Genomic DNA, 57,363 nt, shown 5'->3' with positions numbered 1-57,363 from the left:
GCCGTTGCCAGCGCCGTGAAGCAGCACGAACACCGGGGCAAACGCGGTGCCCCCGGCCGCAAGCAGCACGACACCGAGGGGATGGCCGAGCGCGGCCAGGCGCGCCGAGAGGAGCGGATGCACATGGCGCAGGAAGCCGAACTCGAGCAACCGCGCGGCAACCTGGGCCGGACCGACGATCGCGCCCAGGGCCACGGCCATCGCCAGCGAGGCGCCTGCCTCCTGCAGCAGCCGGGGCAGGTGGGCGGCCATCGCAGTGCTGATGAACCAGGTCACGGCGAACACGAAGGCCAGCAGGATCGCAGCCAGCGTCGCGCCCGGTACGGGCACCGGCTCGGCACCTGCCTCGGGCTGTGCCGGCGCATCGCGGTCGGCACGGCGGGCGGCATCGGTGGCGCGGGTGGCGCGGGGCAGCGACAGGTTGAGCGGCAGGCCCACGACGAGGTGCAACAGCGCCCATCCGACGCAGGCGCCGCGCCAGCCTAGGTGCGTCTCCATCACGGCCGACAGTGGCCAGCCGACGGTGCTGGCGAAACCGGCGATCAGCGTGATGCCGGTGATCGTCGCCCGCGCATCGCTGCCCCGCAGGCGGACCAGGGTCGAGAATGCGGCCTCGTAAAGGCCGGAGCCCATCGCCAGCCCGATCACCGCCCAGCCGAGGAACAGCCAGACCGCGTCCTGGGCCAGCGCCAGCATCACGAGGCCGCCGGCGAACGCCAGGCTGGCAGCCGCCAGCACCGGCCGCCCGCCCGCGCTGTCGATCATCCGGCCGGCGAGCGGACCGATGAGCGCTGATACCAGCAGCGCGAACGAGAATGCAGCAAACACGATGATCGGACTGATGCCAAGGTCGGCCGCCATCGGCCCGGCCAGCATCGCGGGCAGATAGTAGGAGGAGGCCCAGGCGAGCGTCTGCGCGGTGCCCAGGATCGCGACCAGTCGCGCATCGCCTGACTTGTCTTTCATGCCGGTAGCGTCGGTGGCCCGACGCGGCGGGTCAAGCATCGTGCAGGAGCTTTCACCAAAAGTTCATCCGGCTGTCATGTCCGGGCACGGCACCCCCGATACGCTCTGCGGCGTCGTCCACCAGACTGGAAGCCGCAGCGCCCATGAACGCAGACTCCTCACCCGTGCTCGCAATCATCGAGCGTCTCTACACAGCGCACGGTGCGCTCGTCTACGGCGAGCAGGTAAACCAGATCCAGCACGCATTGCAGTGCGCCTCGCTCGCGCAACAGTCCGGGTCGACGGATGCCATGGTAGCAGCGGCAATGCTGCACGACATCGGACACATGCTGCACGGAGACGCCGCCACGGCCCTGGATACCGGCGAAGACGATCGCCACGAAAGCCTGGGCGCCGACTGGCTGGCCCGCTGGTTCGGCGACGACGTCGTGCAACCCATCGCGTTGCACGTGCAGGCCAAGCGCTACCTGTGCGCGCGCGAGCCGGGGTATCTGGAAGGCCTCTCGAGGGTATCCACCCGGACGCTGCAACTCCAGGGTGGGCCCATGGACGCCGGGCAAGCTGCGGCGTTCGAGCGCATCCCGCATGCGCAGGATGCCATCGCCCTGCGCCGCTGGGACGACCTGGGCAAGAAGGCCGCCCACGAAACCGCACCGCTGGCGCACTTCATGACGGTGATCCAGCGTTGCCTGCTGCCGGCATGACGGGGTCGCGCGCCGAGACGGTTGGCAGCCCCCCGTCGGTCGAAGCGATGCGGATCGCGGGCGAACGCGTGCACTCGGCGCGGGTGATCGAGGTGCGCTATCCCTGGTCGGGAGAGGTGATCGCCACCGTGCCGCGTGCCACCGTGGACCAGGTCCGCGATGCCTTCGCCGTGGCACATCGCTACGTACCGACGCTCAGCAGGCACGAACGCAACATGATCCTGTCGCGGACAGCCGCGCTGGTCTCCTCACGGCGCGACGCAATCGCGCGCACGATCACGCTCGAGTCGGGGCTGTGCATCAGCGATTCGCTCTACGAAGTAGGCAGGGCCAGCGACGTGCTGCTGTTCGCGGCGCAGCATGCCCTGCTCGACGACGGACAGTCTTTCTCGTGCGACGTGACCGCGCACGGGCGTTCGCGCCGGGTACACACGATGCGCGAGCCGCTGCTCGGCGTCATTTCAGCGATCACGCCGTTCAACCATCCGCTCAACCAGGTGATCCACAAGGTCGCGCCGGCGGTGGCCACCAACAACCGGATGGTGCTCAAGCCCAGCGAGAAGACGCCGCTGTCCGCCCTCCTGCTGGCCGACCTCCTCTACGAGGCGGGCCTGCCGCCGCCGATGCTCAGCGTGGTCACGGGTGATCCGGCCGAGATCGGCGACGAAATGATCGACAACCCATGCGCCGAACTCATCACTTTCACGGGCGGGGTCGCCGTGGGGCGCAGGATCGCCGCCCGCGCAGGCTATCGGCGCCAGGTGCTGGAACTCGGGGGCAATGACCCGCTGGTGGTCATGGACGACGCAGACATCGACCGTGCCGCGGCCCTGGCGGCGAGCGGGTCGTATCGCAACTCGGGGCAGCGCTGCACGGCGGTCAAGCGTATCTTCGTCCACGAACGCATCGCCGAGCCGTTCACCGAGGCGATGATCGACATCACCCGGGCATGGCGCCATGGCGATCCGCTCGACCCCACGGTCGACATGGGTACCGTGATCGACGAGCGCGCGGCGATGCTGTTCGAGCGCCGCGTCGCCGACGCAGTGACCCGCGGTGCCCGCCTGCTGCACGGAAACCAGCGCGACGGCGCGTCCTACTCGGCGACCCTTCTCGACCGGGTCAGCGGCGACATGGAACTGGTGCGCGAAGAGACCTTCGGTCCGGTGTCACCGATCATGACCTTCACGAGCGTCGACGACGCGATCGCCAAGGTCAATTCGACGGCGTTCGGCCTGTCCTCCGGCGTCTGCACCAACCGGCTCGACGACATCATGCGGTTCGTGCGCGAGCTGCAGGTCGGGTCGGTGAACGTGTGGGAGGTTCCCGGATACCGACTGGAGGTGACGCCCTTCGGCGGCATCAAGGACTCGGGCACCGGCGTCAAGGAAGGCGTGCAGGAATGCTGCCGCAGCTTCACCACGGTCAAGACCTACTCCCTGCCATGGTGACCGCGACCGCCGGCGGCAGCGGCCGCGTGGCACTGGTCACCGGTGCGTCGCGCGGCATCGGCGTCGCGTGTGCCGCCGCGCTGCTCGATGACGGCTGGCAGGTGGTGTTCGCGGCGCGCGATGCCGCGCGCACGACGGCTGCGGTGGAGGGCTGCACGACCAGCGAAGCGCAACGGGCGCGCGCCCTGGCGGCTGCGGTGGATGTCGGCGACTCCGCCTCGGTCGACGCCCTGTTCTCGATGATCCGGTCGCGCTACGGCCGACTCGATCTGCTGTTCAACAATGCCGGCGTGTTCCCGCCGCACCGCCCGGTGGACGAGGTGTCCGAGGAAGAATGGCGCGACGCGGTGAGGACCAATGTCGATGGCATGTTCTACGTCCTGCAGCGGGCGTTCCGGCTGATGAAGTCGCAGCGGCCGCAGGGCGGTCGGATCATCAACAACGGCTCACTGGCTGCGTACGCGCCCAGGCCCGAGTCGGTGGCCTATACCGCGACCAAGCATGCGGTGCTGGGCATCACGCGCGCCGCCGCCCTGGATGGCCGCGCGCATGGCATCGCGGTAGGCCAGATCGACATCGGCAACGCAGCCACGGCGATGACCGCGCATGTCGAAGGCGGAGCGTTGCAGGCCGACGGGACGATGCGCCCGGAGACACGGCTCGACCTGACGCATATCGCGGCGACCGTGCGCGAGATCGCCAGCATGCCGAACGATGTCAACGTGCTTTCGGTGACGATCCTGCCTACCACCATGCCGTTCATCGGACGCGGCTGACGCTGGCCGGGCAGGCGGCCCATCCCGCGCGTCGCTGCACCTGGCTCACCTCTCGCGCGCCGGGATGCGGGCAAGGCCTGGCGGTCAGGCCTGCGGTGTCGAGCACCCGAGGCGCTCGCAGGCCGCCTGCAGGGTCCTGTCGCGCGTCCACAGCGTCGCATGCTCGCTGAGCACGACCGACACCAGCAGGGCGACGTCGACATAGCCGAGCCCGGTGCAGGACATGCGGTGCCGCTCGATGAACAGCACGACTTCGGCAGGCTCCGCGACCACCGCCATCGGCATGTCTGCCAGCAGCGAAAGCACTGAAGCCCGGTCCTCGAGCTGGCCAAGCGCCAGCTCTCCCAGAACGAGCGGGTGCATCAGGATCTCGCCGCGTTCCAGCCGTTCCGCAAGCAGGGCATCGCCGCGCCTGAAATGATTCACCCAGACGGACGTGTCCGCGAGGATCAATTCGGCGCTGCAATCCGGCGCCGGCGCGGGGCTTCCAGCCCCGGCTGGCTGCCACCCAGCCTTGCAAGGCGGCGGCCGCTCTCGCGCTCGATCAGCGCCTTGAACGCCTCCCGTACCAGGGCCGTGCGATCGATCGGACCCATCAGATGGGACGCTCGCTCCAGCAGGTCGTCGTCTATGTTGATCGTCGTACGCATGCATGCTCTCCTTTGCGGCGGGGTCTTCAGGCATCAAACGTATCATCAAATGGTGCTCCTTTCAATGCGCCCGTGGGATGCTCGCGCAGCTCGTGGGGGATGTTGGCGCCGTCCTGACGTCGCAGCGCAGCGCGAAAGCGGGTAAAAGGCGGGGATTCCCTGCCTGCCCCTGCCCGTTCCGGCACACGATCAACGGACATCTCTCCTGAACCCCGACACCGCCCTTCACCACCTCGGCGCCGCCGAACTCGCCCAACGCATCCGCCGCGGCGAGCTGTCCTCGCGTACGCTGGTCGCGCACTGCCTGGACCGCATCGCGCGTTTCAACCCGGCGTTGAATGCGGTCGTGCTGCTGCGTGGCGCCGAGGCGCTTGCGCAGGCGGATGCAGCCGACGCCGCGTTGCGCGCAGGTGCGACGACCGGGCCGCTGCATGGCGTGCCGGTGACGATCAAGGAATGCTTCGACTGGACCGGCACGCCGTCCACGTTCGGGCGCCCGTCACGGCTGGGGCACCGCGCTGCGTCCGATGCCGCCGTGGTGGAGCGACTGGTCACGGCGGGTGCGATCGTGCTCGGCAAGACCAACGTGCCGCTCGACCTCGCCGACTGGCAGACGTTCAACGCCGCCTATGGCGCCACCGTCAATCCATGGGATGCCACGCGCGCACCCGGCGGTTCGTCCGGCGGCTCGGCCACCGCGCTCGCGGCCGGCTTCAGCGCGCTGGAGGTGGGCAGCGACAACAGCGGCTCGATCCGGATACCGGCGCATTTCTGCGGCGTGTACGGACACAAGCCGACCTGGGGCGTAGTGCCGGTGCGCGGCCATGCACTGGAGACCGGCCTGCCCCCGGACGACGTGAACGTGGTCGGTCCGCTCGCGCGCACGGCCGAGGATCTCGATCTCGCGCTGCGGCTGCTTGCCGGTGCGGAAGGCATCGCCTCGCGCGCCTGGCGCCTCGAGCTGCCCCCGGCCGACCTGCCGCCCCCGGCCCGGTGCCGGATCGCCGTGATCACCGGCGATGCCGAATTCCCGGTCGACGCCGATACACGGCGCACCGCGCTGGAAGTCGCCGCACACCTGAAAACGCTCGGCGCTTCGGTCACGATCGACCCCGCGCTGCCGATCCCCTCGCGCGACTACTACGAACTGTTCCTCGCGCTCGCGCGCGGCTCGACGTCGTTCCGCCGCGACCGTACGTCGATCGCCGCGCTCGCACCCGCCGCGGCCGCGCTCGACCCGGCCGATCGTGGCTACGAGGCGCTGATGCTGCGTGGCCTGACCCAGTCGCATCGGGAATGGCTGGAACGCAACGCCGAACGCCAGCGGCTGCGCGACGCATGGGAGACCTTCTTCGGCCAGCACCATGCGCTGATCGCGCCGGTCTCGCCGACACCGGCCTTCCCGCATATCCGCGACCTGCCCAAGCCGCTGCATCGGCTCGACGTCGATGGCGTGCAGCGGCCGATGTCGGACACCTACTTCTGGATCGGCCTCGCGTCGGCGGCCAACCTGCCGGCGACGACGATACCGGCTGGCCGTGCCAGGGCCGGAAACCTGCCGATAGGCCTGCAGGTGATCGGGCCGGAACATGCCGACCTGCGCTGCATCGCGCTCGCGCGCCTGCTCGAAGCAGGGCATCGCGGTTTCACGCCACCGCCCGGGTTCGACTGAACCCGGGCGGTACGATCACTCGGGCTTGATGCCCGCGAACTCGACGATCCTGCGCAACTGCTCTGCGTCGGTACGCATCGTGGCCATCATCTCGGCGCCGCTCGCGAAAGCCACTTCGAGCCCGCCGCCGGCCACCTTCTGCGCGACTTCGGGCAAGGCCATCACCTTGCGCAGGTCGGCCTCGATCTTCGCCACGATGTCGGGCGGGGTTGCCGCCGGCGCCATGAACCCGTAGTACACGCTGCTCGCGTAGTCCTTCAACTCGGGCACGCCCGATTCGCGGAAGGTCGGCACGTCGGGCGCAGAGGCAGAGCGGTTGCGCGCGGTGATCGCCAGTACCCTCAGCCGGCCCCCCGCCTGGTGCGGCAGGAGCGTGTTGAGCGAAGACATCACCGTGTCGACCTGTCCACCCACTGCGTCGGCCACCGCCGCCGCGCAGCCGCGATACGGAATGTGCAGCGCGTTGAGCTTCGCCTGGAACTTGTACAGTTCGAACGCGAAGTGGTGCGAAGTGGCGATGCCGCAAGTAGCGTAGGACAGCTTGCCCGGATTCGCGCGCATGTTCGCGGTGAACGCACGCAGGTCGGTCTCTTTCGCCCGCGGATTCACGGCCAGTGCCATCGGCGACACCGTGACCAGCGCGATCGGTGCGAGGTCCTTGAACAGGTCGAACGGCAGCTTCGGATAGAGCGCGACGTTGATCGGCTGCGCGGACGAGGCGAGCAATAGCGTGTAGCCGTCCGCCGGCGCACGCACCACGGCTTCGACACCGACATTGCCACCGGCGCTGACGCGATTCTCGACCAGCACCTGCTGCTTCCACAGGTCGGTCAGCCGTTCGGCGACCACGCGCGCGGTGAAGTCGGCCGCACCGCCGGCTGAGAAGGTGACGATGACGCGCACCGGCTTGACCGGGAACGCCGCCTGCGCGGCGGCCGCGCCGGCTGCGGCGATGAGGGCGCCAGCGAGCAGGCCGCGGGCGAGGCGCACGGCGCGGTGGGTTGCGTGATCGGTGGCGATCATGGCTGGTTCCTCGTGACGACGTTGCCGTTCGCCTCGACGAACAGGCGGGCACTTTCGAAGGGGACGCCGTTGAGGCGATCGAGCATCCAGTCGGCGCTCATCGACGGCGGGTTGGGGCCAAGTACCGTCGAGGGCACGTTGCCGACCGAGTGCCGGGACTCCTGGTACACCATCAGCTGCGTCGGGCCGCGCATCGCATCGACCGTGCGGTATGCCCATTCGACCGGGCACAGCTCGTCGCGCTCGCCAGCCACGCACAGGAAGGGCATGCGGATGCGCTTCGCATGCGGTTCGAGCGTCATCGACTTGCGCATGCGGTCGAAGCGCGCCTCGTCGGTGAAGCCCGACATGTACATGAACCGATGCTTGAAGGTCGGCGAGGCCTTCTGGAAGATGGTCTCGCCGGCGGGCTCCAGGCAGATCGAGGTGATCGCGGCGGCGCAGTAGCGCGGCTCCCAGGCGGCGGCAAGCGTCGCGAAGAACGATCCGAAACTGTTGCCGATGATGCCGATGCGCGCGGCATCGACCTCGCTGCGCGCCTTCAGCCATTCGTAGGCCGCCTTGCTGGTCGCCTTCCACGCGTCCATGCTGAACGGCACACCGCCGAGCACCGCCTCGTACTGACCGGGCCCTTCCAGCACCAGCACCGCGATGCCGCGCGACAGCCAGCGGTCGCCGGCCAGCGCAACGTTGGCTTCCTTGAAGCCGTCCATGCCGGGGATGGACACGATCGCAGGTACCTGGCCGCCACGGTAACCGTACGGCAGGTGGAACCAACCCGGCAGCCGCCCCCCGCCCGGCAGCGGCACCCAGGCTGCCTCGACCCGATGGTCGGCGTTCTTTGCATACGCGTCGAAACACGCCCGCTTGCGCACGTTGTTCGCGAGGTTGTGCGCATCGTTGGAGAGCAGCGTCCATTGAGATGCGGCCCAGAACACCGAGGCGATGAAGTAGTTGTCGCGCGCGGTCGCCGCATGGCCGGCGGCTTCGGCATTCTTCGCCACCGCCTCGCGCCGGCGGGCGACGCCCTCGAAGGCCGGGTTGATGTCGCTGTACTTCTGCACCCGCGCACGCACCGCTGCCAGGTCGCCCGAGGCCAGCGGGCCGCAGGCGGTGCCATAGCTGTTCAGCCGCGGCTGGTCCCATTCGACGCCGACAGAGCGAATCGTCGCATCGACCAGCCAGCGCTGGTCTTCCATCCGCTGCACCTGCGGCTCGTGCAGCTTGACCCGCGCCGATGCCTCACCGCGCTTGCCCGTATTCTTCTTCGTCACTGCCATCGCATTCCCCTCGCGCATTCCCCTCGCAGGCACCGCTGCGAGGCTGACCGAGCCTCCATCCCTTGTCAATGGCGAGCCCCGGCTGCAACCGCCGCCACTGGCATACTCGGCAACACTCAGGAGGCAACCGCAGTTGAACGACCCGGCACCCTTCAGTGGCTCCACCGTCACGCAGGCACGGCTGATCGGCCAGGGCATCGATCGTGTCGAGGATGCAAGGCTGCTGCGTGGCGCGGGCGCCTTCGCCGACGACCTGCACCTGCCCGGCATGCTGCACGCCGTGGTGCTGCGCAGCGCGGTCGCGCACGGACGGCTGCTGCGCGTCGACGTGACGGCTGCGCGCGCGATGCCGGGCGTGCACGATGCATTCGCCGCCGCGGACGTGATCGACGGCATCGCCGGGCCGGGCCGCGGCACGATGCCGCGCATCCCGATGCTGCTCGACCCGCTGCCCGAGGCGGAGCCCTTCCTGCAGCCGGTGATCGCCGAGCGAAGGGTGCGCTACGTGGGCGAGCCGCTGGCCGTGGTGGTGGCCGACACGCAGGCGCTGGCCGAGGATGCACTCGACGCGATCGTGGTCGAGATCGAAACGCTGCCGGCAGTGGTCGATGGCGGGCTGGACACCGATGACCGGGTGCTGCTGGCCGAGACGGCTGGCAGCAACAGGGTCGTACGCCTCGACGCCGTGCGCGGAGATGCGCCGGGAGCAGACGCACTGTTCCAGTCAGCACCGTACGTGCGTCGAGAGCGCTTCAGCGTGCATCGCCATTTCGCGGCACCGATCGAGACGCGCGGCCTGCTCGCCCGACGCGATGCCGGCAGCGGCAGGCTGGTGGTCTCGGGCGCAGCGAAGATGCCGTTCGCCAACCGGCGCATCCTGGCCGGGCTGCTCGGGCTACCGGAAGACGGCATCGACCTGATCGAGGGCGATACCGGCGGCGCCTTCGGCCAGCGCGGCGAGTTCTATCCCGAAGACTTCCTGGTGCCGTTCGCAGCGCTGCGCTGCGGCCGGCCGGTCAAGTGGATCGAGGACCGGCGCGAGAACCTGATCGCCGCGAACCATGCACGCGAGGCGGACTGCGAACTCGAAGTGGCCTGCACGCTCGACGGCAGGCTGCTCGCGCTGCGCGGCCGCGCCGCCACCGATGTCGGCGCCTACCTGCGCACCACCGGCCTCGCACAGTCGCGCAACCTCGCGCAGGTGGCGACCGGGCCCTACCGGGTGCCCGTGGTCGCACTGTCGGTCGACGTGCGCGTGACGAACAAGACACCGTCCGGTCCCTACCGCGGCCCGGGGCGCTTCGAGACCGACTTCTTCCGCGAGCGGCTGTTCGATATCGTGGCCGGCGAACTCGGCCTGGACCGTGTCGCGTTCCGCCGGCGCAACCTGCTGCGCAGCGACGAGATGCCCTGGGCGCTGCCCACGCTGCTGCCCTGGAGGGCGGATACCGCCACCGACAGCGGCGACTATGCACAGACACTCGACCGTTGCCTGCAGGTGTTCGACTGGACGCGCAAGTCGGAACTGAACGGCCGCGAGATCGACGGCCGCCGGCACGGCATCGGCGTGGGCTGCTATATCGAGGGCGGCGCCGCGGGGCCGCGCGAAGGGGCACGCCTCGTGCTCGAGGCCGATGGACGGGTCGCGGTCTTCACCGGCGCCTCGCTGGTCGGGCAGGGGCTCGAGACCGTGTTCGCCCAGATCGCCGCCGACGCACTCGATCGGCCGCTGACCGCGATCCGCGGCGTATTCCATGGCTCGACCACCGGCGTGCGCGAAGGCTTCGGCAGCTACAGCTCGCGCAGCACTGCGATGGGCGGCTCGGCGATCGTGATGGCCGCACGGCAGCTCAAGGACATGATCGCATCGGCCGCCGCGGCACTGCTGGGCTGCGCGGCAACCGAACTCACGATCAGCGGCGGTGACCGCATCGTCGCGGCCGATGGCCGCTCGCTTGCGCTGGCAGCGGTTGCAAGCCACCACGCACCGCTGGGCGGGCTGGTCGCACACGGCACTTTCTCCAGCACGAACCGCACCTACAGCTACGGCGCCCATGCCGCACATGTCGCGGTCGATCCGCGCACCGGCAGCGTCGAGGTGCTCGACTATGTCGCGGTCGAGGATGTCGGGCGGATCATCAACCCGCGCACGCTGGAGGGCCAGGCCATCGGCGCGATCGTGCAGGGACTCGGCGGTGTGTTTCTCGAGCGGCTGGTGTACGACGCCGAAGGGCAGCTGCAGACCGGGTCGCTCGCCGACTACCTGCTGCCGACCGCAGCCTGCTTCCCGACGATCCGCATCGTCGCACTGGAGAACCATCCGTCGCCGCACAACCCGCTCGGCGCGAAGGGTGCCGGCGAAGGCGGCATCATCCCCGTCGGCGGCGTGATCGCCAACGCCGTGTCGGCCGCGCTCGCCCCGCTCGGCGTCTCGGTGACCGACCTGCCGCTGCCGCCTTCGCGCCTCTGGGCACTGGTGGACGCCTGCCGCACGCGGTCGCGCTGATCGCCCGCAGCTTCCTGCGCAGGGCCACCGCGCGAGCGGCGCGACGACTCAGGGCGCCAGTTCGAACTCGCCATTGATCTCGATCACCGCGCGCCGGTGCAGCTCCGCGATGCCGACCGACTTCATCGACCGACGCGACCGGAGGGACGCGCTAATCCAGCTTCGCCCCCGACTGCTTCACCACCTTGCCCCATTTCTGGCTCTCGCTGCGCACGAACGCGGCGAGCTGTTCCGGCCCCGCGCCAGAGGGCGTGATGCCATCGGCTTCGAACTGCGCACCGAGCTCGCCCTTGAGCAGGGAGACGATCTCGGTGTGCAGCCGCCGCACGATCTCCGGCGGCGTGCCGCGCGGCGCAAGCAGCGCATACCAGACGCTCGACTCGTAGCCCTTCACGCCGGCCTCTGCGATGGTCGGCACCTCCGGCAGTGCCTTCGAGCGCTGCACGGTGGTGGCACCCAGCGGACGCACGCGACCCGCCTTGAAGTGCCCGACGCCGGCGCCATAGCTCACGAACATCGCCTGCAACTGCTCGCCCAGCATGTCGGTCATCGCGGCACCGGCGCTCTTGTACGGTGCGTGCACGATGTCGATGCCAGTCATCGTCTTGAGCAGTTCCATCGACAGGTGCAGGCCACTGCCGTTGCCCGTCGAGCCGTAGGTCATCGCACCGGGCTTCGCGCGGGCGAGCCTCAGGAACTCCTCGACCGTGTTCGCCGGCGTGCCCTTGCTGACCGAGAGGAAGTACGGCGCGGAGCCCAGAAGCGTGACCGGTGTGAAGTCCTTCACCGGGTCGTACGGGATCTTCGTGTAGAGGAAAGGATTGATCGCAAGCTGGGCGGTCAGCGCCAGCCCCAGCGTGTAGCCGTCGGCCGGTGCTCGCGCGACCATCTCCATCGCGATGTTGCCGTTGGCCCCGCCGCGGTTGTCGACCAGGAACTGCTGGCCGAGCCGCTGCGACAGGTGATGCCCGAGCGGACGCGCAACGACATCGCTGCCGCCGCCCGGACCATAGGGCAGGATCAACCGCACCGGCTTGGCCGGCCATGATTGCGAGAACGCGCCGCCGGCCGCGGTTGCAAGGAAGACTGCCGCGAGCACGCGTGCCACGCGAAACCGCACGATCGGCGAGTCTTCACGCATCGGGACTGACCTCTTCATCGGTGCTGATCTCCTGATATTCAGCCAGCAGCGATGCTGGCAAACGCGGCTCCCCGCAACCGGCTCGCCCGCGCAAGCCGGGACCGCACCGTATCGAGCCAGCGCCGCGTGGCCGCAACCGCGTCCGCCTGCTCGTCCTGCATGGACTGCACCTCGGTCGGCTGCGGGCCACCGCGCCCGAGCCGCCCGAACACCATGTACTCGGGGCTGATCGCTTCCCGGAACTTCGCCTCGTCGAGCGGCAGCGGCGTGCCGGTCTGCTCCAGGTAGATCCGCTGCGCGTCCGCGAAAGCGATCTCGTGCAGCTGCAGGCCCCGGCTGCGGCCGTGGTCGGTGAGCAGCGATGCGTAGTGATGGCCGGTGCGGAACGGCACTTCGAGCCGGGCCAGCGTGTCGGCGATCTCGGTGGTCGTCGAGTAGTCCTCGCGCACCTCGGCCAGCGCACGCTCGGGATCCACCACGAGGCCCTCGACCACCCTGGCGATCAGGTCGATCACCGCGACGGGCCGCACGCTCGGCACCGGATCGTACATGCGGTAGTCGAACATCCCGGTGCGCACGTTGTGCGAGAGCATCGCCACCGACTGCAGCTCGACCAGCAGCAGGCTGGCCTGCGCGCGCAGCTGCTCGATCGCAGCCGGGTTGCGCTTCTGCGGCATGATGCTGCTCACGCCAGTGAGCGCGCCGGTGCGCAGCTGCAGCCAGGGGCGCGGACTCGCATACGGTGCATGGACGTCCTGCGCGAACTGGCCGGCCTGCACGGCGAGGATCTGCAGCGCGCAGGCCACTTCCATCGCACAGTCGACGCTGGCGAGCTGGTTGGCGTCATAGGCGTTGACGACCAGCGCGTCGAAGCCCAGGAGTTCCGCGAGCCGATCGCGATCGATCGGAAAGCTGGAGGTCGCCAGTGCGGCCGTGCCCAGCGGGCTGACATTGACCCGGGCCCATGCCTCGCACAGCCGCTCGGTGTTGCGGGCAAGCATGGCACTCACCGCGAGCAGGTAGTGGGCATACGTGGTGGGTTGCGCCTGAACGCCGTGCGTGAAGGTCGGGATGATCGTACGCGCGTGGCCTTTCGCGACGGTGAGCACCGCTTCGCGCGCCGCGCACAATGCGTCGATCTCGCGCAGCAGGCCGTCGCGCAGGTTCATCCGCGCCAGCGTCGACGCGAGGTCCTGCCGGCTGCGTCCGGTGTGCAATCGCGAGGCCTCCGCGCCGCCGATCTCGACCAGCCGGGGTTCGTAGTCGAGGTAGTCGGCGGTCGTCCTCGGCGCTGCCTTGGCATCGCGTGCGCGCAGCTCGGCGATGGCGCGTGCGATGCGCCCGCCGGCGTCGGCAGGCAGCACGCCCGCCTCGACCAGTGCGACCAGCGAGGCAGCGTTGATCTCGTCGAGGAACTCGACAGAGCGGCCGCCACCGCGGAACGATTGATTCAGGTCGCCGCTCATCGGGACGGCTTCTCGCGTGATCTGGCCATGCATCCTCCTCTGCGTGCCCGCCGCATTATGCCCCTTCCCTCCCGCCCGCACTCGCACTACCCTCGGCCGTTCAGAGCGACTCGGCGCCTCGGCAGGCCGACGCGCCCGGGCACCACCCGGATACACCTGGAGGAGGAGCGGTTCGATGGCGATCCACGACTGGATTCGATACGGCTGCAGCGCGGCCCTGCTCCCGCTGCCCCTGATGATGGCTGGTACGGTTGATGCCGCCGACCCGTACCCGGTCAAGCCCATTCGCTGGATCGTCCCGACCTCGGCCGGCTCCGGCGCAGATACCGTCGGGCGCATCGTCACCAACGGCCTGGCACAGGTGACGGGGCAGACCGTGGTGGTCGAGAACCGCGCAGGCGCCGCCGGCAACATCGCCGCCGAGTTCGTGGCCAAGGCGCCGAAGGACGGCTACACCGTGCTGCAGGCCAACTTCAGCCACGGCGTGAACATGAGCCTCTACAAGAAGCTCGGCTACGACCTGCTGCGCGATTTCGCTGCGGTCACCAACCTCGGCTCGTCGCCGGCGTTGCTCGTGGTGCATCCGTCGCTGCCGGTGAAGAACGCGAAGCAGCTGGTCGCGCTGGCCAGGGCGCGGCCGGGGGCCATCAACTATGCGTCCGCTGGCGCCGGGTCGCCGACCTTCATCGGCGGCGAACTGTTCCGCTACGTCACCGGCACCAACCTGCTGCATGTGCCCTACCGCGGCGGCGGCGAGGCGATCAACGCGATGGTGAGCGGCGAGACGTCGGTGTACTTTGCGCCGCTCGCCTCGTCGCTGCCGCATGTGAAGACCGGCCGCCTGCGCGCGATCGCAGCGATGAGCGACCGGCGTATCCCGGTGATGCCCGAGGTACCGACGATCGCCGAGGCGGGCTTCCCCGGCGCAGAATCCGGCTTCTGGCACGGGTCGATGGTGCCCTCGGGCACGCCGGTCGAGGTGATCAACGCGCTGCATGCAGCGACCACGGCCGCGCTCAGGCGCGAGGACATCGCGCGGCGGCTGACCGATGTCGGCTATTCGGTGATCGGCGATCCACCCGGTCCCTTCCTGGAGTTCGTGAAGTCGGAGGTGCAGAAATGGCGCAAGGTCGTGCAGGCCACCGGGCTCACCGCAGAGTGAGCGGCCGACGCAGGGCAGTCGAACGATGAGCGGCCCACGCAGCCTGCTGTTCGTACCGGGCAACAGGCCCGACATGCTGGCCAAGGCACCGAAAAGCGGTGCCGACGCCCTGATCATCGACCTGGAGGACTCGGTGCCGGTCGCCGAGAAGGACCGTGCACGCGGCATCGCGCAGGACTTCATCGCGAGCCAGGGCGCATCGAACGTGCTCTACGTGAGGGTGAACGCGATCGGCACTGGCCTGCTGGAGGCAGACCTCGACGCGATCGTACGCCCTGGTCTTTCGGTGGTGCGGCTGGCGATGACCGACAGTGCGCACACGGTGCGCGAAGTCGACCGGATGATCACCGCGCTCGAGAAGAAGCACGGCATCCCCGAAGGAACGGTACGCATCACGCCGAGCCTGGAGACCGCGCGCGGCTGCTGGTTCGCGTTCGACATCTGTTCGGCCTCGCCGCGGGTGAATGCCGTGAGCTGCGGCACCGCGCAGGACGGCGACCTGCAGGCGGATCTCGGCTACACCTGGTCGCCCGAGGGCCACGAGGTGCTTTACGTGCGCTCACATGTACTGCTCGCCGCAAAGGCGGCAGGCGTGAAGCATGTGCTCGACGGCACCTACGCGAAGATCCGCGACCCCGAGGGTCTGCGTACCTGCTGCGAGGCGGTGCGGCGCCTAGGCTACCGCGGAAAGTCGTGCATCCATCCGAACCAGGTCGCGCTGGTGAACGAGGTGTTTACCCCGACCGAGAAGGAACTCGACTACTACCGGCGGGTGATCGTCGCGTTCGACGAAGCGGTCGCACGCGGCTCCGCCGCCACCACGATCGACGGCGGCACGATGATCGACTATGCAATGGCCGAGACGGCACGACGGGTGCTGGCGTGGGGCGACAGCGCGAAACGCGGGGGACAGGACGTTGGCTGAGAACGATTTCCGCAAGGACACATCGTCGGCTCTGCCGCTCTCCGGCATCACGGTCTTCGACTGCGGACAGGTCGTGGCTGGCCCGACGATCGCGATGATCCTCGGCGACTTCGGCGCCGAGGTGATCAAGGTCGAGAACCCGCGCGGCGGAGACCAGGGCCGCTACTTCGGACGCAACAAGGGCGGCGTGCCGCTGGTCTGGAAGCAGCTGTCGCGCAACAAGAAGACGATCACCCTGTCGCTGAGCAAGCCGGAGGGCCAGGAGCTGTTCTGCCGGCTGGTCGAGGCGCTGAAGGCCGACGTGGTGATCGAGAGCTTTCGCGCCGGCACCTTCGAGCAATGGAACCTCGGCGAGGAACGCCTGCGCGCACTGAGCCCCGGGCTGGTGATGGTGCGCGTGTCTGGTTTCGGCCAGACCGGGCCGTACAGCGACCGCCCCGGCTTCGGCACGCTGGCCGAGGCGATGAGCGGCTTCGCCCAGATCACCGGCCAGCCCGACGGCCCGCCCACCCTGCCACCCTTCCCGCTCGCGGACACCGTCGCCGCGCTGTACTCGACGATCGGCGTGCTGCTGGCGCTGTACCAGCGCGACGCGAAAGGCACCGGACGCGGCCAGTCGATCGACACCAGCCTGGTCGAGACGCTGTACACGGTACTGACCGGGCACGCGGTGTCATGGGACCAGCTCGGGCTGCCGGGCAAGCGCTACGGCAACCGTACGACCGGATCGGCACCGCGCAACACCTACCGCACGAAGGACGACCGGTGGGTGGCGATCGCAGGATCGACACAGGCGATCACCGAGCGGCTGTTCGCGGTGATGGGGCAGTCGGCGCTGCTGAAGGACGAGCGGTTCGCGACGAACCAGGCACGACTCACGAACGTGGACGCAGTCGATACGGTGGTGTCGGCGTGGGTCGGCGAGCGTACGCAGGCCGAGTGCATGAAGGCACTGCTGGCGGCAGAAGTGGCCGCCGCACCGATCGCGGACTTCAAGGACCTGGCGGAAGATCCGCACATGATCGCGCGCGGGGCACTGACCGAGATCGATGACCCGGAGCTGGGCAAGCTGCGGATGCCGACGGTGCAGCCGCGGTTGTCGGAGACGCCGGGCAGGATCGAGTACGCCGGGTTACCGATGGGGGTGCACAACCGAGAGATCTACATCGAGCGGCTGGGGATGGCGGAGGGGGAGTTCGAGCGGTTGCAGGGGGCCGGGGTAGTCTGAGCGGAGCGCAGCGCCTACCGCAGCTGATCGGTCGACGCCACCTCGACGTTCCGCCGCGGTCGGGCCGAGCAGCAAGGCCTGCAACGTGCCGCGTACAACCGCGAAAAAATACTGTGTTATCGGCGCTGCATTGCGTTTCTTGAGGAGCGTGCGTATGTTGAACCATAATGCGTCGGAAGTCGGTGTGCTTGCGGCAAGGCGTTGCCATCCCCGAAAGCCTTCCCACTCGCGTCCTCGACCCGGTCTTTCCGGTTTCCAAATGATCAGGAGGGTCCATTCCATGGCGAAATACAATCTCCGTCTTCTGGCCTTTGCCGCAGCGCTGGGGCTGGTGGCCCCCGCAGTCCAGGCTGCACAGGTATCGGCAACGATGTCGGTCAGCGCAACCGTAGTGGGTGCCTGCGTGATCAGCACCGCCCCGCTGACTTTTCCCACGTACAACGGCTCGGCAGAGGTCACTGCATCGGCCACGCTTTCCGTGACCTGCAGCAACGGCCAGACCTACCGCGTGTTCTCCCCGACGACCCCGCGGCGAATGGTCGGTCCGGCCGGTGCCGTGCTCGAATACGGCCTGTTCACCAATGTCAGCCGCACCACGCAGCTTCCGTTTGATGCAACCGGTGCGCAGCGCACAGGCACCGGCTTCACGCAGAGCATCGATATCTTCGGCAGTATCGCCTCGGGCCAGACGGTCGCTGCGGGCAGCTATTCGCAGACCGTCACCATCGTTGTCGATTTCTGAGGGTTCGCTGTTCCGGCAAGGCTGGCAAGGCAGCGCAGTGTCCACGGGCGAGCGATGAACTCGCCCGTTTTCTTGTGAGGCTGCACATGCGCTCTGCGTCGATACGCTCTGCGTCAGTACGATTCCTGTCAGCACGATCCGCGTCAGTGCGCCGGGCGCTGGTGCTGTTCGCGGCGCTGCTCGGCATCGGCATCGGCAGCGGCAGCGTGGCACTGGCGGCAGGCTCCTTTTCCGTCTCCCCGGTGCGGGTGGATCTGCGCGCGGGTCAGACGGGCGGGTCGATCGAGGTCATCAACAACGGCAGCACCGAGATCCAGCTCACGGTGGAGCGGTTTGCCTGGAGGGCGAACGCATCGGGCGATCAGCTCGAACCCACCGCAGACTTCGTGGCCAGCCCACCGTTGTTCGACCTGCGGCCGGGAGAGCGCCAGGTGGTGCGCATCCTGTTCGTGCGTCCGGCCGACCCGCAGCGCCAGCTCACCTACCGGATCGCGCTACAGGAATCTCCTGCCCGGCTGCCTGTCACAGGGCTCGCCACCGTGCTGCGTGTCACTCTGCCGGTGTTCGTGACTCCGCCCCGCGCCGTCCCCTCACTGCAGTGGCGCAGGGTCGATTCGCCGGACGGTCCGTTCCTGGAGGTAGAGAACCGTGGAGACGCCACGGCACTTCTGGCAGGCATACGCCTGGAGGGTGCGCGCGACCTGGAAGGCGGCAGCGGCTATGTGCTGCCTGGTCAGACGCGTCGCTGGCGCGCGCCGGAGCTGGGTCGGTCCATCGTCGTAGCCCTGCCGGGTGGCAGCACCGAGACGGTGGAACTGCAACCGCCGCGCTGATGCGCAGGCGGTGGCGCCTTGCACTGGCGCTGTGGGCGGCAGCCTTCTCGGCCGCGGGTGCGCAGGCCAGTCCGGCAGCGATCGAAGTGCGTCTCAACGGGCAGGCGCCCGTCGTGGTGCTGGCATCGGAGCGCGAGGGCGAGCTTTACCTCTCGGGCTCGGCCCTGCGCAGCCTCGGCCTGCGACCGCCCGCCGCCCCGGCCGCGTTCGTGGACGGTGGCGAGCCCTTCCATCGGCTGAAGACCCTCGGCCTTACGCTGCAGCGCTTCGATGTGCGTGAAGGAAGGGCCGACATCATGGCACCAGCCAGCGTGTTCCCCGGCAGCGCGCAATCGCTGCAACTGGAGCCCATCGACATCACGCCCGGCAGCCCCGCCGCGTTCGTGAACTACGATTTCTCGGTCAACTCGGGCAACGGGACGGTTTCGGGCGCGGGACTGTTCGATATCGTCGGAACTTCCCGCTACGGATCGCTGACCCATTCCTTCGTGAACCGTAACCTGGGCGGCGATGTTGCGCAGCGCAGGGGCACGGAGCGGCTGGCCACCACCTATCGTTACGACTGGATCAACAACGCCACCACGCTGGAGGCGGGCGACGTGACCGCTCAGCCAGGCGCCTTCGGCCTGCCGCTGCGCTTCGGCGGGGTCTCGCTGTATTCCAACTACGGATTACGCCCCGGCTTCGTGACCCAGCCCATGCCGCGGTTCAGCGGCGAGGCGGTCACGCCATCCACGGTGGACGTCTTCATCAATGACCAGCTGCGTCGCTCGCTCGGCGTGCCGGCAGGACCGTTCACGCTCAACGAACTGCCCGTGGTCACCGGCGCCGGTCAGGCGCGGCTGGTGATTCGCGACGCGCTGGGCCGGGAACAGCGGGTGGACGCCGCCTTCTACAGCACGGGCAGGCTGCTGCGCCAGGGCCTCTCGCAGTACGCGATGTCAGCCGGCACGCTGCGCAAGGCGCTCGTGACCGGAGACCCCGAATACGGCAACAGCTACCTGAGCGCGCTCTGGCGGCAGGGCATGTCGGACACCCTTACCCTGGAGGCCCGCGCCGAGCTGGAAGCGGGCGTGACCCGCGTGGCGGGCGCTGCAGCCACCTTCGCCCTGCCCGCAGGCGAGGCCGAGATCTCCGGCGCCGTCAACGAGAACGCAGGCCGGATCCACTGGCTGGGCGGTGCAGGCTACCGATATGTCTCGCCGCGGCGCTCCGCCACGCTGCGCTGGGATCAGTCCGACGACGGCTTCCGGCTCGCCGGCGTGCTCGACCCTGCCCTGGCGACACAGCGCCAGGTGACAGTGACGGCAGGCCAGCAGCTGCGCGCCGGCGTCAGCATCAATTCGGGGTGGATCGACCAGCGCGCCGCCAATGGCCAGGCGCAGCGCAGCGCCAACCTCAGCCTGATCTGGAACCTGCCCAGGGGCACCGCGGTGCTGTTGACTGCCGCGCGCACGAGCTTCGCGGAGCGCACCAGCGACTCGCTGCGCCTGACCCTGAGCCTGCCCCTGGACAAGAACCAGTTTGCGTCCGTCTCCTCGGAAGGCGGCTCGCTGCGCCAGAACAGCATCAGCCTGCAGCGACCGCTGCCGCTGTCGGAAGGCTTCGGCTATCGAGTGTCCGGCAACGAGGGCAGCGCGGGCACCCGCGGCGAGGCATCCGTTTTCGCCCAGTCGCGCGCCGTTCTGCTCTCGGCAGAGCACTCGGCCACGCAGGGCCAGCCTGGCGCGTCCCGTTTCGGGGCCCGTGGCAGCCTGGGCACTGTCGGCGGTGCCGTGTTCGCCGCGCGTTCCATCAACGACAGCTTCGCCCTGGTGCGGGTGCCCGACGTGGCCGATGTGCCGGTGAGCTTCAACAGCCAGCCTGCAGGCCGCACCGACAGCACGGGCCGCCTGGTGCTGCCGAGGGTGAGCGCTCTCGTGCCCCACCGGGTCGATGTCGATGTCGATGCACTGCCTGCGGACGTGACCGTGCTCGATGAGCGCACCCGCTTCGTGGTTGCCCCGCGCAGCGCGGTCATCGCCATCCTGGGCGTGAAGCGCGTGTCCAGCGCGCTTGTACGCGTGATCGATCCGGACGGCACCGTGCCACCGCCTGGCACCACCGTGCGTGGCGCCAGCGGCGTGGAGACATCGCGCGTGGGTCCCCGCGGCGAAATCTTCGTGCGCGCCAGCCCCGGCATCCTGCGACTACAGGTCGAGCGCGATGGCGCCGCCTGCAGCGTAGAATTCGAGCTGTCCCCGTCCCTGCCGTTGGGCGGCTATCACGAGATAGGACCGCTATCATGTCGACCCGCCGGGCCCTGACCGGTCTGCTCACCGCGGCAGCGATTCTGACCCTGCCCACCGCGCAGGCGCAGGTGTCCTGCGACCTGCAGGTGCCGGCGATGAGCTTCGGCAGCGTCGATATCCTTGCAGAGATGCCAGTCGATCGCAGCCTGGGCAACATCGAAGTGATCTGCAGGAACACCGGCATCGCCGATGTGGTGGTGATGATGCGCACTGCCGTTTCGGCCGGCTCGGGCGGCACCGACAGCCGGCGGCGCATGGCGGGGCCCGGCGGCTCGTCTCTCGAATACAACCTGTTCCGGGACGCGAGCAGGACCCGGTTGTGGCGTGCGAGCGGTGATCCGGCCGTGACGCTCAACGTGGGTGCCAAGCAACAGGCCAGCCTTCAGTTACCGGTATTCGGGCGCCTGGACGGACCGCGTGACGCGCGCCCCGGCGGGTACACCGACTGGTTGACCGTCACCCTGGACTTCTAGCGATCGGGCCGGCAATGCCCCCGGGGTGCCGCCGGGGTCAAGTCCTGCACCATCCTGCCGTTACCTTGGGTCATGCGGACCAGGGTTCTATCGCTGTGCTCGATCGCGCTGGCGACGGATCTCGCGTCCGGGCCGGTCATGGCACAGACGCGCCAGGCGCGTGCGACCCTGGAGGTCCGCGCAACCGTGGTCCGCGTCTGCACCGTCGGGATTGGCGTGACGAGCATGCCCGGCTGCGAGGCCGTAGTGCGCGAGAACCAGCGACTGCTGGAGCGGGCACCCGAACCTGCGGGCATCGTGCGCGCAAGCATCACTGAACAGGCAGCGGATACCACCGCACCGCGCATCATCGTGCGCACCTTCGACTTCTAGCAGCCCCGATGCACGGCGCGGCGCCGGCGCCGCATACCTGCGACGATCACGGCGCCGCGAATATCACTTCGAAACGAGCCCCGCCGGACGCGGCTTCCGTGCACCTGATCTGCCACTGGTGCGCAGTTGCCACCTCGAGGCAGATCGCCAGACCCAGTCCCGAACCTGGCCGATCGCCCTGCGAACCTCGCCAGAATCGTTCGAACACCTTTTCGCGCTGGTCCTCCGGCACCCCGTGGCCCTGGTCCTCGACGGCGATTCGATCGGAACCCACCCAGATACACACGGTACCGCCCTCGGGCGAGAAATCCACGGCGTTCTCGACCAGGTTCTTGAGCAGGACGAACAACTCTCCCTGGTCTGACAGGATATCGACCCCCGCCGGCTCGCAGACGATGTGCAGACTGACTCCCGCGCGCTCGGCCCGCCAGGACAGAAACCCGACGACCTGCCGGGCGACCTCATCGACTGCAGTCGGCCGCTTGTCGAGCGATCTTCCACCCGACACCTCGGCGATGTGCAGCAATTGGTTGACGGTGCGTGCGATGGAATCCACATCGCGCAGGGCCGGGGCCGGGATCGTTCCCGCTGCGTCTTCGAGTTGCCCGCGCAAGAGCGCGAGGGGCGTCTTCAGCTCGTGTGCGGCATTGGCGAAGAACCGTTGCTGGCTGGAAAAAGCCACCTCGAGGCGAGCCAGCGCGTCATTGAACGCCGCGATCAGCGGACGGATCTCGGAGGGCACATCCTCTACAGGCAAACGTGCAGAAAGATTGGCCTGCCCGACCGTTTTCGCCGTCTCGCTGGCGATCCTGATCGGCCGCAACACGCTGCGTATCCCCAGGAAACTGAGGATCGACAGCACCACGATGGATATCGCGACGATGACTCCTACCGCCTGGTTGACGGCAGGCACGATCGCTTCCTGGGCGAGTTCGGCAAACCGGTCGCTGCGCCCGACCTGAACCAGGAAGGCGCGGCCATCGACGCTATGGCGTACGGCTGCGACATGGAAGCGAACACCATCGATCAGGGTCGGCAGGTAGAAGCCATCCTGTCGTTCGACCGGAATCGTGGGCATCAGGCTGTCGAACCGGCTCTCCGACGAGGCGACGACCCGCCCATCCTCGGTCAGCACGCGGTACTTCAGGTTCGCGAAGAACGCATCGAACCCGAAGTTATCGATGCCGCCGAGCCGGACGACCACGCTGCCATCGGACGAACCCGCATCGATGGCTTCGGCGATGTCGTTGGTCTGGCCCTTGAGGCTCTGCTCGGTAATGAAGCTTGCGAAACGCTGGGCCAGCACCATCTGAACCGCCAGGTAAGCGCCGGCAACAATGAAGATGGACAGGGCGAACGCGATCGACAGCCGCAGCGCGAGGCTAGGCGTCCTCGGGAACGACCAGCGCATAACCTATTCCCTTCGAGTTGGCGATCGACACGGTGGAACGCAATGTCGCCAGTTTTCCACGAAGGCGGTGAATGGCAACATCCAGGGCCTTCGGTGTCACGGCAGATGACAGGCCCCAGGCAGCAGTCTCCAGCATGCTTCGCCTCACGACACTCCCCTCGTGTCGGGCCAGCGCAAGCATGATCTGCAACTCGGTCGGAGACAGGGTCATGCAGGAATGTGCGACGCACAACGAACTGAGCTGCGGCACCAGTCGTATGTCTCCGAAGGTCACCTCCGTCGGCATCCAGGGCTGGCTGCGGCGAAGCAGCGCCCGCGTTCGGGCGAGCAACTCATCCATCTCGAACGGTTTGGTCAGATAGTCGTCTGCGCCGGCATCCAGTCCGTCGACACGGTCGCCCAGGGCATCCCGAGCGGTAAGCACCATGCAGGGGATGGATTCCCGCATGGCGCGCAGCCGGACAAGCACTTGCAAACCGTCACCATCGGGCAGGCCACGGTCGAGGATCATTGCGTCGTAGCGAGCGTCCGCCATCGCTGCTGCAGCCTGACCCAGGCTGATCACTGCATCACAGGCTATCCCGTTTCGTTCCAGCATGCTGCAGATGACCTGGGCCATGCGCGGGTGGTCTTCGACTAAGAGGATTCTGGGCATGGCCGAGGCCGTCTTTCAGTGGCGCCCCGGGATCAGAACCGGTAGGTCACGCCGAGGTTGATCGAAACGGGCCGGTACTTGATATCGCCGGAGATCCTGCCGCCTGCAGCAGCATCCTCCGCATCGAAGGTGCCCGTACTGACCCGCATCAATCTGACATCGCCCACCAGGCTCCACTTCGGGGAAAGATCCCATTCTCCTCCGAACATTACCTGAACAGCCGCTGCACCTGAGCGGGAATAGCTCAGTTCACGTCCGTTGCGTTTGATGTCGATGTCGATTTCCTGCGTCCACCCCAGTCCTGCCCCTACGAACGGGCGGATGTCGCCCCATTTCGCGAACCGGTAGTACCCGTTCACGAAGAACGTGTTGGATGCGAAGTCACCATCGACGGACGATGTACCGATCTTCTTCACGCCGTGGCGACGGAAGTCCCAGGCAACTTCAGCGGCCCAGCCATTGCCGTAGCGATAGCCGAATGCGCCGCCGAACCCGACGCCGGTGTCGAAGCTCGTGTCGCCGCTCGCGGTGCCACCAGAGGTTCGCGACTCGGTCAGGGTGGTCGAAGACAGGCTGCTCGGCCCGGCGTAGAGACTGACGTAGCGGCCAGCGACATCCTTTGCGGATGCGTCGAAAGCCGAGAACGTCGAGGCCATTGCGATGATCAGGGCTGCGCCGGATCTGGCGTGTACGGACATGATTATCCTTTCCAGGGGTTCGAGGTGACGGTGTCCGGGCAACCCGGCACCGTTGCCGGATTGTGGTCGGGGCAGGGTTACCCGAAGGTAACGACACAGGTTGCCGTCGACGCGAAGGCGGCGCGGCCGTGGGCGGGGCCGGCGGCGTGCAGACCCCGAAGTGCACCTGTCCAGCTCCCGACCTCCCCGCTACACTTGAGCGGATACGCTCCTGGAATCTTCCATGCACCCCGTCGACGTCGCCATCATCGGCACCGGATCCATCGGCATCGCCGTCGCCTACTATCTGGTCCGCGACCACGGCGTACGTCGTATCGCGCTCATCGACCCGCGGCCCCCGATGAGCCTCACCTCCGCCCAGTCGGGCGAGAACTACCGCAACTGGTGGCCGCATCGGGTGATGACGGCGTTTACCGACCACTCGATCGACCTGATGGAACAGCTCGACGAGGCCTCCGGCGGGCGGTTGAACATGACGCGCGGCGGCTATGCGCTGGTCACCCGGCGCGAGAACCCGCAGGACCTGATCGATGCGCTGCACCTTGGCTATGCCGAAGCCCCCGGCCAGATCCGCCTGCGCGCGAGCGGGAGCGAGGGCGACTACATCCAGCCCCGTCGCACGCCCTGGCAGGGATCGCCGTCCGGCGTAGACGTGCTGCTCGACCGCGCGCTCATCCGCCGCACCTTCCCCGCGTTCGCGGACGACATCGCCACCGTCATCCACATCCGCCGCGCCGGCTCGATCGACGCGCAACAGATGGGCAGCCTGATGCTGGAGGCCATCCGCGAAGCGGGCGGCACGCTGTTGCGCGGCGAGGTGAAGTCGATCACCGCTGGCACGCCGTTCCGGCTGGAGATCGCCACGCCGGAATCCCCGACACCGACGACGCTCATCACTGAGCGCGTCGTCAACGCCGCTGGCCCGTACCTGCAGGACATCGCGTCGATGCTCGGTGAAGACCTGCAGGTCGAGTGCGTGTTCCAGCAGAAGATCGCCTTCCCCGACACGCTGCACGCGGTCGCGCGGCACCAGCCGTTCGCGATCGACCTCGACGGCCAGTCGCTCGCCTGGAGCGACGAGGACCGTGCGCTGCTCGCCTCCGATCCGGCGACGCGCCGGCTCACCGAGCCGATGAAGGGTGGCATCCACTGCCGTCCGGACGGGCCGGTCGATGGCAACTGGATCAAGGTCGGCTGGGCCTACAACGAGACGCCGAGCAGCCCGCATGCCGACTCACATGGAACCGCGCCGATAGACCCGCAGTTCCCCGACTCGGTGATCCGCGCGGTGAGCCGGCTGCAGCCGAAGCTCGCGGCCTACATCGGCAAGCTGCCGCGGGGAGTACGGCACTACGGTGGCTACTACACGCAGACGACGGAGAACTGGCCGCTGATCGGGCCGATGGCCACGCCGGGCGCGTTCGTCGCCGGGGCACTGTCGGGCTTCGGTTCGATGGGCGCCTGCGCGACCGGATCGTTGTGCGCGGCGTGGATCGCCGGCGACCTGGTGCCATCGTTCGCGACGGCGCTCGCGCCCGCACGCCGGCAGGACACGGCGCTGATGGCGGAGCTGGCCGGGCTGGCCAAGGGCACGCTGTAGATGGCGCAGCGCATCCCGCAGTTCATCACGCAGTTCATCCCTGAGGCCACACTGCTCGCCCGCGTCGAGGACACGCTCGTCCGCAACGGCTTCTCCCCGCAGGTCGCCGCGCCGATCGCCGCCACCATCGTCGCCTGCGAGCGCGACGGCACGCCGAGCCACGGCCTGCTGCGCCTGCCCGGCTACATCGAGGCGGTACGCACCGGCTATGCGGATGGCACGGTACTGCCCGAGGTGGCGAGCTCGCGCGACTCGATGCTGGTGATCGATGCGCGCCAGGGATTCACGCATCTCGCGCTCGCGCAGTGGCGCGACGACCTGATGCAGCGCGCGTCGCACACTGGCACTGCAGTACTGCTGATACGCGATGCCCACCACTTCGCCGCGCTGTGGCCCGACATCGAGCCCTTCGCCGCACACGGCTTCATCGCGATGAGCTGCGTCACCTCGCGCGCCCGCGTCACCGGCTGGGGCGGCGCGAAAGCGGTTTTCGGGACCAACGCCTCGGCCTTCGCCTGCCCGCGCGCCAACGGCCTGCCGATCGTCTGGGACCAGGCGGCGAGCGTGATGTCGCAGGGCGACGTGCTGCGTGCGGCGCGCGAACGACGCCCGTTGCCGGAAGGCGTCGGCGTCGATGCCGACGGCCAGCCGACCACCGATGCCTCACGCGTGCTCGACGGCGGCGCACTGGTCGCCTTCGGCGGCGTGAAGGGCGCATCGATCGCGTTCATGGTGGAGATCCTGGCGGCGGCCCTGAGCGGCAGCCCGTTAGGCTTCGAGGCACCGGTGCCGGGCAACAAGCCGTCCAAGTGCGGGCAGTTTCTGCTGCTGATCGATCCGCGCTGCGCCGGCGCCGACGTGGCCGCGCGGGTCGAGCCGCTGGTGGCTGCGGTGCACGACTCCGGCACGCCGAAGCTGCCCGGTGCGCGGCGCTATGCCCGACGCCGGCAGGCGGCCGAACGCGGCATCGAACTCGACACGCATGCGCTCGAGATCCTCGAACGATGCGCCAACCCTTGAACTGTTGTTTCCAGGAGAACCCGGACCATGTCACATAGCTCACGCACCTCACGCACACCGCTGTCCCGATCAGTGGCCCTGGCCATAGCCACCCTCGGCGCCACCTGCGCCCTGCCCGCCTTCGCCCAGGCCTGGCCGGCCAAGCCGATCCGCTTCATCGTGCCGTTCGCGGCCGGCGGCGTGGCGGACGTGGTCACGCGCGCGGTGACACCGCGGCTGTCCGAGGCGCTCGGCCAGCCGATCATCATCGACAACCGGGGCGGCGCCGGCGGCACGCTGGGCACCGCGATCGGCGCGAGGGCCGGGGCGGACGGCTACACCTTCGTCACGCCGGCCGGCAGCCATGTCACCACACCCGCGCTCTACACCAAGCTCGACTTCGATCCGGTGAAGGACTTCGCGGCGGTGACCAAGATCGCCGACGTGCCCTACCTGCTGGTGGTGCCGGCCGCGAGCCCGATCAAGACGCTGGCCGACTTCATCGCTGCTGCGAAGGCCAACCCGGGCAAGCTCACCTACGGCTCGGCCGGCAACGGCAGTTCCAACCACCTCGCCGGAGAACTCCTGGCCGGGCGCATCGGCGCGAGCCTGCTGCACATCCCCTACAAGGGCAGCGCGCCGGCGCTGGTGGACGTGCTGAGCGGACAGATCTCGTTCATGTTCGACACGGTCAACACCGCGACCCGCTACATCCCCGCCCGCCTGCGCGCGGTGGGCATCGGCACCGCGAAGCGCTCGACGCTGATCCCCGACGTGCCGCCGATCGCCGACACGCTGCCCGGCTTCGAGGCGGTCACCTGGGTCGGGCTGCTCGCCCCGGCCGGCACGCCGAGGGAGATCGTCTCGCGCATGCACGCCGAGATCGCGAAGGTGGTGGCCGCACCGGACGTGCGCGAGCGCTTCTCCGCCTCCGGCGCCGAGCCGGTGGCGAGCACGCCGGAACACTTCGGCGCCTACCTGGCCGCCGAGGTGAAGCAGTGGGAGCGCGTGGTCAAGCAGGCGAAGATTCCGCCGGTGCAGTGAGCGCGGACGTCGAGCGATGAGCACCCAACATGACGTCGTGATCATCGGCGGTGGCGCGATCGGCTGCGCCACCGCGGTCTTCCTGCGCAAGGCCGGCGTCGAGCGCGTCTGCGTGCTCGAGCCGGATCCGACCTACGCCAAGGCCGCGACGCCGATGGCCACCGGCGGCTGCCGCCGGCTGTTCGCGCTGCCGGAAAACATCCGGATGTCGCAGTTCAGCATCGAGTACTACAAGAACTTCGCCGAGCATGTCGCGGTGGATGGCTACGCACCCGACGTGCAGTGGAAGGAGCGCGGCTACCTGTTCATCGGCGGGCCGCAGCATGCGCAGGTGCTGGAGCAAAACGCCCGCGTGCAGGAAGCCGAGGGCGTGCAGATCGAACTGCTCGATCGCGCCGCGATCGCCGCGCGCTATCCGTGGATGCGCAACGACGACCTCGCGCTAGGCGTGCTGTCACCGCAGGACGGCTGGCTCGACCCGAACAGCGTGCTGCAGGGCTTCCGCCGCAAGGCGCAGGCGATGGGCGTGACCTTCCTGCGAGATCGCGCGGTCGACCTGTACGTGCGCAACCGGCGGATCGTCGAGATCGAACTTGCGTCGGGCGCGCGCGTGCGCGGCGACCATGTGGTGAACGCGGCCGGCTGCTGGTCGGCGTCGATCGCCAAGCTGGTCGGCGTCGACCTGCCGGTGAACCCGATGCGCCGCTTCGAGCACTACGTCGAACTCGCGCACGAACTGCCCGCCGACATGCCGCTGATCAAGGACCCGGACCGCCTGATCATCCGCCCGGAGGGCAAGGGCTATGCGGTGGGGCTGGTGAAGTCGGACGAACCGCGCGGGTTCAACTTCGAGGTGGAGCCGTCGTGGTTCCAGGACGTGGTGTGGCCGGCGTGTGCGGCGCGCGTCAAGGAATTCGAGGAACTGAAGCTGGTGCGGGAGTGGGCCGGGCTCTATGACGAGTGCGAGCTGGATGGGAACATGATCCTGGGGCACTGCGAGGGCGGGCCGGAGAACTTTCTGGTGGCTTGTGGGTTTTCGGGGCATGGGTTGATGCATGCGCCGGCGGTGGGGAGGGGGTTGGCGGAACTGATGGTTCGCGGGCGCTTTGAAAGCATTTGTTTAGAGCGACTAGGCTATTGGCGAGTGACCGATACCTGCCCCTATCCCGAGACTGGAATAATATGAGCGCAGTGACAGTCGCGCCGAACTGCTTGACGGTCATTGTCTGTTCAGCCTTCTTTCCGCCTTAGCTAGTCCAAGTCCGCCATTTGGACCAACCGGAACAGCACTATGCCAAACCAAGAAACTCCGCCGCTTTTGCAATACTTCACATTGCGTGGCGTGCACGGATACAAAGACATTACTGTCCAGTTTGCTGGAGCAGCCACAGTAATCGTCGCGGAGAACGGCACGGGCAAGACGACAGTATTGAGCGCGCTCAATGCCTTTCTTACAAGGCGATTCCACCGCTTAGCCGCGCTACCGTTCTCTGCGCTTGAATGCAAGTTTCTTGCTCGTGAAGACGCAATTCGGATGACTCGCGAGGACTTTGGTTCGGCGGCTGGCGCTGGGCTTGAATCGGTCAAGGCTCTAGCCAAAAGTGCGGAACTCCCAGAGGAGGCACTTCTAGACTTTTTGCAGAATGAGTACATTCCGGCGAACTTTGACCGGTTGCTACAGACACCGGTTATAAGTCAACTCTACTTGACCATACCGGGCGACTACCAAGAGATAAAGCGAGCGCTCGATGAGGCACATGCACTCTTGAATTCGTCACTTAGCGAGCGAGCAAAAGAAATTGCTTCGGATCTTCGCGGCCTAATTGGAAGAGCTGATGTGGTTTTTCTGCCGACCTATCGAAGGATCGAACGACCGCTCTTGCGATCGAGTCGAAAGCGGGAGGCGATCAGAACCAATTGGTATGCACCGACCCGCGAAAAAAACGACTATTCGTATGAGGGCATTGCGTTTGGGCTTAGCGACATCGAAGCTCGTCTCGGTGAGCTGTCCGAGGAAATTGAGCGCACCTCCAATTTCGGGTATCGCGGATTGAGCGCGCGTATTCTAAACGACATGCTTAAGGGCCAATCTTTCCAACTTCCCTTAGGAATTGATGCACTTCCAGACATCGGATCACTTTCGCTTTTTTTGGGACGCCTCGGACGGGTAGAAAACAATCTCGGACAAATTTTCGAAAACATCGAAACGCTCTACGATTCTGGAGAAATCCACTCGAAAGACTTCGAGTTTTTGAGGTACTTCCTGAGTCGTCTGAACTCGGTCATTGATCAAACGAAAACTACAGAACAAAGAATCGAACAGTTTGTCACGGTTTGCAACAGCTATCTGACGATGTCCAGTGACGAGAAGCGGTTAGCTTTTGACCCAAGAACACTTAAGGTTGTTGTGGAGAACTCCTGGGCCAACTGCATTGTTCCACTGGATGCTCTGTCTTCCGGAGAAAAGCAAATCGTCTCGTTGATGGCGAAGCTTTATCTCTACAAGGGCTCTAAGGTCGTTCTGATCGACGAACCGGAATTGTCGCTATCTATTGATTGGCAACGCAAAGTCCTACCCGACGTAATGGCGAGCGGATCAGTCACTCAGATGCTTGCAATCACTCACTCACCCTTCATCTTCGAAAACGAGTTGGATCAGTTCACCGTAGGACTAAGGATGGAGAGAACCGGGGAGAATGTCGATGGCTTCGCTAGTTGAGAAGCTACGGGCTAGCCGCAAAGGCGCATCGGTTCTAAAGCTAAAAGTTCTGAAAATTCGTGGCGAAGACCCCGACATACTCATCTTTGTGTATGAAGGGCCGGAAGACATCCCCGTGTACGACGAGTGGATAAAGCGAATTGGCGCATGTACGAGATTTGAACCGATGCATGGTGCAGGGAAAGAACAGCTGTTGGCCTATCATCAGATTTTGATGGATAGCAGCGACCCATTACTGGACAAAATTTTCTTTTTCGTGGATCGAGATTTTGACATCGCAACACTACCGCATCCGCATGTCTATGAACTGGGGGCGTATTCAATAGAAAACCTCCTTTGTACAGAAGAGGTAGTCGACAGTATCTTGCGTAATGAATTCAGGCGTTCGGGACGCATTGCTGAGCGCAGGCGCCTTCGCGAAACGTTTAAGGAGATCGTTTCGGGGTTTGTTGCACATTGCGAGCCTGTCAATCTCGAGCTCTTTGTCGCAAGGAGGCTTCAGATAAGTGTTCTGGCGAAACCATCCAGAGCGTCCGAGATTGTCACGATTAACGCTGACTCTGTTTTTCGGGCTTATGAGACTGTTTCAGACATAGTGGTGCTTGAGGGAAAACCCACGCCTGAGAGCTACCAAAAGCTCCGGTCAGAATTCGATGAGTTACCCTCGCTGCTCAAGTGCAGAGGTAAGTATTTGTTGAGCATGCTTCGCGTTTGGTTGAAGGCTCTCGAGATGGACCTCAAAAGTCAGCACCCGCTTCTTTTCGAGGAGAGCGATTCTCAACTTCCTGGAGATCCTGCTCAATTACCGATGAGTAGGTTTGCGTCCAGCACGCCCGTCCCTCCATGCCTTGTCAAGTTTATCGGTCGGCTAGTGCAATGCTGAAAGTCTTCTGGAGCGCATAGGCCCCGATCAGTAGCACTTTGATCTAGAGTCCATCAGTCAGTATAGGGGCCTTGGCGGCTCGCTCCTTCGCGACGAGGGCGGAGGGGGCAAACCGCCCAGGGGCTCCGTCGGTCGTTCCTCGTAGTGTTCCCTGCGACATTGCGCGACCTAGACGCGCGCGTGGACGTGGCTGGTGCGCGACGGCGGTCGTCGGCGTCGGCGTCGGCGTCGGCGTCGGAGGAAGCATAGCCCCCAGTTCAAGGCGGCGGTATTGGCGGCGAGCCGCAAGCAAGGCGTATCTATCGCGTCAGTCCCGCTGGCCAACCGGTTGAACGCGACCTTGGTTCACCGCTGGGTCGATGCACGGGGACGTTCCGGGATGTCGGTGCGGCCCACACCATCGGTCAAGTCCTGACACACGGCCGTGACGGCGGAGCAGTTCATGCCGATCACCGTCGTGCCGGCGAGCGCAGTCCGCGAAAGCATCACGATCGAGGTGCGCCATGGATCGACAGACAGTGGTGAATGTCTCCTGGCCGATCGGCGCTGCGGCCGAGCGTGCCGACTGGCTGTCGACGCTGCTGCGTTGCGGCGAGCATTGTTCGGAAGAGCATCACGATCGAGCTTCGGCACGGGGCGACGATCGTGGACGTCCCCTTACCAGTCAGCGCTGCGTCCGAGTGTGCCACATGGCTTTCGGGAGGTCGTTTCGAGCGGCATGCGCTACCGTTGATCGACAAACTCCTTGGCCACACGCAGGTTCAAACCCCCAAGCGCGATGTCCATCCGTTCGATTGAACCCTGACGTGGCGGCGTTCCCCAAGAGGGCATGAAGCGCGAGCGACCCAGCACGTCTCCGCGCCGCCATCACGGCGCCCCCAACTGCTCGAGCGGCCTACCGATCCACCTTGGCGCCGGACAACTGCACCAGTTCCCGCAGCCGCGCGATCTGTGCCGGGATGAACTCGGTGACCTCGCGCACCGAACTTCCGATCGGCTCCGCGCCCAGGTCCGCCAGCTTCTCCCGCACCGCCGAGGTCTTCAGGGCCGACACGACTTCACCGTTCAGACGGTTGATGATCGCGCTCGGCGTCTTCGCCGGCGCCAGCAGCGTGTACCAGCCGATGTACTCGTAGCCGGGAATCGTCTCCGCGATCGCCGGCACCTCGGGCACGACCTCCGAACGCCTGGCGCTGGTGATGCCCAGCGCCCGCACACGGCCCGAACGCATGTGCGCCAGCACGGCTGGCACGACGGAGATCGTCATGTGCACCTGCCCGGCGATGGTGTCGGTGAGCGCCGGCGTCACGCCCTTGTACGGCACGTGCTGCAACCGGATGCCGGCCATGTGCCTGAACAACTCGGCGGACAGATGCGGCGGCGAACCGGAACCGCCGGACCCGTAGAGGAGGTCGCCGGCCTTCGCCTTCGCCAGTGCGATGAAGTCCGGGAGCGTCTTCACCGGCAGCCCGGGGTTCACCACCAGCAGGAACGGCGTCGAGGCCATCAGGGTGATCGGCGCGAAGTCCTTCACCAGGTCGAACTTCAGCTTGTCGAACATCACCGACACGATCGCGGCCTGGGTGGTGGCGATCGTCAGCGTGTAGCCATCCGGGGCGCTGCGCGCGGCGATCTCGGCTCCGATGATGCCGCTCGCGCCGGGGCGCGGATCGATCACCACCTGCTGGCCCCAGGCTTCGGTGAGGTGTCCGCCGATCAGCCGGCCGACGATGTCCGGGCCGGAGGCCGGCGTGCTGAGGATGATCAGCCGGATCGGCTTCATCGGGTATTGCGCGGTCCCCTGCGCGGGTCCCTGCGCGCGCACGTTGCCCGCGAGCAGGGCGGCTGCGGTGCCCGCGGCCAGCACGGTCAGGGCCCTCTTCGAACGCTTCAAGTCCATTGCGATCTCCCGCGTGACCCCGCCTCGTGGCGGGGGTTGTCCGGTGATGCGCCGACCGTCTTCGTTGCCTTCTGTTGCCGATTCCCTTGCTGCCGATTCCCTTGCTGCGGCGTCCCTTGCTGCCCTTAACGCTTGAGCCCGCGCCGCCCCGTATCCGTCGCGCGATACAACCCGCCATCCCCCGCTGTCACGTACAGGCTCTTCAACCCGTCGTCACCGAACGCGCAGCGCATCGGCATGTCCGCCGGTGCCGCATGCGTCTCGAGGATCGTCCCCCCGGGCGAGATCACCACGATCGCAGGCCCTGCCCCCGCCTTGCTCCAGCCCATGCAGGCGACGATGTTGCCGTCGCTGTCCAGGCACATGCCTTCGATACCGCGGTCGATCGCGGTGAAGGTAAGCAGGGTGTGTGCATGACCGACGCTGCCATACGCGCTCACCTCGTACGCAAACAGCTGGCACACGTCGCCACGCTCCACGTCGCCATCGGCGACATACAGCGTGCGCTCGTCCTTCGACAGCAGCACCGCACGCGGTCCGCAGGTGTCGTGGGTGATGCGTTCGATGCGGTACGTACCGGGGCCGGTCGGATCCAGGCGCAGCACCGAAGCGTGGTCCAGCATCGGATATGCGGGCGGGCCGTATGGCGGCTGCGCGTTGTACGCATCGGCGAACCAGATGCGTCCGCGGCTGTCGAGCTGCACGTCGAGCGGCTGGTTGTGGTGCGCGCCGTCGAGCAGTTCCTCGGTGGGTGCGGTGCTGCCGTCGGTGCGGTAGTGCACGACACGGCGGCCGCCTTCCTGCGCGGCGTACACCGAGCCGTCGGGTGCGACCGCCAGGCCGTTCACCCGGCCGGTCCAGCGGCGGAAGGTGTCTGCCTTCTTCGTGGCGGGGTCGTAGCGCAGCACGCGCTCCTCGGCCACCGCGCTGAACAGCATGCCCTTGCCATCCCAGGCAAGGCCACCGGTTCGGCCCTTGAACGGGCCGGCAATCAGTTCGAAGTTCCAGGCCATTCGAGTCTCCGGTCAGGGGTGGCCGTTCATCGCGACGGCACGCCGGCGATGTTGATGCGCGTGCTCACCACCGATCCGATCATCGTGATGTAGAGCGTCTTCCAGTCGGCGTCGCCGAACGCGATGTTGGTCGGGTGGTGGCCCGGCGTCTTGATGCGCACGATCGTCTTGCCGGACGGGTCGTGCACCCAGATGCCGCCGGGCGCGGTGCACCACACGTTGCCGTCGACGTCGCACTTGAGGCCATCCGGCACGCCGCGCTCCGGCCCGTCGTAGCGGAAGAAGATGCGCGCCGGTCCGACGCTGCCGTCCTTCTTCACGTCGTAGGCGCGGATCACCCGCTCGCGGCTGCAGTTCACGTACAGGATCGATTCGTCCGGCGAGAAGCACAGGCCGTTCGGATACGTGTTGTCCTCGCACACCACCGACAGCTCGCCGCTGGGCGAGATGCGGAACACCGGCTGGGTGTCGAGGTAGCGTTGCATGTCGGGGCCGGTCATGCCGACGTTCACCAGTCCGCCGGGCGGGTCGGTGAACCAGACCGAGCCGTCGGACTTCACGACGATGTCGTTCGGGCTGTTGAGCTTCATGCCCTTCCACTTGTCGGCGAGCGTCGTCCAGCGGCCGTCGTGCTCGCGGCGGAACACTGTGCGCCCGCCCCAGCCGGCGACCACCAGCCGGTTCTCGAGGTCGAGGCAGGTGCCGTTCGCCTTCACCGACGGGCGCAGCATCAGCTCCTGCCCCTTGCCGGGTGTCCACTTCCAGATGGTGTCGCCGATGATGTCGGTGAACCAGAGGCAGCCGTTCTTCGCGTCCCAGGTCGGGCCTTCGCCGAAGATGATGTCCTTCGCGAGGACGGCGACCGGCGGGCTCGGATCGATGATGCGCTCCCAGCCGGGTGCGCACAGGTCGACCTCGACCTTCAGGTGTTCGAGTGAACCATGCATGGGAAGTCCCCTACAGTCGTTCTGTTTTTCAGTGGGCGCTGGCGGCGCCGCCCGTCCAGGTCTTCGGCGAGAACGCGCGATGCTCGGTGACCACGTCGATCACCACCGGCCGGTTCGCCTTCAGTGCGCGCTCCATCGCCTTGGGCATGTCCTCCGGCCGTTCGACGCGGATGCCCACGCAGCCGAGCGACTCGGCCACCTGGGCGAAGCTCACCGGGTTGAAGCCCCAAAGCGCGCGTCCACGCTCGTCCGGGTCGCCGCCATACGACTTGTCGAAATGGGGGATCTCCTGGTTGAGCGCGCTGTTGTTGTTCACCACCAGCACCATGTTGATGCCGTAGCGCGCCGCGGTCTCGAGCTCGGCCAGGTGGTAGTACGCCCCGCCGTCGCCGGCGAAGCAGACCACCGGCGTATCCGGCAGCGCGCACTTCACGCCCATCGCGCCGGGCAGCGCCCAGCCGAGCGAGCCGGCGCAGCGGATCAGCCGCTGGCCCGGACGCAGGAAGTCGATCATCGTGCCGGTCCAGATGCCGGAGTGGCCGGTGTCGCAGACCATCACCGCGTTGGCCGGCAGCATCTCGCCGATCTCGCGGCAGACGCGCTCGGGGCGCATCGGCACCACGTCCGAGTTGCGGTGGCCGTCGGTGTCGGCGCGCCAGCCGGCGACCAGCGACTGGATGTGGTCGAGCCAGGCCTTGCGCGGCGTCGGCTTCGTGCCGGTGGCCGCTTCGATCATCTGCTGCAGCACCACCTTCGCATCGCCGAGCAGGCCGACCTGCACCGGATAGTTGCGGCCGAGCTCGCGCGGGTCGATATCGAGGTGGATCACCGGCGTGCCCGGCTTCGGTACCTGCCAGCGCGCGGTGACCTGGCTGCCGGTATGGCTGCCGATGAAGAACACGAGGTCCGCCTCGCCCACCGACTGGTTCGCGCAGCTGCGCGAGTAGGTGCCGCATACGCCCACCGACAGCGGATGGTCGTCGAGGATCGTGCCGCGCGCATTGAGCGAGGTCGCGACCGGGATCTGCAGAAGCTCGGCGAGTTGCACCACCTCGGCCTGCGCCGCCGACCAGTGCACGCCGCCACCGGCGACGATGATCGGGCGCTGCGCAGCGGCGAGCAGGCGCAGCGCGTCGACGACATGCGCCGGGTCGGCGGCGGGCCGGAACGGCGGCACCGTCTTGTACTGCGGCTCGACCAGCAGATCGAGGTCGGCCTCGACCATGATGCACTCGGCATGGTGGCCGCCGATCTGCAGGTGCACCGGACCGGGCGCGCCGCTGGTCGCCTCGCGGAACGCCTGGCGCATCATGTCGGGCAGGCGCTTGATGTGGTCGACATGCGCGTTGAACTTGGTGGTGTGGTCGAACTGGGTGAAGTCTTCCAGCTCCTGGTACGCATGGCGGTAGCGCTGGTGCGGCGCCGGGCCGCCGGTGATCGCGACCACCGGCGAGCAGGCGAGGTAGGCGTCGCGCAACCCGGCCGCGAGGTTCGATGCACCCACGTGCTGCGCCATGCACACGCCCGGCCGGCGCGACGCGCGCGCATAGCCGTCGGCCATGTAGGCGGCGGCCTTCTCGCCGTGGGTCATGATGCGGCGGATCGACTGGCCTTCGAGCGCGGTCAGCGTCTCGAGCAGCATCTGGGGCACGAAGAACAGATGCGAGACTTCGTACGCGCGAAGCATGTCTGCGACATACCGGGGACCGGTCGTCGTGGTCATGGTGCCTCCTCCCGTTGCCCACTTTATGTGTATGCGGCTTTGAAGCTGCGGCTTTGAAGCTGCGGCTTTGAAGCTGCGGCTCATCCCGTGCGGGCGGGTTGCGGGATGGCTGTTTGAATGACTTTAGCAAGGGTGCGTCGCAGCATGCAAGGGGTGGGCGCGCGGGCTTCTGGAGCCTGGCCCATGTATTCGGCGCTGCAGTCCACCACCTGTCCAGGCAGGATCCACTACAGCCGAGTTCGACGAAACAAGAACGAGAGATTTGCCACCAGCGCGAACTTGGCAGATACCTTGCCATATGCCCTTTGATGCCTGGAGGCCATCCTGACCGAACGTCGCGCTTCGTTGTTCCGAAACGGTCGCAACCAGGCAGTACGCATTTCAAGAGAACTCGAGATGGCAGGAACCGAGGTTTCGATCCGCAAGGCGCGGTCTTCGAGTGCGTGACCGTACTTCAGCCTGACGAGCCCGCTGACCGGGTCAGCGCGCGTCGACCGGCTTCAGGCTGTCGATGAAGGCCGCGATCCGGCGGCGCATGTCGTTCGTCGTGGCATCGCTGCGGCACACGGCAAACCGGTTGTACACGTTCATCGCCTTGCCGCACTCGCCGTCGACTGCCGGGGTGTGCGCGCCGCGATTGGCCGTATCCCAGCCATGCGTCTGGTCGGGATAGTGGTGCCACTGCGCTGCGCGCGTGAGCGCCGCGCGATCGCATGGCTCGATCGGCGTCGCGGTGTCGCGGCCGCCGGTGAACACGATGACCGGCGCGATGTACGGACTTAGCGCGGGTCGATGCAGACTGCCGTCGGCGATGCAGTTCGGGTAGAGCGCGATGCCGGCGCGGTAGAGGCCGGACACCTGGCTGCGCAGGAAGGGCTCGTCGGTGAACGTCCGCAGTACGGTCCAGCCGCCCTGGCTGTCACCGTAGAGGAAGATCCGGGCCGGATCCAACGCCCGGTTGTCGCGCAGCCAACGGGCGGCCGCGACGGCGTCGAGGGCCCGCATGTTCGCGCCGAACGCCGTCCAGGTGGCCCAGTTCTCTTCGCGGCCGCGGCTCCAGTAGCTGTCGAGCAGCAGCACGTTCGCACCCAGCGCATCGCGCAACCACAGCGCGGTGGCGAAATTTCCGGGCACCAGTCCGTGGCCACCATGAACGACCACGAAGGTAGGACGCCCCGCCACGCCCTTGGGATGCGGGTTCCAGCTTGCCAGCAGCCGGCCTGAGCCAGCATAGGCAGGCACCAGCGGTTGCAGGGCGGCCAGCCCTACCTTCGCCGTGTTGTTGTGGAGCGAGTAGCTTTCCTTGAGCGGCCGCTCGGGCGCGCGGTCGCTGACGATCGGCGGCTGCGCCAGCGGCACGTCGGCTGCAGTGAACGGCGTGGCGCAGCCAACCGTGAGCAGGGCCAGCCCTGCGGCAAGCAGCAACGTACGAAATGCCGCGCAGGCATGCCCTCGGGTGGGGTGCTTGGCATGGATCGATGACATGGCGCACCGAGCATAGCGCACGCCTGCCGATCTGGCGGCGCAGGCGACCGGCGGCGGCATCGGCCCGGGCCTCCTGCAACAGGCCTACATCGTCGGACTCTTGAACGCTCCGCCCAGCGCCACCAGCCCCCAGGGCGTGAACTGCATGTCGGTGCTGAACACCACATGCCCGGACGATGCATGCGCATCGCGGAACATCCGCTGCAGCGGGCTCTTGTCGTAGATCGCACTGGCGCCGGCCATCTCCTGGAGGATGTCGACCGCCTCGTTGGCGATTTTCATCGCCATTGCGGTGTTGCGCCGATAGCGCAGCTTGGTCTCGAGGTCGAAGCTGCCGCCGGCCTTGTAGTGCGCCCAGCCTTCGTGGCAGTCGCCCTTCAGCCAGGCGTGCGCCGCGTCGATCTTCGCGCCGGCCATGCCCACCCGCAGTTGCACGGTAGGGAAGTCACGCATCGAGGCGCCGGTGTAGCTGGTCGCACGCTGCTTCACCGAGGACGTCGTCTCGTCGAGCATCGCACGGGCATTGCCGATCATCGCGCCCGCGATCGCATTGCCGCCGAGCGCCGAGTTGGGGACGCGGAACATCGGGTTGGCGTGCTTCTTGAAGCCGGGGAAGCTGTGACCGGGCTTCGATACCTGCATCGACAGCACACGATGCTGCGGCACGAACACGTCCTTGCAACGCACGGTACGGCTACCGGTGCCGCGCATGCCCAGCACCTGCCAGTCGTCGATGATCTCGTAGTCTTCGCGCGGCACCAGGTTCATGCACCAGTCGATCGGCTTGCCGTCGGCATCCTTGACCACACAGGCGAGCATGTTCCACGAGGACACGTCGACGCCGGACGAGAAGCTCCACTGGCCGGACAGCAGCAGGCCACCGTCGACCAGCGTGCCCTGCCCCTGCACATAGGCGATGCCGGAGGCGATCAGCGCGTCCGGGTCCTTGCCCCAGATCTCTTCATGCGCCTTCGGATCCCACTGCACGAGTTGACGATGGTGCGAAGACAGGTTGGCGAACACCCAGGCGGTCGAGGCGCAGCCCTGGCCGAGCTTCTCCGGGATCTCGTAGAACGCCGGGAAGTCGAGCTCCATTCCACCCCAGGCCTTCGGCTGCTGCGAGCGCAGCAGGCCGCTCTCGTGCAGGGCAGCGAGTACCTTGTCCGTGAGCCGGGTCGCGGCTTCGGTCGCCGGCGCTTCGGCACGCAGCAGCGGGATCAGGTCGGCCGCACGCTGCACGGCCTCGGCATAGGAGACACCGGAGAAATCCTTGCCGGTGCCGGCAGGAAGCGGGGGGAAAGTTGCAGCAGCGGCAGTCGGTTCAACCGCCAGGGCCAGCGGGGCTCGCGCATTCATCGCGGATCCTTGTTGCGGGGGCCGTGAGGGCCGATGCACCGACGTTAGGACCGGGCCGCTCAATTGTCAATACAAATGCCGCAGCGTCGCGCAGTGTTCTAGACGGCGATTCGGAAATGCTCGACCGCCGTCTCGTCTACGTCCACGCCCAAGCCATCGCCCATCGGCACCGGGATGCTGCCGTCGACCGGGCGCAGCGGCGCGCGCACGATGTCTTTGGCGAGGTACTGGCTGCTCGGCGTGATGCCCCAGTCGAGGTTGGGCACGGTGTAGCCGAGGTGCACCAGTGCGGCGGTGCCGATGCTCGACTCGCCCGCCTTGCAGGCTAGGTTGATCTTCAGCCCGAGTTGCCCGGACACGATCGCCGCACGCATCAGCCCGGCGATGCCGCCGAGCTTGATCGTCTTCAGGTTCACGCCCGAGATCGCGCCGGCACGCTGCCAGGCGATGATGTGGTCGATGTCGTGCACGGATTCATCGGCGCAGGTGGGCGCGCCGCCGGCCTGCGCGACCTTGATCATGCCTTCGAGATCGTGGTCGGGCAGCGGCTGCTCGAAGAACAGCAGGCCAGCACTAGCCGCCGCGCGTGCATAGTCGCAGGCGTCCTGCAGCCCCATGCCGGTGTTGGCATCGGCGCAGAGCATCGCCGCCGGGCCGAGCCGTGCACGCAGTTCGGCCAGCATCGCGATCTCATCGACGACCGGCTTCACGCCCGCCTTCACCTTGAACAGGCGGATGCCTTCGGCCTGCTTGCGCACTGCCTCGTCGAGGTCTTCGTCGATGGTGGCGTTGGCCAGCAGATGCATCACCGGGACCCAGGTGCGCGCGAGGCCACCGAGCAGCGCATGCACCGGCACCTTGTAGTGGCGGCCGAGCAGGTCGTACAGCGCGACATTCAGCGCACACTTGGCTGCGCTGTTGCCCGGGATCGCGCGATCGAGGCGCCGCTCGATCGTCGCGCGCTCGATCAGCGGCGCACGCTCGAGCACCGGCAGAAGCACGCGGTCGGCAACCAGCTTCATGCCAGGCAGCGTCTCACCGGTCATCGTCGGCGCGGCGGACGCCTCACCCCAGCCGACCAGCCCGCTGTCGGTTTCGAGCCGCACCACCAGCGACTCCGAATGCGTGAAGCGCTGGCTGCCACCCATCAGCTGCGGACGCGCGAGCGGCAGCGAGACCGGGATCGCTTCGGCGCGGACGATGACGGGCGACGTCATGCGCAGCAGCCGGACCTGGTGCAACGCGAAACGGCGTCCGGGGTCGCGTTCACTCCGGCTTCAGCCCGGCCTGCTTCACCACCGCGGCCCAGCGCTCGCTCTCGCGCGCGATCTGCGCGCTGAACTCCGCGGGGGTGTTTCCGATCACCGCGGTGCCGAGGTCGTTGATCTTCTTCGTGACGTCGGGCAGGGCGAGCGCCCTGACGATCGCGCCATGCAACCGGTCGATGATCGGCTTCGGCGTGCGCGCCGGTGCCATCACGCCGTACCAGGTGCCGGCGTCGAACGCACCAAGGCCCTGCTCGGCCAGCGTCGGCACGTCGGGGATGCTGGGCAGGCGCTGCGGTGCGGCCACGCCGAGCGGACGGATGCGCTTCGCGTTCACATGCGGGATCGACGACAGGCCGCTGTCGAAGGCCATCGTGATCTGCCCGGCGACGAGGTCAGCCATGCCAGGCGCCGCGCCCTTGTACGGCACATGGACCAGCTTCGTTCCGGTCACCGACTGGAACAGCTCGCCTGCCAGGTGCGACGAGCTGCCGCGCCCGAACGAGGCGAAGGTGAGCTTGCCGTCCTGCGCCTTCGCGTAGCCGATCAGTTCCTTCACCGTGCGCGCAGGCACGCTCGGATGCACCGACAGGATGAAGGGCGCGTCGGCAACAATGCTGATCGTCTCGAAGTCGTTGATCGAATACGGCAGCTTCGCGTAGAGCAGCGGGTTGGTAACGAAGGTGCCGGTAGCCGCGATCAGCAGCGTGTAGCCATCGGGCGGCGCCTTCGCGGCGATCTCGGTGGCGATGATGTTTGCCGCGCCCGGACGGTTGTCGATGATGAAGGTCTGCCCGAGCGACTTCGACACTTCCTGCATCACGATGCGCGAGATCACGTCCGCGCCGCCACCGGGCGAGGACGGGTTCACCACGCGCACCGGGCGATCCGGGTAGGTCGACGCCGGCTGCGCGGCGACCATGGCCGGGACGGCCAACAGCACCGCAGCCGCGACGCTGCGAAAAGAAAGACCAGCCATGCTGCCCCCTCCGTGTCCAAGTATTCTTGGCGTCGACCGGTCGTCCGGCATCTGTGCGTGACCGTATCGACGCCCCCCTGAATTGTCAAGATGATTGCAACGATGCCGTCCGAGAAAACCCTGCCCCGCCACACCCAGATCGCCGACCGGTTGCGCGCAGACATCCAGTCCGGCATCTACGGGCTGGGGGCACGGCTGCCGATCGAGGCGGAACTCGCCACGCTGTTCGACACCAGCCGTCCGACGCTGCGCCAGGCGCTGGCGACCCTCTCGGCCGAGGGACTGATCGTGCGCCGCCCGCGTACCGGCTCGGTGGTGGTGGCCACCCACGTGCCGGTGGTGCTCTCGCATGCGGTCACTTCCGTGAACGAACTGCTCGACTATCCGCGCGACACCCATCGCAAGGTGACCGCTACCCGCTACCTGAAGGCCGATGCCGGACTGGCGCAGCAACTGCACTGCCCCACCGGCAAAGAGTGGTTCCAGATCACCACGCTGCGTTACGCCGGAAAGTCCGCCGTGCCGCTGTGCTGGACCGACACCTACGTGCTGCCGAAGTACGCCGGCGTGACTAAGCACCGCCGGCACACGCTGATACCGGTGTGCGAGCAGATCGTCGACCTCTTTGACGAGGTGATCGAGCAGGCGGACATCGAGATCTTCGTGATGCGCATTCCGAAGCGGATGGCCGCCGCGCTCAAGGCCCCGGCGGATTCACCAGCGATGGTCGTGATGCGTACCTACACCGGCCGCGATGGCGAGGTGTTCCAGACCACGGTCAGCGTGCATCCGGAGGAGCGCTACCGGTACCGGTTCGAGTTGAAGCGCGAGGCACGCGCGGCGGGACGGAAGCGCTAGGGGTCAGGGGTCAGGGCATCGCGGTGATGCGCACGCGCCGGTTCTCCAGCGAATAGGGCTGGTCCTTGCGCAGCAGGTCGGCGGCGCCGCGTCCTTCGGCGCTCAGCCGCGTGCGCTCGATGCCCACGGACGCCAGGTGCCCGATTACCGATTCGGCCCGGCGCTGGCTGAGCTTCTGGTTGTAGGCGGCGTTGCCCTTGGCGTCGGTATGGCCCTCCACCAGGAAGCGCAGCGTCGCCAGGCGATCGCTGCGCATCGCGGTGGCAAGGCTGTCGAGCAGCGGCAGGCTGGCCGGCTGGATGCGCGCCGAGTCAAAGTCGAACAGCACCACCAGGTCGACGCTGCGCGGCTCGGGCACCAGGTTGCGCAGGCCGCGGGTAGCGGCCGGCGGCGGCGCCAGGCGATCGACCAGGTCGTTCGCGGTCGCGTTGCCGGTGGGTTGTGCAGTGGCCGGCGGTGCGGCAGCAGGCTGTGCAGCAGCGGGCAGTGCCAGCCAGGCGAGCAGCAGCCAGGCCGGGGCGAGACTGGATTTCATCGGACCTCCTCCACGGTGAACAGTTGCGCACCGAAGGCTTCGGTGCCGCCGGCCGGTGCCGAGGTCAGGAAATCGAACAGTGCGCCGCGTCCACCCAGCGTGTTCAGCGCGAAGGTGAAGGGAGACTTCGCATCCGGCTTCGAGCGGCTGAGGCGTTCCAGCGTGCGAGGTGCATCCGAGACCACCACCAGCAACTGGTTGGTGCCGGCTGGCCCGGCGGCGCGGATGCGCCAGTCCTCGCGCGGCAGCCGCACCGGCTGGCCGGCGCGCACACGGTTGTCCCTGTCCAGTGCATTCGGGAACAGCAGGTAGAAGCTGCTGGCATCGCTGCCCAGCAGCACCACGTACAGGAAGCCATCGCGTGGCGGCGTGATCGTGAGGTCGAGGAAGTCGCGTCCGATGCGCAGCGCGCGCGACTGTCCACTGACCTGGGGCGTGCGCCTCGGGTCGGCCTGCGCGGCGATATCCTGCAGGGTCGCGAGCGAGGCCAGCGGAGGTGGCGGAGGAGGCGGCTCCGGCTCCGGGCTCGGCGCCACGGCTACGGGTACCTGCGCTGGCACCTGGGCTGGCACCTGTACCGGGGGCGGGGCGGGTACGACGGGTGGCGCAGGCACCGCCGGGGCAGGCGGGGTGGCCGGCGGCGGTGCCGGGGGCGCCGGGGGCGGCGTCGGTGCAGTCTGGGCAGGCGCCTGGGCGATCGGGGCCTGGACGGGCGCCGCCGGAGGACGCACCACTGGGACCGGTACCAGGTTGCGGTTGCCGGCCAGGGTGATGGTGTGCGGCGAGAGGTTCGGGTAGGGACGCAGTCGCTCGTTCACGAACGACTGTGCGCAGCGCCGGATCTCCTCCAGGCTCACCGCGCCCGAGGAATCCAGGTCGCGTGCCTTGCCGAGCATGCAGTCGCGGATACCCTGCGTGGCCACGCCGCCGTTGTTCGGGTCGTCGAAGCTCACTTCGTCCGGGCGCGCGGAGGCGATCATCACCACGTTCTCGCGCAGCGCACCGAGCCGGGTCGACTCGGTGAACAGTGCGCGCGTGCGGTAGTTCGACACCATCGAACAGGCAGCAACCGAAGCGCCACCGGGCGGCGAACTGAACTTGGGCACCAGTGCCGGGCCGAGTCCGCGCGACGCGGCAGCCTGCCCGGGCAGCACGCCTTCGGAGTGGCAGGCATCGAGCATCACCACCAGCTTGTCCGCGCGTTGCCCGGCCGACTGCGTGGCCTGCGCCAGTTCGGTGTTGGTGATCACCTGGCCGTCGTAGGTGAGCAGGCCCTCGATGCAGCCGCCGGCTTGCGGATCGAAGTAGCGGGTGCCGTGGCCCGAGAAGTAGACCAGTGCGCGCGAGCCGTCGCCGACCCGGTCGCCGAACTCGCGCAGGATGGCGAGCAGGCTGGCCTTGGTTGCTTCGGCGTTGCGCACCACCCGCATGCCGGTGTCGGGTACGCCCATCGCGCGTGCGATCGCACGAGCGCTCGCCATGTCGTGCTCGACACCGCGCAGCGGCGTCACCGACGGATCCGCATAGCGGCTGATGCCGATGATGAGTGCGGTACGCGCACCGGATGGCTGGGCCAGCGCTGTCGTCGCAGGCACGAGCAACAGCAGCACGACCGCAGCCATCAGGGCCGCGAACGCGCCACGTGCGCGCAGGGCGTTTCCGGTCATGGCCGGGACGAGGTTCGGGAACACGCGATCGGTGCGGTTCATGGCGCGAAGAAGAATTCGCCGATGGCCTGGTCGTACAGGGCCGGCGTCTGTTCATGGCCGACGCCGCGCGCGAGCTTCACCACCTCGTTGCGGACGTTGCGCAGCACACGATCCACCGACTGGCCAGGCAGGAGCATCTCGCGCAACAGCACGCGAGTGAACAGCCCGTTGCGTTCCCGGTCGTTCGGCCCGAGGCGGTCGAGTGCCTGCTGCCCCGCGCCGGCGGAGTACATCACCATCTGCCCGGTGGCCGCCGAGGTCGGCGCCAGGCCGCGTCCGCCGATGCTGCGGCCCTTCGACTGGAACGGGTTGTCGCGGCAGGCATCGACCACCGCCAGCGCGAACTTCGCCTTGCGCTCGTTGAGGTCGTCGAGGATGCGCTGCAGCGGGATCGCCTCGTCCTTCACCTGCTCTTCATGGTCGGCCCGGATGTCGGTCGGCAGCAGGTAGTTGGCGGCACCGAGCTGCACACCGTGGCCGGCGAAGAAGAAGATCACCTCGTCGCCGCCCTGAACCGTCATCCGGAAATCGCGCAGGGCCTGCTTGAACTGCTTCTCTTCGAGATTGAGGTGCCGGGTGACGGTGAAGCCGACGGCCTGCAGCGTGCGTGCCATGGACTCGGCATCGGCCGCCGCGTTGGCCAGCGGGGCCACGTGGGTATAGCGGTCGTTGCCGATCACCAGCGCCTTGCGGTTGGGCGCGGGTGGCCGCGGCACGAACGGCCGGGCAGCCTCGGCCTGCGGTGGCGGGGCCTTCTGGGCGGCAGCACCCTGCTCCACCGTGGCCTGCAGCTGGGCGAGCGCCTTGCGCATCTGGTCGAGCTGCGCCTGCAGCTCGCGGTTCTGCTGTTCGATCGCCGCCGACGGGGCCACCGCCGTGGCGGTGGTCGCTGCGGTCGTTGCCGTGGCGGTCGCTGCCGTCGCGGGCGCGGCAGGCAGCGTCGATGGCGTCGACGCCGGAGCCGCTGCAACCGTTCCGCCGGGCGGCGGTTTAGCGGCAGCCGGCGTGCTGCCCGTGGTGGGTGCCGCACCGCCGACCGCTGCCTGGGCGGCGGCTGGCCGCACCGGCGCGGCAGCCGTTGCGGTGGCGGGCCCGGTAGCCCAGCCGAGCGCGATCACCGGCCGCGGCGTGAGGTTCAGGAAGGACAGCTGCATCGAGGTCATGTAGACCGCGGTCCAGGTCGAGAACATCTCGGCCTCGACGCCACCCCGACCGGAGACCACGGCCTCGCGGAACTGGGCGGGTGTACGACCCTGCGGCGGCCGTACGAACGCTTCGACGTACAGGCGCCGCTTCAGGTGTTCCTGCAGCGACAGCTGCACCAGCAGCACGCCGGTGAGGTTCGCCGAAGGCTCGATGGCGAGTGCCGCAGGACCCAGTTCATGCCACCAGGGATCGGACGGCACTGCGCGTGCGCGCCACTGCGCGAAGTCACCGAGCGGCCATGCGCGCGAGCAGCGGTTCACCACGTCGTTCGAACCGGACCCGTGCGCAGTGCGCATGAACTCCGTGCTGCCCTCGCGCGCGGGGCTGGCATCGCAGGGCAGCGGCGGCCAGCCGCTGGTGCGGTTGTCGCGGATGTGCCGGACCACCAGCAGCGGGATCGGTGCGTCATCGCGCAGGTGGCGCAGCACGATCACTTCGTACTTCATGTTCGGCTGGTTGATCACCGGCGTTGCCGTGACCCGCCAGTCGCCCTCGGGCAACGGCACGCTCGCCCCCCAGCCGAGCGCCAGCGCACCGCGCACGGTGCTGCCGACCGCCGGCTGGGACAGCGCCGGGCGCGCGGCGAACGCGAACAGGCAGGCAAGCAACAGCAGCGCGAGCCATTCGCGCGAAAGGAGACGATGCCGGCACGTGGCCTGCGGCAGGTACGCTGCATTCATGGGTTCATCCACCACCGAGGCTCTTGAGGCCGGAGTAAAGGGCAAGGCCACCGGCGCAGATCGGCGAGAGCAGCCCGGCCAGTTGCTGGAAGCGTTGTGCATAGCCGACGAGTGCGCCGTGCGAGGCCGCAGGCACCGGGCGCTGTCGTGCCCGGCGCAGGCCGTTCATCACCAGGTAGCCGGTGAGGAAGGCGAGTGCGATCGATGCGCAGTACTCGAGCGCTTCGCGCATCTCGCGCAGGTCCTGCGGCAGCAGCGGCACGCCGTCGATCAGGTGGGTGACGGCGAGCATCGCCGCCACCGATGCGACGCCGCAGCAGGCCGAGGCCAGCGCATGGGCGGCGAGGCTTGCGCCGCCCGACCCGCTCACGCGCAGGCCCAGCGCGAGGGGTACCAGCAGCGTGACGATGCGCAGAAACATCGGCGGTGCGTCGTACACGAACAGCAGCAGCCAGTGCAGCAGGGCAGACGCCGCGACGACCGTGACGACGGCTGCAGCCAGCCTGGCCGGCTGGGTGGCTACGGTCCGGCGCGGCTCCTGCGGCGTGTCCAGCGGAACGGCCGCGGCCACCCGCGTTGCCGGCGCCGATGCAGCGTCCCTCAGTCTCGCGACTTCTTCCCGAAGTACGGTGACCTCCGCCGACAGTTCAGACTGGCGCACCAGCAGCGGCAACAGGTGCCCGACCATCCGGCCGCAATGCCGACAGGCCATCGCGCCTGTGGCAAGGTCCCCGGCACAGTAGGGGCAGCCGAGTTGCGTGCCAGTCACCGCGCACGCAGCATGAAGGTCAGTGCGCCTTCACGGCCTTCGGTGTCTCGCACGCTCACCCGGATCGGGTGCACGCCTGCCGGCACCACCACGCGCGCCAGCGAGATCTGGTTGCCGTTGAAGCCGGGCTTCATGCGCGGAGTCAGGTCGACTGCAGGCTGCTTCAGATAGGTCACCTTCAGGCTGTCGGGATCGATGCGTGCACCCCCGCGCGGGTCGAGCGCGAACTGCAGCGGGAACCCGCGCGCGGTGACCTCCTCCGGCGTGGACAGCCGGACCCCCGGCCCGCGGGAGATGCCACGGGTAGGAGCGGCAGACGGCGCATCCGGCAGTCGTGCTTCGTCTTCGGTGATCAACGTGTCGGCAGCAGATGCGGCCACGGGAATGGCGACGCCAGCCGTCGAGAGGAGGAGAAAGGCGGCAGCGGCCAATCCGCGGCGCAGGGCGTCGATAGGCAAGGTAGGCATGGGTGAGCAGCGCGGAACGGGCGCAGGCTTGGAGAGCGATGCAGATTCAACGGTCGCCCGGACGGAAACTTTAGGCCCGGCTGCGGATACCCGCTTGCGCGGTGAAGGACGGACCGCAGACGATGCACGGGGTTGCCAGCTCGTATGGAGCCCCTCGCTGTCATCGGTGTGTCACCCGCGCGCCGCAGACTCTCTCGCTCGCTATCCAACGAAGGACAGACCATGTCGCGATCCAGCGCTGCGCCACAGGCGCGAGCCACACTGTGCGCAGGCGCGATGGGGATCCTCGCTGCAGCACTGGCGCTTGTGCCGTCCACCCTCCTGGCGCAGGCGAACGATCGCCCGATCCGGCTGGTGATCCCGTATCCGACCGGTGGCGGTACCGACATCACGGCACGCGCGATCGCAGCCCGGCTGAGCGAAGCCTTGCAGCAGCCGGTGATCATCGAGAACCGGCCTGGCGCCACCGGAATGGTCGGCGCGGCCCATGTCGCCCGCAGCACGCCCGACGGGCAGACCGTCCTGTTCGGCGCGGCCAGCGAGATGGCGATCAACACCAGCCTGTATCGCAAGATGTCCTACGACCCTCGGACGGATCTCGAGCCCGTGAGCCTGATCGCGGTCTTCCCGCTGGTGCTGGTGTCCCACCCTGCTACACGCCCGACGCTGGCGAAGGTGCTCGCCACCGCACGCAGCAACCCGGGCACCATCACCTACGGCTCGATCGGTGCCGGCAGTCCGCAGCATCTCGCGGGGGAACTGCTCTCCGCGATGGCCAAGGTGTCGCTGGTGCATGTGCCCTACAAGGGTTCGGGTCCGCTGGTACAGGACGCGATCGGTGGCCATGTGCATGTCGCCATCAGCAGCGTGCCGCCGGCGGTGCCCCTGGTCGCATCGGGGCGCCTGCAGGCGCTGGCAGTGACCTCCAGTCGCCGTGCGACGGCGTTGCCAGACACGCAGACCGTCGCCGAGCTGGGCTTCCCCGGCTTCGACTTCAGCACCTGGGTGGCGAGCGCCCTCCCGCGTGGTGCACCGGCTGCGATGGTGACCCGCTTCAACAAGGCGTTCGTGTCCGCCCTGGCCTTCCCCGAGGTACAGTCGACGCTGCTCAAGCAGGGAGCCGAGCCGGTGGGTTCCACGCCCGAGCAACTGCGCAGTTTCATCCGCAGCCAGATCGAGCGCAGCGACCTCATCGTCTCGCGATCGGGCCTGCAACTGGATTGATCGACCTCTGAACGTACCCTTCATGAACGGCGGTGCAGCGTGAGACGCGTCATCCTGGTCGTCTGCGACGGGCTCGGCCGCGACTGGCTCGGCAAAGGACACACGCCCTTCATCGATGGCTGCCTGCGCATGGGGCTTCGCCCAGCCGACCACCGTGCGGTCTTCCCTTCGGTGACCCGCGTGTCGGCCGCCAGCATCGCGACCGGATGCTTCCCCGGGTCGCATGGCCTGTACGGAAACCAGGTCGCGTTGATGGAACACGGCCGGCTGGTGGTCAGCGACGTCGGGCTCCCCGGCTTCGTCGCGCACCTGCGCGCGGTCACCGGACACGCACTGCGCCGGCGCACGATGGCCGACCGCCTGGCCGCCGCTGGCCTGCGCCAGGTCGCGTATTCGAACGTCTCTGCCGGCGCAGCGTACTTCCTCGATCCAGAGCACAGCGGCTGGGTGCTGCATCGATCGGGATCGTACGGACCCGGCGGTGTCGCGCTGCAGGGTGCGGATCATCTGGCCATCAGCCACGATCTCGACGGCGATCGCGTGATGACCGAACGCTTCTGCACGCAGGTCGTGCCGGACAACGACATCGCGGTAGGCATCCTGTGGCTGGCGAACCCGGACCTGACCCTGCACCACCAGGCTGTGGGTGGTCCCGAGCATCTCGAGGCATTGCGCGTCGTCGACTCGCTGGTGGAGAAGACGCTGGGCGCGGTCGAGCGGGCGCGCGAGCGCGCCGACATCCTGGTGGGGCTGTGCTCCGACCACGGACACGAGGCGATCGGCGACTCGATCCATGTCGGACGCTGGCTGGCGTCGAAGGGGCTGGCGAACGAACTCGAACAGGGACGCATCGCGGTCGCATCACAAGGCACCGCCGGGCTGATCTACTCCACGCCGGATGCCCGGGCGATCCTGCTGGAACGCATCGAAGAGATGGCGCACGAGCCATGGGCCGGACGCATCCTCGATGTCGACGACCTGCGCGCACTGGGGCTGGGCGGCGACGATGCGCTGGCTGCCGCGGTCGATACGGCACCCAATGCACGCGGGATACCGGGTAATCGCTGGCTGGTCGCCGATGGCGAGAAGGCACCCGAGATCGGATGCGGCCACCACGGCGGCATCGGCCCGGATGAAACGCGGCCGTTCCTTGCCCTGATGCATCCGCAGGTCGCCCCTGCAGTGATCGAGCATTCCACCAGCCTGCCGGACATTGCGCCCACGCTGCTGCGTTTCCTCGGCCAGCCTTGCGACGGAATGGAGGGGCGCTCGCTGTTCGGGTGAGGCGCGGGCTGGCACCAGCGCTGGCTCAGCGCGCCGCTACGGCCGTATCCCCGCCGCCTTGATCAGCTTCACATGCCGCTCGTACTCGCTGCGGATGAATGCGGCGAACTGCTCCGGCGTGCCGGCCACCAGCTGCGAACCGTCCTGCTCGAGCACCTCCTTGAACTCCGGCGTGTTTGCCGCCTTGACCGTCGCCGTGTTCAGGCGCGCCACCAGTTCGGCCGGCGTGCCCGCCGGCACCAGGATGCCGTTCCAGCCGCCGTACTCGAAGCCGGGCACGCCCGACTCGGCGACGGTCGGCACGTCCGGCAAGCCGGGCAGTCGCTGCGCGCTGGTCACCGCCAGCACGCGAAGCTTGCCCGAGCGCGCGAGCGATGCGGTCGCCACCACCGGCGAGATCGTGAAGTGCGATTCGCCGCCGAGCACGCCCGCGACCGACTGGCCGCCACCCTTGTACGGCACATGCGTCCACTTCACGCCGGTGGTGGCCATGAACAGCTCGCCCACCAGGTGGCTGGTCGAGCCACTGCCGGCCGAGGCCATCATCAGCGCGCCGGGCTGGCGCCGCGACAGGGCGATCAGTTCCTTCACCGACTTCGCCGGCAGCGAAGGATGCACCGCGATCGCGTTGTAGAAGCGCGAGACCAGGCTCACCGGTGCGAAGTCGCGCACCGGGTCGTAGGCGACCTTCGGATAGATCGCCGGGCTGATCGCCAGCGACACCGAGCCGCCGACATAGATCGTGTAGCCGTCCGCCGGGGCCTTGGCCGCGATCTCGGTGCCGATCACGGTGCCGGCGCCACCGCGGTTGTCGATCACCACCGGCTGGCCGAGCACTTCCTGCAGGCGGGCGGCGAACGCGCGCGACCACAGGTCGGTGCCGCTGCCCGGCGTCCACGGCACGATGAAGCGCAGAGGCTTCAAGGGCCAGGCGGGTGATGCGCCCTGCGCCAACGCTTCAGCCGAAGGCAGCACCGCCCCTGCGGCGAGTGCTGCTGCCGCCGCCAGCCGCAGCCGGCGGGTCCCGCTGTACGGGTATTGCATCCCTGCTCCTCGTTGCTTGATCCGCGCCCGCCACCGAGCCGCTCTGCAGGCAGCCTCGGGCGAAAGAACGGTGATGCCGCTTCAGGCGGTAGCGCGCTTCGCCTGCGTTCCCAGCCGTGCCATGAAGCCCACGCGCTCCAGGTCCGCGCGCATCGCATCGAAATCGGCCGCCGGCAGCGGCAGCAGCGGCGGTCGTACCGCGCCACCCACCATGCCGATCATGTCGCACCACGCCTTGATCTGCGCGATCGGCATGAGGTGGTGCTTGAGCCACGGCTCGCGGATCCAGCGCTCGTGGACTGCGCGCAGCGGCTCGATACCGTCGCGAATCTTCTTTGCGCCCGCGAGGTCGCCGGCCAGCGCGAGCTCGGTGTAGTCGCGCATCGGCGTGTAGCCCGGCACCTGTATCAGGAACGGGGCTGCTGACGACATGTGGACCTTCATGCCGTTGTGCGTGATCAGGTGCAGCAGCTCGGTCTCGGACGGGTGGCTCAGCACGATGGAATCGCCGACCAGTGCCTGCACCTTCGCATAGTGGTCGAGCGGCCGCGAGCACTTCAGCCCGCAGAGGTTCTCGAGGCTGGCGATGCGCGCAGTCACCTCGGGCGACAGGGCGACCTCGGAGAACGGCGTGTCGAACATCCAGATGCCGATGTTCGTGCGCGCGCTCACGTGCGCATACCACTGGTACAGCGCCTCTTCGCTCGCCGGCGGGTAGTACGGGTTCATCACGATCGCGAAGTCGGCCCCGGCGCGCTCGGCCTGGTTGGTCAGTTCGACCGTCTCGTCGGCACTGTGGTGGCCGGTGTGCGGGATGGTCAGGCAGCGTCCGCGCGCCTCTTCGCAGACGATCTCGACCACGCGCATCCGCTCTTCCTTGGTGAGCGCCCAGAACTCGCCCATCGTGCCGGTGCAGAACACGCCGTCGATCTTCAGGTGCTCGATCAGCCAGCGCATGTTGTGGCGCAGGCCCGGCTCGTCGATCCGGTTGTCCGCCGTGAACGGCGTGGTGATCGCCGCCCATACGCCGCGGAAATGTTCGCGCGCCGCTCTCTTGGCCTCGCTGCGACTGTAGTCCATCGTCTGTCCTCCTGCTCGGCACGCGCCGCCCGGTCAGGCGTCCGGGTCCGGTCCGTCCTCGCGCCGGTGCGCAATGATAGACCCGAAACGCGGTACGCTTTCGCCTCTTCCCGACCGCGACCGGAGCGCGTCCCTCGATGCCAACGATCCTGCAAGCCCTCGTCGACCGCCGCAGCGAGCGGCACTTCACGAACCGGACGCTGGAGCCGGAGGTCGTCGCGTCGCTGATCGAAGCGTTCCGCTGGGCACCGTCGTCGAACAACAAGCAACCGTGGCGGCTGCTGATCGCGCAGGATGCCGCGTCGATCGCGGCCTATGACGATGCGCTGAGCGAAGGTAACCGCGCCTGGGCTGCCGCCGCCGCGCTGAAGATGGTGGTGGTGGGCAACCCGGACGAGCAGCCCGACCGCAACGGCCAGCAGTCGTTCCTGCTCGACTGCGGCCTCGCGCTGGAGAACCTGCTGATCCAGGGCTGCGCACTCGGGCTCACCACGCACGCGATGATCGGCTGGGATTTCGACAAGGTCACCAGGGCGTTCGCGATCCCGGCACCGATGCGTCCGGTCGCGCTGGTGGTGGCCGGCTATCGCGGCCGCATCGAAGACCTGCCGGAAGAAGTTGCAGCCAAGGATCGCAAGCCGCGCACGCGCAAGCCGGCCGAAGAGATCGTTGTCTGGAACCGGTTCGGCTGAGCAAGCACTCGTGTCCCGTTCGCTCACCTTCAGCCGTGTCGGCCTGGCACTCGTCGCAGGCACCGCAGTGACGGCCATGCCCGCCTTCGTCGGCCACGCTACGGCAGCCGACGCACCCGTCGCCTATCCCTCTCGCCCGGTGCGCATGGTGTCGCCGTTCGCGCCGGGCGGCAACACGGACATGGTCGGCCGCACGATCGCACCACGGCTGGCGGAGCGCCTCGGCCAGAACGTGCTGGTCGACAACCGGCCCGGTGCCGGCGGCATGATCGGCACCGCTGCGGTGGCGAAGTCGCTGCCCGACGGACACACGCTGCTGTTCGCCAGCGGCGCGTTCACCTCGGTCGCGGCCACCGCGTCGAAGCTGCCCTACGACCCGGTGAAGGACTTCGCCTGGGTGACGGTCGTGATCACCTATCCGTTCGTGGTGGTCGTGCGCAACGACTCGCCGGTGCGCAATGCCGCCGGGCTGATCGACCTCGCGCGGCGCAATCCCGGCAAGCTGAATTACGGCTCGGTCGGCATCGGCTCGGTGTTCCACCTCGCCACCGAGCTTTTCAACTCGATGGCCAGCACCGACATGCTGCATGTGCCCTACAAGGGCAGTGCCGAACCGATGACCGAGCTGATGGCCGGGCGCCTGGACGTGATCTTCGGCACGCTGACCGGTGCCTTCTCGCAGATCCAGGCCAACCGCGTGCGGGCGCTGGCGGTCACCTCGCTGGAACGTTCGCCACAGTTGCCCGATACGCCGACGATGGCCGAGACGCTGCCCGGCTATGAAGTCACGTCGTTCGCCGGCATCGCCGCGCCGCGTGCGACGCCGCGGCCGATCGTCGAGCGCCTGAACCGTGAACTGCATGCGGTGCTCAAGCAGCCGGACATCGGCAAGCTGTTCGCCGAACTCGGCGGCTCGCTCAAGCTCACCACGCCGGCCGAGGCCGACAGCCATGTACGCGGCGAGATCGACAAATGGCGGCGCATCGTGGCGACACGCAAGATCGAGGTGCAGTGACCGAGGTGCGGTAACCGCGGCACGCGGATGGCCGCAGCGATCAGCCTGACCGCTGCTGCGCGCGCAGGCAACCGATCGCGATCAGCGCCGGGACAGCCAGTAGCGCGAAGGCGATGTTGTAGCTGTGCGTCAGCGCATAGGTCGCGGAGAACACCGCCGGCCCGGTGAACTTGCCGATGTTCACGTAGAGCAGCGTGCCGCCGACCACTGCGGCGACCCGGCCGGGTGGTGCCTGCTGCCCTACTTCGGCCATCAGGATGCCGGCCCAGGCACCGGAGGCAAGGCCGAGCGCGGCGAACATCGCGTACACGAACCAGAGCGGCCACGCGGGCGAGAGCCAGAAGAAACCGATGCTGAGCGCGAGCATCGTCCACGACATCCAGGTCAGTACGCGCCCGGCGCTGCCGATGCGGTCCGCAATCCAGCCAGCGGCCATACGGCCCACGGTGCTCGCCACCTGCACCGCGACCAGCACCAGCCCCGCCTTCACGATGCTCATGCCAAGCATCGCGACGCAGGCGACCACCGCGAAAGTGGCAACGCAGAACTGCGCCCAGCAGAACGACATGCCGGCGAACGACAGGAGCCGCAGCTTGCGGTCGCGCCAGTTCGAGCGAAAGCCGTCGAACGGGTTGCGCGCGAGCGCACGCTGGGACGGGTCGCGGTCGTCGTCCCATGACGGGCGGCCGATCTGCAGCAGCACCATCGCCATGACGAGCGTCACGATCGCGTACATGAACGCCCAGCGCCAGCCCACGCTCACGGCGACCAGCGGCGCCACCAGCGCGGCGATCACGCCACCGAGCGGCACGCTGGTCTGCTGGATCGAGAAGACCAGGTTGCGCCGGGCCGGCGGCGAGAAGCGCATCATCAGCGCGGAAGCAGGTGGTGCCAGCAGGCCGAAGCCGATGCCGATCACCAGAGACCCTGGCAGCAGGAACGCGGCCGAGGGCAGGATCGCGCACAGCATGCCGGCCGCCACCAGGCACTGGCCGATCTGCGCGGCACGTGCGCTGCCCAGCCGCCGGCTCAGGCCGGAGAACAGTACCAGCGAGGCGATCAGCCCGATGCTGACCACGCTGATGTGGTAGCCGACCAGGGACGGATCGATGCCGTACTCGGCGGCGACCACCGGGGCGATCGCCGGCAGCACCATCATCGAGGACACCGACATCGCATGGCTGAAGGTGAGCGTGAACACCAGGTAGGCGAGCGAGGGCGGCGTACGCGGCATCGCCGCACAGTCGGTGGTCACGCTGGAATCCTGCCCATTGCCTGGTCCGGCACTGCCCGCCGGGCAGCCGTTGATTCGTGGAGTGCGAGTCTAACCGCCGCGCTGGGGGCGGGTGTATCGGGGGCTGAAGCTGGGTCCGCAATGATATTCTGTTCCACCCGGGTGACACGGCCGATTCCGGCGCGGCCCGCATGATCGCAACAGGAAAGCCGATGAAAAAAGGACTGGTGCCGACGCACACCCGCTACGACTATGTGCCGCTGAACGAGCGCACGGACTACAACTGGCCCGGCGGCAAGCGCCTGGCCTTCTGCATCACCACCAACGTCGAGGTGTTCGCGTTCGGCAAGGGCCGCGGCCACGACAACGCGAAGCATGGCGAGCCGCAGACCCAGCGCAACTACTCCTGGCGCGACTACGGCAACCGGATCGGCATCTGGCGCTTCTTCGACATGTTCGACCAGTTCAAGCTGCCAGCCGCGCACAACGCCAACAGCCTGCTCTGCGACTACTACCCGCAGATCATCGATGCGATCCGCAAGCGCGGCGACGAGATCGTCGGCCACGGCCGCACCAATGCCGAGAACCTGAAGGACTTCCTCTGGGAAGAGGACGAGGCGCGGGTGATCAAGGAGGTCGCCGACACGTTTGCCGCCGCCGGCGTGCCGGCCACCGGCTGGATGGGCGCCGGGGCCTACGAGAACGCCACCACGCCCGACCTGCTGAAGGAGGCCGGCTACCGCTACCTGATGGACTGGCCGTGCGACGACCAGCCTTTCTGGCTGCGCACCCGGTCCGGGCCGATCCTGTCGGTACCTTATCCGGTCGAACTCAACGACTCGCCGGCGGTCGTGCATCGCCAGCACAGCGCACACGAGTTCTGCGACATGCTGGTCGACCAGTTCGACGAGATGGTCGATCAGAGCGAGCACGCGCCGCTGGTGTGCAACCTGTCGATCCATCCCTACGTGTTCGGCCAGCCGTTCCGGCTGCGTGTGCTGCGCAACGCGCTCGCGCACTGCGTCAACCATCCGCTGAAGGATCGCGTCTGGTTCTGCAAGCCGGGCGATGTGTCGGACTACTGCTACACGCTGGCGCCGGGCATCCTGCCGGGCAGCTGATCGCCGAGGAAGGCGAAGCGGGGCTGGCGCAGGCCGTCGACCTCGACTTCGCCGAAGAACATGGCGTGCGGACGCACCCACAGCCCGCTGTCGTTGTAGAGCGGCCG

General features: G+C 67.7%; 52 protein-coding genes (2 of these 52 running past the window's edge). 25 read left to right on the top strand and 27 right to left on the bottom strand.

Features of this window, described 5'->3' with window-relative positions; genetic code table 11:
• Positions 1–966, bottom strand: the 5' portion of a protein-coding gene (locus tag ING98_04805) for an MFS transporter (GenBank protein ID MCA3101171.1). It extends 231 nt beyond the left edge of the window; 966 of the gene's 1,197 nt are visible here — the first part of the coding sequence; it begins with the start codon at positions 964–966; its stop codon lies beyond the left edge, outside the window.
• A 143-nt stretch (positions 967–1,109) separates the two neighbouring features.
• Between ING98_04805 and ING98_04800 the strand changes: the two genes are divergently transcribed.
• Genes ING98_04800 through ING98_04790 form a run of 3 tightly spaced genes read left to right on the top strand, consistent with a single transcriptional unit; the run spans position 1,110 to position 3,897 of the window.
• Complete coding sequence (locus ING98_04800) at positions 1,110–1,670, top strand: HD domain-containing protein (GenBank protein ID MCA3101170.1); 561 nt, start codon at positions 1,110–1,112, stop codon at positions 1,668–1,670.
• Positions 1,667–3,121 (top strand): phosphonoacetaldehyde dehydrogenase, encoded by a 1,455-nt coding sequence (gene phnY / locus ING98_04795; protein ID MCA3101169.1) that lies wholly within the window; start codon positions 1,667–1,669, stop codon positions 3,119–3,121. Before ING98_04800 ends, phnY begins: the two co-directional genes overlap by 4 nt.
• Entirely contained in the window at positions 3,115–3,897 is a 783-nt protein-coding gene (locus tag ING98_04790; GenBank protein ID MCA3101168.1) for an SDR family oxidoreductase, read from the top strand. The genes phnY and ING98_04790 overlap by 7 nt, the downstream gene beginning before the upstream one ends.
• Before the next feature lie 84 nt (positions 3,898–3,981).
• Here the strand turns inward: ING98_04790 and ING98_04785 are convergent, their stop codons facing one another.
• Together ING98_04785 and ING98_04780 are read right to left on the bottom strand one after the other, a co-directional pair.
• On the bottom strand, positions 3,982–4,350 hold the full coding sequence (locus ING98_04785; GenBank protein ID MCA3101167.1) for a type II toxin-antitoxin system VapC family toxin: 369 nt from the start codon (positions 4,348–4,350) through the stop codon (positions 3,982–3,984).
• Positions 4,347–4,547, bottom strand: a complete 201-nt coding sequence (locus ING98_04780) for a type II toxin-antitoxin system VapB family antitoxin (protein MCA3101166.1) — start codon at positions 4,545–4,547, stop codon at positions 4,347–4,349. The genes ING98_04785 and ING98_04780 overlap by 4 nt, the downstream gene beginning before the upstream one ends.
• A 154-nt stretch (positions 4,548–4,701) precedes the next feature.
• Here ING98_04780 and ING98_04775 point away from each other — a divergent pair, with 154 nt between their 5' ends.
• Entirely contained in the window at positions 4,702–6,219 is a 1,518-nt protein-coding gene (locus tag ING98_04775; protein ID MCA3101165.1) for an amidase, read from the top strand.
• A 15-nt stretch (positions 6,220–6,234) separates the two neighbouring features.
• Here the strand turns inward: ING98_04775 and ING98_04770 are convergent, their stop codons facing one another.
• Together ING98_04770 and ING98_04765 are read right to left on the bottom strand one after the other, a co-directional pair.
• A complete protein-coding gene (locus tag ING98_04770; protein ID MCA3101164.1) occupies positions 6,235–7,242 on the bottom strand; it encodes a tripartite tricarboxylate transporter substrate binding protein in 1,008 nt (335 codons plus the stop codon).
• Entirely contained in the window at positions 7,239–8,522 is a 1,284-nt protein-coding gene (locus ING98_04765; protein MCA3101163.1) for a prolyl oligopeptidase family serine peptidase, read from the bottom strand. Before ING98_04765 ends, ING98_04770 begins: the two co-directional genes overlap by 4 nt.
• Positions 8,523–8,790: 268 nt before the next feature.
• Here ING98_04765 and ING98_04760 point away from each other — a divergent pair, with 268 nt between their 5' ends.
• On the top strand, positions 8,791–11,028 hold the full coding sequence (locus tag ING98_04760; GenBank protein MCA3101162.1) for a xanthine dehydrogenase family protein molybdopterin-binding subunit: 2,238 nt from the start codon (positions 8,791–8,793) through the stop codon (positions 11,026–11,028).
• Between the two features lie 151 nt (positions 11,029–11,179).
• Here the strand turns inward: ING98_04760 and ING98_04755 are convergent, their stop codons facing one another.
• Together ING98_04755 and ING98_04750 are read right to left on the bottom strand one after the other, a co-directional pair.
• A complete protein-coding gene (locus ING98_04755) occupies positions 11,180–12,187 on the bottom strand; it encodes a tripartite tricarboxylate transporter substrate binding protein (GenBank protein ID MCA3101161.1) in 1,008 nt (335 codons plus the stop codon).
• 20 nt (positions 12,188–12,207) lie between these two features.
• Entirely contained in the window at positions 12,208–13,635 is a 1,428-nt protein-coding gene (locus tag ING98_04750; protein ID MCA3101160.1) for an argininosuccinate lyase, read from the bottom strand.
• Between the two features lie 175 nt (positions 13,636–13,810).
• On the opposite strand from ING98_04750, the gene ING98_04745 reads away from it, so the two are divergent.
• From ING98_04745 to ING98_04710, 8 genes are all read left to right on the top strand, one after another.
• Positions 13,811–14,797 carry a tripartite tricarboxylate transporter substrate binding protein gene (locus ING98_04745; GenBank protein ID MCA3101159.1) on the top strand — a complete coding sequence of 329 codons (987 nt, stop codon included), beginning with the start codon at positions 13,811–13,813 and terminating at the stop codon, positions 14,795–14,797.
• 25 nt (positions 14,798–14,822) lie between these two features.
• The gene (locus ING98_04740; GenBank protein ID MCA3101158.1) at positions 14,823–15,722 is read left to right on the top strand and encodes a CoA ester lyase; all 900 of its coding nucleotides are present in this window, start codon (positions 14,823–14,825) and stop codon (positions 15,720–15,722) included.
• Complete coding sequence (locus tag ING98_04735) at positions 15,646–16,950, top strand: CoA transferase (GenBank protein MCA3101157.1); 1,305 nt, start codon at positions 15,646–15,648, stop codon at positions 16,948–16,950. The genes ING98_04740 and ING98_04735 overlap by 77 nt, the downstream gene beginning before the upstream one ends.
• A 154-nt stretch (positions 16,951–17,104) precedes the next feature.
• Complete coding sequence (locus ING98_04730; GenBank protein ID MCA3101156.1) at positions 17,105–17,692, top strand: spore coat protein U domain-containing protein; 588 nt, start codon at positions 17,105–17,107, stop codon at positions 17,690–17,692.
• A gap of 161 nt (positions 17,693–17,853) precedes the next feature.
• Positions 17,854–18,525, top strand: coding sequence for a molecular chaperone (locus tag ING98_04725; GenBank protein ID MCA3101155.1), 672 nt, complete (start codon positions 17,854–17,856; stop codon positions 18,523–18,525).
• Positions 18,525–20,831, top strand: coding sequence for a fimbrial biogenesis outer membrane usher protein (locus tag ING98_04720; protein ID MCA3101154.1), 2,307 nt, complete (start codon positions 18,525–18,527; stop codon positions 20,829–20,831). Before ING98_04725 ends, ING98_04720 begins: the two co-directional genes overlap by 1 nt.
• Positions 20,810–21,289, top strand: coding sequence for a spore coat protein U domain-containing protein (locus ING98_04715; protein ID MCA3101153.1), 480 nt, complete (start codon positions 20,810–20,812; stop codon positions 21,287–21,289). Before ING98_04720 ends, ING98_04715 begins: the two co-directional genes overlap by 22 nt.
• A 138-nt stretch (positions 21,290–21,427) precedes the next feature.
• Positions 21,428–21,661, top strand: a complete 234-nt coding sequence (locus tag ING98_04710; protein MCA3101152.1) for a hypothetical protein — start codon at positions 21,428–21,430, stop codon at positions 21,659–21,661.
• 46 nt (positions 21,662–21,707) lie between these two features.
• Here ING98_04710 and ING98_04705 read toward each other — a convergent pair whose 3' ends face one another.
• From ING98_04705 to ING98_04695, 3 genes are read right to left on the bottom strand one after another with little or no spacing between them, the layout of a single operon-like run.
• Positions 21,708–23,072, bottom strand: coding sequence for a HAMP domain-containing histidine kinase (locus tag ING98_04705; GenBank protein MCA3101151.1), 1,365 nt, complete (start codon positions 23,070–23,072; stop codon positions 21,708–21,710).
• On the bottom strand, positions 23,044–23,727 hold the full coding sequence (locus ING98_04700; protein MCA3101150.1) for a response regulator transcription factor: 684 nt from the start codon (positions 23,725–23,727) through the stop codon (positions 23,044–23,046). Before ING98_04700 ends, ING98_04705 begins: the two co-directional genes overlap by 29 nt.
• A 32-nt stretch (positions 23,728–23,759) precedes the next feature.
• The gene (locus ING98_04695) at positions 23,760–24,425 is read right to left on the bottom strand and encodes a porin family protein (GenBank protein ID MCA3101149.1); all 666 of its coding nucleotides are present in this window, start codon (positions 24,423–24,425) and stop codon (positions 23,760–23,762) included.
• Positions 24,426–24,648: 223 nt separating this feature from the next.
• Here ING98_04695 and ING98_04690 point away from each other — a divergent pair, with 223 nt between their 5' ends.
• The 6 genes from ING98_04690 to ING98_04665 all read left to right on the top strand — a co-directional run bounded on the left by ING98_04690 (position 24,649) and on the right by ING98_04665 (position 31,670).
• Positions 24,649–26,025 (top strand): FAD-binding oxidoreductase, encoded by a 1,377-nt coding sequence (locus tag ING98_04690; protein ID MCA3101148.1) that lies wholly within the window; start codon positions 24,649–24,651, stop codon positions 26,023–26,025.
• Positions 26,026–27,045 (top strand): Ldh family oxidoreductase, encoded by a 1,020-nt coding sequence (locus ING98_04685; GenBank protein ID MCA3101147.1) that lies wholly within the window; start codon positions 26,026–26,028, stop codon positions 27,043–27,045. It begins immediately after the preceding gene.
• Between the two features lie 27 nt (positions 27,046–27,072).
• On the top strand, positions 27,073–28,068 hold the full coding sequence (locus ING98_04680) for a tripartite tricarboxylate transporter substrate binding protein (GenBank protein MCA3101146.1): 996 nt from the start codon (positions 27,073–27,075) through the stop codon (positions 28,066–28,068).
• A gap of 16 nt (positions 28,069–28,084) precedes the next feature.
• Positions 28,085–29,254: an FAD-binding oxidoreductase gene (locus ING98_04675; protein MCA3101145.1), complete on the top strand. Its 1,170-nt coding sequence runs from the start codon at positions 28,085–28,087 to the stop codon at positions 29,252–29,254.
• A gap of 105 nt (positions 29,255–29,359) precedes the next feature.
• Positions 29,360–30,787 carry an AAA family ATPase gene (locus ING98_04670; GenBank protein ID MCA3101144.1) on the top strand — a complete coding sequence of 476 codons (1,428 nt, stop codon included), beginning with the start codon at positions 29,360–29,362 and terminating at the stop codon, positions 30,785–30,787.
• Positions 30,771–31,670 (top strand): DUF4435 domain-containing protein, encoded by a 900-nt coding sequence (locus ING98_04665; GenBank protein ID MCA3101143.1) that lies wholly within the window; start codon positions 30,771–30,773, stop codon positions 31,668–31,670. The genes ING98_04670 and ING98_04665 overlap by 17 nt, the downstream gene beginning before the upstream one ends.
• Before the next feature lie 895 nt (positions 31,671–32,565).
• Here the strand turns inward: ING98_04665 and ING98_04660 are convergent.
• The 8 genes from ING98_04660 to ING98_04625 all read right to left on the bottom strand — a co-directional run bounded on the left by ING98_04660 (position 32,566) and on the right by ING98_04625 (position 42,338).
• Positions 32,566–33,570, bottom strand: coding sequence for a tripartite tricarboxylate transporter substrate binding protein (locus ING98_04660; protein ID MCA3101142.1), 1,005 nt, complete (start codon positions 33,568–33,570; stop codon positions 32,566–32,568).
• 125 nt (positions 33,571–33,695) lie between these two features.
• Positions 33,696–34,583, bottom strand: coding sequence for an SMP-30/gluconolactonase/LRE family protein (locus ING98_04655; protein ID MCA3101141.1), 888 nt, complete (start codon positions 34,581–34,583; stop codon positions 33,696–33,698).
• Positions 34,584–34,609: 26 nt separating this feature from the next.
• Complete coding sequence (locus ING98_04650) at positions 34,610–35,530, bottom strand: SMP-30/gluconolactonase/LRE family protein (protein ID MCA3101140.1); 921 nt, start codon at positions 35,528–35,530, stop codon at positions 34,610–34,612.
• 28 nt (positions 35,531–35,558) lie between these two features.
• Positions 35,559–37,253 carry a thiamine pyrophosphate-binding protein gene (locus ING98_04645; protein ID MCA3101139.1) on the bottom strand — a complete coding sequence of 565 codons (1,695 nt, stop codon included), beginning with the start codon at positions 37,251–37,253 and terminating at the stop codon, positions 35,559–35,561.
• Positions 37,254–37,733: 480 nt separating this feature from the next.
• Positions 37,734–38,678 (bottom strand): dienelactone hydrolase, encoded by a 945-nt coding sequence (locus tag ING98_04640; GenBank protein MCA3101138.1) that lies wholly within the window; start codon positions 38,676–38,678, stop codon positions 37,734–37,736.
• Positions 38,679–38,822: 144 nt separating this feature from the next.
• Positions 38,823–40,094, bottom strand: coding sequence for an acyl-CoA dehydrogenase (locus ING98_04635; protein ID MCA3101137.1), 1,272 nt, complete (start codon positions 40,092–40,094; stop codon positions 38,823–38,825).
• Between the two features lie 98 nt (positions 40,095–40,192).
• The gene (locus ING98_04630; GenBank protein MCA3101136.1) at positions 40,193–41,311 is read right to left on the bottom strand and encodes a hypothetical protein; all 1,119 of its coding nucleotides are present in this window, start codon (positions 41,309–41,311) and stop codon (positions 40,193–40,195) included.
• A 49-nt stretch (positions 41,312–41,360) separates the two neighbouring features.
• Positions 41,361–42,338 (bottom strand): tripartite tricarboxylate transporter substrate binding protein, encoded by a 978-nt coding sequence (locus tag ING98_04625; GenBank protein ID MCA3101135.1) that lies wholly within the window; start codon positions 42,336–42,338, stop codon positions 41,361–41,363.
• 102 nt (positions 42,339–42,440) lie between these two features.
• Here ING98_04625 and ING98_04620 point away from each other — a divergent pair, with 102 nt between their 5' ends.
• Complete coding sequence (locus ING98_04620; GenBank protein MCA3101134.1) at positions 42,441–43,196, top strand: GntR family transcriptional regulator; 756 nt, start codon at positions 42,441–42,443, stop codon at positions 43,194–43,196.
• A gap of 10 nt (positions 43,197–43,206) precedes the next feature.
• Here ING98_04620 and ING98_04615 read toward each other — a convergent pair whose 3' ends face one another.
• The 5 genes from ING98_04615 to ING98_04595 form a co-directional block, all read right to left on the bottom strand.
• Positions 43,207–43,608, bottom strand: a complete 402-nt coding sequence (locus ING98_04615) for an OmpA family protein (protein MCA3101133.1) — start codon at positions 43,606–43,608, stop codon at positions 43,207–43,209.
• A gap of 119 nt (positions 43,609–43,727) precedes the next feature.
• The gene (locus tag ING98_04610) at positions 43,728–45,440 is read right to left on the bottom strand and encodes a caspase family protein (protein MCA3101132.1); all 1,713 of its coding nucleotides are present in this window, start codon (positions 45,438–45,440) and stop codon (positions 43,728–43,730) included.
• Positions 45,437–47,326, bottom strand: coding sequence for a caspase family protein (locus tag ING98_04605; GenBank protein ID MCA3101131.1), 1,890 nt, complete (start codon positions 47,324–47,326; stop codon positions 45,437–45,439). Before ING98_04605 ends, ING98_04610 begins: the two co-directional genes overlap by 4 nt.
• Positions 47,327–47,330: 4 nt before the next feature.
• Positions 47,331–48,095: a hypothetical protein gene (locus ING98_04600; GenBank protein MCA3101130.1), complete on the bottom strand. Its 765-nt coding sequence runs from the start codon at positions 48,093–48,095 to the stop codon at positions 47,331–47,333.
• Positions 48,092–48,475, bottom strand: coding sequence for a hypothetical protein (locus ING98_04595; GenBank protein MCA3101129.1), 384 nt, complete (start codon positions 48,473–48,475; stop codon positions 48,092–48,094). The genes ING98_04600 and ING98_04595 overlap by 4 nt, the downstream gene beginning before the upstream one ends.
• 309 nt (positions 48,476–48,784) lie before the next feature.
• Here ING98_04595 and ING98_04590 point away from each other — a divergent pair, with 309 nt between their 5' ends.
• Both ING98_04590 and ING98_04585 read left to right on the top strand, forming a co-directional pair.
• The gene (locus tag ING98_04590; GenBank protein ID MCA3101128.1) at positions 48,785–49,786 is read left to right on the top strand and encodes a tripartite tricarboxylate transporter substrate binding protein; all 1,002 of its coding nucleotides are present in this window, start codon (positions 48,785–48,787) and stop codon (positions 49,784–49,786) included.
• Between the two features lie 39 nt (positions 49,787–49,825).
• Positions 49,826–51,070, top strand: a complete 1,245-nt coding sequence (locus ING98_04585; protein MCA3101127.1) for an alkaline phosphatase family protein — start codon at positions 49,826–49,828, stop codon at positions 51,068–51,070.
• 36 nt (positions 51,071–51,106) lie between these two features.
• Here the strand turns inward: ING98_04585 and ING98_04580 are convergent, their stop codons facing one another.
• Entirely contained in the window at positions 51,107–52,114 is a 1,008-nt protein-coding gene (locus ING98_04580) for a tripartite tricarboxylate transporter substrate binding protein (GenBank protein MCA3101126.1), read from the bottom strand.
• Positions 52,115–52,195: 81 nt separating this feature from the next.
• Positions 52,196–53,194 carry a dihydrodipicolinate synthase family protein gene (locus ING98_04575; GenBank protein MCA3101125.1) on the bottom strand — a complete coding sequence of 333 codons (999 nt, stop codon included), beginning with the start codon at positions 53,192–53,194 and terminating at the stop codon, positions 52,196–52,198.
• A gap of 137 nt (positions 53,195–53,331) precedes the next feature.
• On the opposite strand from ING98_04575, the gene ING98_04570 reads away from it, so the two are divergent.
• Entirely contained in the window at positions 53,332–53,886 is a 555-nt protein-coding gene (locus ING98_04570; GenBank protein MCA3101124.1) for a nitroreductase family protein, read from the top strand.
• A gap of 10 nt (positions 53,887–53,896) precedes the next feature.
• Positions 53,897–54,901, top strand: a complete 1,005-nt coding sequence (locus tag ING98_04565) for a tripartite tricarboxylate transporter substrate binding protein (GenBank protein MCA3101123.1) — start codon at positions 53,897–53,899, stop codon at positions 54,899–54,901.
• A gap of 40 nt (positions 54,902–54,941) precedes the next feature.
• Here ING98_04565 and ING98_04560 read toward each other — a convergent pair whose 3' ends face one another.
• A complete protein-coding gene (locus tag ING98_04560) occupies positions 54,942–56,156 on the bottom strand; it encodes an MFS transporter (GenBank protein MCA3101122.1) in 1,215 nt (404 codons plus the stop codon).
• A 191-nt stretch (positions 56,157–56,347) separates the two neighbouring features.
• On the opposite strand from ING98_04560, the gene ING98_04555 reads away from it, so the two are divergent.
• A complete protein-coding gene (locus tag ING98_04555; protein MCA3101121.1) occupies positions 56,348–57,256 on the top strand; it encodes a polysaccharide deacetylase in 909 nt (302 codons plus the stop codon).
• Here the strand turns inward: ING98_04555 and ING98_04550 are convergent.
• On the bottom strand, positions 57,220–57,363 hold the 3' portion of the coding sequence (locus ING98_04550) for a DUF1653 domain-containing protein (GenBank protein ID MCA3101120.1). The gene runs 129 nt beyond the window's last position; the window shows 144 of its 273 coding nt (coding positions 130–273); its start codon lies beyond the right edge, outside the window; the stop codon is at positions 57,220–57,222. The genes ING98_04555 and ING98_04550 overlap by 37 nt on opposite strands.

Source organism: Rhodocyclaceae bacterium, assembly GCA_020248265.1.
In the GTDB taxonomy this organism is placed as follows: domain Bacteria; phylum Pseudomonadota; class Gammaproteobacteria; order Burkholderiales; family CAIKXV01; genus CAIKXV01.
The sequence above is the reverse complement of the archived record's forward strand: the minus strand, read 5'-3'. Positions and strand labels throughout refer to the sequence as shown.

Bases quoted from the DNA above. Each gene is read 5' to 3' on its own strand.
- ING98_04800 (MCA3101170.1), top strand. From the start codon at position 1,110: ATGAACGCAGACTCCTCACCCGTGCTCGCAATCATCGAGCGTCTCTAC.
- phnY (MCA3101169.1), top strand. From the start codon at position 1,667: ATGACGGGGTCGCGCGCCGAGACGGTTGGCAGCCCCCCGTCGGTCGAA.
- ING98_04790 (MCA3101168.1), top strand. From the start codon at position 3,115: ATGGTGACCGCGACCGCCGGCGGCAGCGGCCGCGTGGCACTGGTCACC.
- ING98_04780 (MCA3101166.1), bottom strand. From the start codon at position 4,547: ATGCGTACGACGATCAACATAGACGACGACCTGCTGGAGCGAGCGTCC.
- ING98_04770 (MCA3101164.1), bottom strand. From the start codon at position 7,242: ATGATCGCCACCGATCACGCAACCCACCGCGCCGTGCGCCTCGCCCGC.
- ING98_04765 (MCA3101163.1), bottom strand. From the start codon at position 8,522: ATGGCAGTGACGAAGAAGAATACGGGCAAGCGCGGTGAGGCATCGGCG.
- ING98_04760 (MCA3101162.1), top strand. From the start codon at position 8,791: ATGCTGCACGCCGTGGTGCTGCGCAGCGCGGTCGCGCACGGACGGCTG.
- ING98_04755 (MCA3101161.1), bottom strand. From the start codon at position 12,187: ATGAAGAGGTCAGTCCCGATGCGTGAAGACTCGCCGATCGTGCGGTTT.
- ING98_04750 (MCA3101160.1), bottom strand. From the start codon at position 13,635: ATGAGCGGCGACCTGAATCAATCGTTCCGCGGTGGCGGCCGCTCTGTC.
- ING98_04745 (MCA3101159.1), top strand. From the start codon at position 13,811: ATGGCGATCCACGACTGGATTCGATACGGCTGCAGCGCGGCCCTGCTC.
- ING98_04740 (MCA3101158.1), top strand. From the start codon at position 14,823: ATGAGCGGCCCACGCAGCCTGCTGTTCGTACCGGGCAACAGGCCCGAC.
- ING98_04735 (MCA3101157.1), top strand. From the start codon at position 15,646: ATGCAATGGCCGAGACGGCACGACGGGTGCTGGCGTGGGGCGACAGCG.
- ING98_04730 (MCA3101156.1), top strand. From the start codon at position 17,105: ATGTTGAACCATAATGCGTCGGAAGTCGGTGTGCTTGCGGCAAGGCGT.
- ING98_04720 (MCA3101154.1), top strand. From the start codon at position 18,525: ATGCGCAGGCGGTGGCGCCTTGCACTGGCGCTGTGGGCGGCAGCCTTC.
- ING98_04715 (MCA3101153.1), top strand. From the start codon at position 20,810: ATGTCGACCCGCCGGGCCCTGACCGGTCTGCTCACCGCGGCAGCGATT.
- ING98_04710 (MCA3101152.1), top strand. From the start codon at position 21,428: ATGGCACAGACGCGCCAGGCGCGTGCGACCCTGGAGGTCCGCGCAACC.
- ING98_04705 (MCA3101151.1), bottom strand. From the start codon at position 23,072: ATGCGCTGGTCGTTCCCGAGGACGCCTAGCCTCGCGCTGCGGCTGTCG.
- ING98_04700 (MCA3101150.1), bottom strand. From the start codon at position 23,727: ATGCCCAGAATCCTCTTAGTCGAAGACCACCCGCGCATGGCCCAGGTC.
- ING98_04695 (MCA3101149.1), bottom strand. From the start codon at position 24,425: ATGTCCGTACACGCCAGATCCGGCGCAGCCCTGATCATCGCAATGGCC.
- ING98_04690 (MCA3101148.1), top strand. From the start codon at position 24,649: ATGCACCCCGTCGACGTCGCCATCATCGGCACCGGATCCATCGGCATC.
- ING98_04685 (MCA3101147.1), top strand. From the start codon at position 26,026: ATGGCGCAGCGCATCCCGCAGTTCATCACGCAGTTCATCCCTGAGGCC.
- ING98_04680 (MCA3101146.1), top strand. From the start codon at position 27,073: ATGTCACATAGCTCACGCACCTCACGCACACCGCTGTCCCGATCAGTG.
- ING98_04675 (MCA3101145.1), top strand. From the start codon at position 28,085: ATGAGCACCCAACATGACGTCGTGATCATCGGCGGTGGCGCGATCGGC.
- ING98_04670 (MCA3101144.1), top strand. From the start codon at position 29,360: ATGCCAAACCAAGAAACTCCGCCGCTTTTGCAATACTTCACATTGCGT.
- ING98_04665 (MCA3101143.1), top strand. From the start codon at position 30,771: ATGGCTTCGCTAGTTGAGAAGCTACGGGCTAGCCGCAAAGGCGCATCG.
- ING98_04660 (MCA3101142.1), bottom strand. From the start codon at position 33,570: ATGGACTTGAAGCGTTCGAAGAGGGCCCTGACCGTGCTGGCCGCGGGC.
- ING98_04655 (MCA3101141.1), bottom strand. From the start codon at position 34,583: ATGGCCTGGAACTTCGAACTGATTGCCGGCCCGTTCAAGGGCCGAACC.
- ING98_04650 (MCA3101140.1), bottom strand. From the start codon at position 35,530: ATGCATGGTTCACTCGAACACCTGAAGGTCGAGGTCGACCTGTGCGCA.
- ING98_04645 (MCA3101139.1), bottom strand. From the start codon at position 37,253: ATGACCACGACGACCGGTCCCCGGTATGTCGCAGACATGCTTCGCGCG.
- ING98_04635 (MCA3101137.1), bottom strand. From the start codon at position 40,094: ATGAATGCGCGAGCCCCGCTGGCCCTGGCGGTTGAACCGACTGCCGCT.
- ING98_04630 (MCA3101136.1), bottom strand. From the start codon at position 41,311: ATGACGTCGCCCGTCATCGTCCGCGCCGAAGCGATCCCGGTCTCGCTG.
- ING98_04625 (MCA3101135.1), bottom strand. From the start codon at position 42,338: ATGGCTGGTCTTTCTTTTCGCAGCGTCGCGGCTGCGGTGCTGTTGGCC.
- ING98_04620 (MCA3101134.1), top strand. From the start codon at position 42,441: ATGCCGTCCGAGAAAACCCTGCCCCGCCACACCCAGATCGCCGACCGG.
- ING98_04610 (MCA3101132.1), bottom strand. From the start codon at position 45,440: ATGAACCGCACCGATCGCGTGTTCCCGAACCTCGTCCCGGCCATGACC.
- ING98_04605 (MCA3101131.1), bottom strand. From the start codon at position 47,326: ATGAATGCAGCGTACCTGCCGCAGGCCACGTGCCGGCATCGTCTCCTT.
- ING98_04590 (MCA3101128.1), top strand. From the start codon at position 48,785: ATGTCGCGATCCAGCGCTGCGCCACAGGCGCGAGCCACACTGTGCGCA.
- ING98_04580 (MCA3101126.1), bottom strand. From the start codon at position 52,114: ATGCAATACCCGTACAGCGGGACCCGCCGGCTGCGGCTGGCGGCGGCA.
- ING98_04575 (MCA3101125.1), bottom strand. From the start codon at position 53,194: ATGGACTACAGTCGCAGCGAGGCCAAGAGAGCGGCGCGCGAACATTTC.
- ING98_04570 (MCA3101124.1), top strand. From the start codon at position 53,332: ATGCCAACGATCCTGCAAGCCCTCGTCGACCGCCGCAGCGAGCGGCAC.
- ING98_04555 (MCA3101121.1), top strand. From the start codon at position 56,348: ATGAAAAAAGGACTGGTGCCGACGCACACCCGCTACGACTATGTGCCG.